A 56,351-nucleotide genomic window follows, 5' to 3' on the forward strand; every position below is an offset into this window, starting at 1 on the left:
TGCGCGGGGCGGCCTCCGTGGGGTGGGCGCACACCCCCACCGGTTCGTACGGGTTCTCGGCCTTTGGGGTGTTTTTGGGGGGGGGGGGGGGGGGGGGGGGGGCCCGGCCGCCCCCCCGCCTCCCGTCCGTCACGTGGTTCCGTCAACCGCCCGGCTGCGGTCAGCTCATCCGCGTCGACGCGATCCCGCCGTCGACGTCGATGGTGCCGCCGGTGACGAACGCGGCCTGGTCGGAGACCACCCAGCGGACGGCGCGGGCGATGTCGACCGGCTGCACCGGGACGCCGGCGGGGGTGCCCTGCGTCATCGCGGCGAGGACGTCGGCCGAGTCGGCGTTGCCCGGGGTCGCCGTCGCTCCCGGGGCGACGGTGACGACGCGGATGCCGCGGTGGCCGTACTCGGCGGCCCAGGCGCGGGTGAGCTGTTCGACCGCGGCCTTCGTGGCGGGGTAGAGGGCCATGAACGGGACGCCGACGCGGGCCATCCACGAGCCGATGTTGACGATGTGGCCGCTGCCGCGCTCCGCCATGCCGGGGGCGAGGGCCGCGACGAGGACGTGGGGTGCGCGGATGTTTGTGGCGAGCAGGTCGTCGACGGTGGCGTCGTCGAGGGACTCGGTGGGGCCTCCCGGGTAGACGCCGGCGTTGTTGACGAGGTGCCCGGATCCGCGAGGACGGCGAGGTGCGCCGTCATCGCGGTGTCGTGGTCGGCGCGGCTCGTCGCTCGGTGCACCGTCGGGACGCGCCCGGATCGGGTCACGTCGGACACGGAGTCGCCGACGCCGTCGACGCCCTCGATGTCGACGAACTGGTCGTCCGCGACCATCTCCTTCGCGAAGTCCAGGATCTCGGCGGTGTTCCGATGGTTCACGTCCAGCACGACGCCACGACCGGCGAGGCTGATGCCGACCTCGCTGAGGGTGTACCCGCCGGGGTAGATCGTCTGCTGGCCGTCGAGGATCAGGGTCAGCCCGTCCTGCCGGTCCCCGACGAGCCCATGCAGCATCGACACCATCGCGCACGACAGGTCCTGCGCCTCGTCGACGATCACCGCGCCGTACCGCTCCAGCGGCCGTTCACGGAGCGACTGACGAGCGAGGAGGACGACGTCCTCCCAGTCCAGCGCGCGGTGCTTCCGCAGTCCGGACTCGTACGCCTCGTACAGGTCCCACACCGCCTGCCGCGTCTCGAGCGGCAGCGCGTGCTTCCGCCCGACAAGCGCCAGGTCCGCATACTCGCCGAAGCGCGTCAGGCCGCGCCCCTTGACTACGTGCTTGATCTCGTCCTCCCAGTAGCGGCGCGTGAAACGCGCCGATCGGAGCGGACTGGAGGCGCGGATCGCGTTCCATGCGTCGTCGAACGCGAGTCGCGCCTCCAGTCCGGGAGTGCGGAACGGGATCCCGCGTTCGTTCAGCAGGTCCTTCGCGAACTTGTGCACGCCGACGAAGTCGGCGCGACCGACCATGTCGGGCGCGAGGCGGGCGAGCAGCGATTCGAGCACTCTGGGCAGGGTCGCGATGTAGGTGGTGAACAGGACCCGCTGACCGGTGGTGCGGGTGAGGTAGGCGGCGCGGTGGAGGCCGACGACGGTCTTGCCGGTGCCCGCGGCGCCGCGGATGCGCGCCGGGCCGTTGAAGCCGCGGCGGACGAGCTTCGTCTGGGCGGGATCGAGGAAGGCCATCCAGTCCTCGATGGGTGCGTCGAGGACGCCGTCGAGCAGTTGGTCGGCGGGGTCGTCGTCGAGGTCAGCGACCACCGGGGTCTGCTCGCGGGGGAGGATCGGTGCGGGGACGACGGCGTGCGGTGGCGCTGTTTCTGCTGTGGCTGCTTGCTTGCCCATCACGGGGAAGTGGTGCAGCAGTGCGGCGAGGACCTCGTCGACGCGGGACGCCGACAGACGGGCGCCGCGCTTCGTGATGTGTCCGATGACGTCGTGCATCCCGAGCACGTCGACCGACGCGACACGGGCGTGCATCTTCCGCTGACCTGCGAGGGCCGCGATCGCGTGCACCTCGTTCGGCGCGAGGCCCGTCTCGGCGAGCGAGGCCTCGGTTCCGTACGCCAGGTCCGCGAGGCGAGCGACGTCGTCGGTCACTTCCTCCTGACCGCGGGTGATCCGGTCACCGTGGACCGCCACCTCGCGCCAGGCCTTCGTGTCGACGATGAAGACGCCGGCGCGGCCGACGACGACCATGTCGACCTGTGCGGTACTACTGCCGGGCCAGCGGCAGTCGGCGAGGAGGTGGTAGCCGATGCCGGTGAGCGGGGCGAGGACACGGGCGGTCTCGCTCTCTGTGCGCTCGGCGATCTCGAAACGTGCGGCCCGCTGCTCGGCGTCATCCGCTTGGCGGCGGTGCTCGCGGGCGAGGCTGCGCTGGCGGCGGGCTTCGAGGCCTGCGAATTCGCCGGCGATCGTCATGGTTGGGTCCCCGGGGGATTTTGCTCGTGGTGCAGCGCGCGTCTTCCCTGGGAGCGCGGTACTGGACCAGCCTCGCGGGAGGGGTGACGTGGTTGCTAGCACCTCTTATGGGGTCGGAGCTTCTCCGGAACAGTTACCCAGCCGGGCTGGGGAAGTGACGGAGCGCTCCTCACTCGATCGGTCACGAGCGCGACGCGCCGCCGAGTCCATCTGGCTAGCAGCGATCCCAGCACAACCTCTGTAGGGCTCGCCCCGAGGTGTATCGGATTGTCCAACCAGCTGCAGGATGGCGGCGGCCGGCGAAGGTGATGGCAACGAGGTCATCCGCGCCCGCTCCTGGCAGTCGCTCACGCACCTGGCAGCGGTGGCTGGGGACATTAGTGGGTGGGTCTTGAGGCCGAACAGCGTCGAGCAGCGGTAGTCGAACGAGAGCACTTGCCGGTGACCTTCTAGACGGGTGCGCAAGCGGACCCCTTGACCGCAGCGGGACCTACGCCGGAGCGAGGACGTCAACCAGCGACGTGCACCGTTGTAGCTCCCGCTCGGCCTCGCGCTCCTAGCCGTAGTCGGGACCGGGAGCGGTTCCCTACCAATGCAGGCGGCCGACGCCCGTCGTGCGCGTCGCTACAGACATCTCGAAGTCTTTCGCGACCCACATCTGCGACTTCAGCACGACAAACGACCGCGACAACTTCGCGTCCGGACTCCTCCGGACAGGCCTTGGCGTGATCCAAATCCTTCGATCGAGTCAGCCGAAGCTACAGCAGTCCTGACATCGCTCGTCAGGCGATCCGAGCACCGCTGTGTCATGGTTCCAGCGGGCTCGCGGGCGTTCTGATGCTTGTCCACCTGAGCAGCGTCGCGCCTCATGGCCGCGCACCGCTGTACTGCACGGTTGCGTGTGAGCAAGCGGGGCGTCTGCAAGAACCTAGGTAAGACGACGATTGGGACGTCGACTCGCATGCGGTTCGAGCCACGCTCCCGCGCTGCGACTCGGCCGAGTCTCGCCAGCGAACGTCGGTGGTTCGCCGATAGCCTGGAGCCTGAGCTCGCTTCACCAACGAACGCGCGTAGACGCGCAAGGAGTACCCGCCTCGATGAGAGTCCTGACCACAGCAGATTCGAATGTAGCGCCGCCTATGGCGAAGGTGGTGGTGTAGTAGTGGCTCTCAAGAAGTCGGACCTCTACAGCTCGCTCTGGGCGAGCTGCAACGAGCTCCGTGGCGGCATGGATGCCAGCCAGTACAAGGACTACATCCTGACCTTGCTATTCATGAAGTACGTCTCGGATAAGGCGAAGTCAGATCCCGACAGCCTTATCGAGGTGCCTGAGGGTGGCTCGTTCGACGACATGTTCGCCGCCAAGGGCGACAAGGAAATCGGCGACCGGTTCAACAAGATCATCGGCAAGCTCGCTGACGCGAACGGCCTCCGCAACGTCATCGACCAGGCGGACTTCAACGACAGCGAGAAGCTGGGCTCCGGCAAAGAGATTCAGGATCGCCTGTCGAAGCTGGTCACGATCTTCAAGGACCTGGACTTCCGAGGCTCGCGTGCCGAGGGCGACGACCTGCTGGGTGACGCCTACGAGTACCTCATGCGCCACTTCGCTACCGAGTCGGGCAAGAGCAAGGGACAGTTCTACACGCCGGCCGAGGTTTCGCGCGTGCTCGCGAAGGTCGTTGGCATCAACAGCCAGACCCGTCAGGACGAGACGGTCTACGACCCCGCCTGTGGCTCCGGCTCGCTGCTGCTCAAGGCAGCCGCTGAGGCGCCGCGCGGCATGACCATCTACGGCCAGGAGAAGGACAACGCCACCTGGGCCCTGTCCAAGATGAACATGATCCTCCACGGCAACGAGACCGCGGAGATCTACAAGGGCGACACGATCACAAACCCGCAGCTGACCGAGGGCACGCGGCTCAAGACCTTCGACTACGTCGTCATGAACCCGCCGTTCTCGATCAAGTCGTGGAAGAACGGGCTCGAGCAGGACTACGGGCGCTTCGAGTACGGCATGCCGCCTGAGAAGAACGGCGACTACGCCTTCCTTCTGCATGCGCTGGCCTCGCTCAAGTCGACCGGCAAGGCCGCAGTCATCCTTCCGCACGGCGTGCTCTTCCGAGGCAACGCTGAAGGCAATATCCGTCGCGAGCTGCTCAAGCGAGGCTTCATCAAGGGCGTCATTGGCCTGCCCGCCAACCTCTTCTACGGCACCGGCATCCCGGCGTGCATCGTGCTGCTCGACAAGGAGAACGCGGTCAGCCGCACCGGCGTCTTCTTGGTCGACGCCAGCAAGGAATTTATCAAGGACGGCAACAAGAACCGCCTCCGCGACCAGGACATCCACAAGATCGTCGATATCTTCAACCGCCAGGTCGAGATCGACGGCTACTCGCGCATGGTGCCGATGAGCGAGATCGCCGACCCGAAGAACAACTACAACCTCAACATCCCGCGCTACATCGACAGCTTGGAGCCCGAGGACCTCCAGGACCTCTCAGCTCACCTGCACGGCGGCATCCCGAATCGCGACATCGATGCGCTGCAGCACTACTGGGAGGCGCTCCCCGCGCTGAAGGACGCTCTGTTTGAGCCGCTTCGGGAGGGCTACTCGAAGCTCAAGGTCGATCTCTCCGAGGTGCAGGACTACGCGCTCAACCGCAGCGGACTCGAGTTCATCCGCGCGGACGTCGAGAAGGTCGTCGATGACTGGTTCGCCGCCCATCGCGCGGCACTGCTTGCGATCGACGCGAACACCAAACCGAACAACCTGATTCGCACCCTCGGCGACGACCTGCTCGAGCGGTTCAAGGACATGCCGCTGCTTGACGAGTACGACGTGTACCAACAGCTCATGAGCTACTGGAACGAGGTCATGCACGACGACGTCTTCCTGATCATGACCGAACTTGCGAACGGCGGCACCTGGACAAGCGCTGCCAAGCCGCGCAAGACGATCGAGGACAAGGAGCGCAGGCTGTCGGAGGATCCGGACCTCGAGATCGGCGCCGGCCGTGGCAAGACGAAGTACAAGATGGACGTCGTCCCGCCATCCCTGATCGTGGATCGTTACTTCGCGAACGAGCAGGCTCGTGTCGATGAGCTAAATGCGAAGCTCGAGTCGGCCTCCGCCGCAGTGGTGGAACACGCCGAAGAGCATGGCGTCGACGAGGCGCTTCTCGCCGAGGCGACCAACGACAAGGGTGCGTACACCAAGCAGCTAGTCAGCGCGGTAATCAGAGAAGCCCGAGCGAGCGGTGACCAGGAGACTCTCGACTGCGCCAACGCCGCTCTTGAGTTGGTGAACCGGGAAGCCGCGGCCAAGAAGGCGGCGAAGGAGGCTCAGGCTGCGCTCGACTCGGTGACGCTGCGGAAGTACGACGAGCTCACTGACGCGGACGTGAAGTTGATCGTTCTTGATGACAAATGGCACGCGACCGTCGGGACGAGGGGCGACGGGGAGGTCGATGCGCTAACGCTAGTGCTCGTCGATCGAATCCAAAAGTTAGGTGAGCGCTATGCCGCGACGCTCGCGGATCTCGATTCCGAGCTCGCGAAGCTCGAAGCTCAGGTCAAGAGTCACTTGGTAGTCATGGGGGTGCAGGGATGACCTCGAAGTTGCTCGGCGAGATATCAGCTTTCATTACGAAGGGTGCGACGCCTACGACCTATGGGTACTCCTGGGAGACGTTTGGTGTGCCGTTCCTTCGCAGCGAATGTGTCGCCGACCACGGGCTCGACATGCGGCAGTCAATGTTTATCTCCAAGAAGGCGGATAACGCTCTACGTCGAAGTCGTGTCCAGGATGGCGACATCCTGATGACGATCACCGGGAACGTCGGACGTGTCGTCCGGCTGCACGGAGTCGGGGCGGCAAATATCAATCAACACATTGCACGGATCCGTGTAATAGATCGAAACTTCGATCCGCGTTTTGTTTACCACTACTTGTCACAACAGAAGATGCGTGAGTACTACGGATCAATCGTCACAGGGCAGGCGTATCCACAGATCAGCTTGGTACAAGTTCGCTCTACGACCGTTCCTTGCATCCCACATACTGAACAGCAACGAATGGCGGAGGCACTCGACGATGCTGACGACTTGATCGCTACGCTTGAACGCCTTATTGCCAAGAAGCAGGCGATCAAGCAAGGTATGATGCAGGGACTTCTGACCGGCCGCACTCGATTGCCCGGCTCCTCGGGAGAGTGGGACGACATCCGGCTCGGTGAGCTGGGATCCTTCCTCAAGGGTCGAGGAATCAAGCGTGATGACGTGCGTTCGTCGGGGATACCTTGCATTCGGTACGGCGAGATCTACACCGTGTTCGATGACTACACCGATCGTGCTCGTTCGTTCATATCACCGGAGGTTGCGGCGACTGCATTGCCTGTCCGAAAGGGTGACGTTCTCTTCGCTGGTTCCGGGGAGACCAAGGCTGAGATCGGGATGAGTCTCGCGTACGTAGGTGATCGCGATGCTGTCGCGGGCGCAGATATCATCCTCTTCCGAGGAACGGGGTTCAATCCCGTCTTCCTGGCCTCGCTGTTGAATACGCCTGCGATCGCAAGGCAGAAGGCCCGTAAGGGACAGGGTGACGCTGTCGTGCACATCAATAGCGCCGCGCTCGCAAATCTGGAACTCAGGATTCCTGGACGTGATGAGCAGAATGCGATCGCGGAAGTGATCCACGACACAGACCGGGAACTAGCGGCCGTTGGTGATCGGCTCCGCAAGGCGCGCGCAATCAAGCAGGGCATGATGCAGCAGCTCTTGACCGGCCGCACCCGCTTACCTGTGGAGGCTGCCGTATGAGCGGTATGGATCGACAATGGGCCATCGAACAGCTCGACGCGTTTATCCACATGACCGCATATGTGGCTTCGAGTACGCCTGGTGTCATCGGTTCCTTCATCCGGGGTAAATCGGATGAGATCGCCGGCCAGGCGCAGGTGGTGGAACATATCCTCGAGCGAGCGACTCCAGGTTGGCGGGCTCGACTCCGGGAAACGTCTCGGAAGTGGGATGGCTTGCGGGAGGCCGCCAGCCGCGGGCGAACTCAGCTCCAGCGAGAGCAGGAGCTGCGCGAGAAGCTCGGCGAGAATGCTCCAGAAATCTCTGCCACGAACCTGCACCCCTGGATCTGGAGCGGTGCGCGTTCCCTCTGGCAGTCCGGTCACTTTGTCCAGGCTGTGCGCGACGCCGCGACCAAGCTGAATGCTGAGGCTCAGAACAAGGTCGGCCGCCGCGATGTCAGCGAGACGGACCTATTCAAGCAGTCGTTCTCGCTCGACGACGCGAAGTCTGGCAAGGCACGGCTTCGCCGGATGACTCCGGAGGACAGTGACACGTATCGGTCGCTGCAGCGCGGCGCCATGGCGTTCGCGGAAGGCGTCTTCGCAGGCATCCGGAACCCGCTCAGTCATGAGGTGGATCAGGAGATGTCCGAACAGGTCGCCTTGGAGCACCTGGCTGCGCTCAGCGTGCTGGCGCGGTGGGTGGATGAATCAACTGTGGAGCGCGCAGGAGAACCGTCATGAGCACCGTAGGCCAAATCGAACGTAAGACGCAGGATCGCGTCGTAAAGCTGTTCGCGGAGCAGCTCGACTACGAGTACCTCGGCAACTGGCACGACGGGAACCGCACAAGTGGCATCGAGACGGACCTGCTGACGCAGAGCCTCCGGGCCCGCGGCTATGAGGACGGGCTGATTACTCGGGCGCTCGATCAGCTTGAGAAGGCCGCCGCCGTTGGCTCAGGCCACAACCTCTACGAGGCGAACCGCGATGTGTACCAGATGCTGCGCTACGGCGTGAAAGTACGGGCCGCGGCCGGTGAGCATACGCAGACGGTCTGGCTCATCGACTGGCAGACGCCGACGGCCAATCACTTCGCTCTTGCCGAAGAGGTCACCGTCTTCGGGCAGCACAACAAGCGTCCTGACGTGGTGCTTTACGTCAACGGCCTCGCTCTCGGGGTCATCGAGCTCAAGCGCTCCAAGGTCTCGGTGACCGAGGGCATTCGCCAGTCCATTGGGAACCAGAGCAAGGACTTCATTCGTCCGTTCTTTTCCACTGTTCAGTACCTCTTCGCAGGCAACGACGCCGAGGGACTCAGGTACGGCGTGATCGATACGCCTGAGAAGTACTGGCTCGAGTGGAAGGAAGAGTCGGACGTTGAGTCGCTGCTTGACCGGGGCCTGCACGAGATGTGCTCCAAGGAGCGCTTCCTCGAGCTGATCCACGACTTCATCGTCTTCGACAAGGGCGTCAAGAAGGGGCCGCGCCACAATCAGTACTTCGGTATCAAGGCCGCGCAGGAGCGCATCGCAAGGCGCGAGGGCGGCATCATCTGGCATACCCAGGGATCCGGGAAGAGCCTCACCATGGTGTGGCTGGCCAAGTGGATTCGGGAGAACCAGCCCGATGCGCGGGTGCTGCTCATCACCGACCGCACTGAGCTCGACGAGCAGATCGAGAAGGTCTTCCAGGGCGTCAACGAAGACATCTACCGGTCCAAGAGCGGCGCCGACCTCATCGCGACTCTCAACAAGTCGGAGGAGTGGCTCATCGGCTCACTCGTCCACAAGTTCCGCGGCAGCGACGAGTCCGAAGCCGACACCGATGACTTCATCGCCGAGCTCAACGCGGCTCTGCCCAAGGATTTCAAGGCGAAGGGGAACATCTTCGTCTTCGTCGACGAGGCCCACCGAACGCAGTCCGGCAAGATGCACCGCGCCATGAAGCACCTGCTGCCCGAAGCGATGTTCATCGGCTTCACCGGCACGCCACTCCTCAAGGCCGACAAGGCAACGAGCATCGAGACCTTCGGCTCGTTCATCCACACCTACAAGTTCAACGAGGCCGTCGCCGACGGCGTCGTGCTCGACCTCCGCTACGAAGCCCGTGACATCGACCAGGAGCTGACCTCGCCGGCCCACATCGACAAGTGGTTCGAGGCCAAGACCAAGGGCATGACCGACCTCTCCCGCGCCGAGCTCAAGAAACGCTGGGGCACCATGCAGAAGGTCGTCTCCAGCAAGTCGCGCGCCGAGCAGATCGTCGCTGACATCTTGATCGACATGGAGACCAAGCCGCGTCTCATGGACCGCCGCGGCAACGCCATGCTGGTCGGCTCAAGTATCTACCAAGCCTGCAAGTTCTACGACCTCTTCGTCAACGCCGGCTTCAAAGGCAAGTGCGCCATCGTCACGAGCTACCAGCCGAACGCCAACGAGATCTCGAAGGAAGACGCCGGCGCTGGCAAGACCGAGAAGCTGGCCCAGTACGACACGTACCGCAAGATGCTGGCGGACTACTTCGACACCTCCGAAAATGAAGCCATGGGCCGAGTGGAGGAGTTCGAGAAGGCAGTCAAGAAGCAGTTCATCGAGGAGCCGGGCCAGATGCGCCTGCTCATCGTGGTCGACAAGCTCCTGACAGGCTTCGACGCACCGAGCGCTACGTACCTCTACATCGACAAGAAGATGCAGGACCACGGGCTCTTCCAGGCCATCTGCCGTGTCAACCGCCTCGACGGTGACGACAAGGACTACGGCTATATCGTGGATTACCGCGACCTGTTCAACTCGCTCGAAAGCGCCATTCACGACTACACTTCTGGAGCGCTTGAGGGCTACGAGAAGCAGGACATCGAAGGCCTGCTGACCGATCGCATCGATAAGGCGCGTGAGGATCTCGACGACGCGCTGGAGCGGATCCGCGCCCTCTGCGAGCCGGTTCTGCCTCCGAAGGGCACCGACCAGTACAGGGCCTACTTCGTGGCCAAGGACACGGGCAAGGCTGAGCAGATCAAGGCCAACGAACCAAAGCGGGTCGAGCTATACAAGTCTGTGGCGGCTGTGACACGCGCCTTCGCGAACATCGCGAATGACATGGCCGAGGGCGGTTACAGCCCGGCCGACGTCGGGAAGATCAAGCGTGAGATCGCCCACTACAGCGACGTGCGCGCTGAAGTGAAGCTCGCGGCCGGAGAGGACGTCAACTTCAAGGCATACGAAGCGGACATGCGCTTCCTGCTCGACACCTACATCAAGGCCGGAGCCTCCGAGGTCGTTTCCAACTTCGAGGACGTCGGCCTGATCGACCTCATCGTGAATCTCGGCGACGGCGCGATCGATAAGCTCCCGCCCGGCATCCGCAAGAGCAAGGATGCTGTCGCCGAGACCATCGTCAACAACATGCGCAAGGTCATCATCGACGAGCATGCGCTCAACCCGAAGTTCTACGACCGCATGAGTGAGCTGCTCGACGCCATTCTCGAGGAGCGGCGCAAGCAGGCACTCGAGTACGAGGAGTTCCTCGCCAAGGTGCTCGAAGCCGCGCAGCAGCTCGGCGCTAAGGACACCGGCAAGACCTACCCGTCGTGGGCCAAGAACGGTGGCCAGCAGGCCTTGATCGATACTCTCGACGGAGACGCGGAGCTTGCGTTCAACGTGGACTCGGCCGTCCGGAACGTCAAGCAGCATGCTTGGAAGGAGAATCCCCTCAAGCGGCGACAGGTCGAACGCATCATCGTTCGCTCGCTGCCGAGGGGGGATGCTCGAGCTGAGGCGTTGTTCAATCTCGTGAGGGCTCGCGATGAGTACAGCTAGTGCATATCTCACGGTGCGCGGCATCGACATCGATGTGGTCTACAAGGACATCAAGCACCTGCACATTGCCGTTTATCCGCCGGCCGGCCGCGTTCGTGTAGCTGCACCGACGCGCTTCGATGACGATTTGATTCGACTGGCAGTTGTGCAACGTCTGCCATGGATCCGACGCCAGCGTTCGAAGCTGCAAGGTGCGGAGCGTCAGAGCACGCGTGAGATGGTGACGGGCGAGTCCCACTACGTCTGGGGGGTGCGGAAGCGCTTGAAGGTCGTTGAGCGGCCGGGCCGTGGCCACGTCGAACTCGACGGTGATCGCCTGGCGCTCTACGTAGCTGCGGAGGCTACCGTCGAGCAACGACGCCGTTACCTCGAGCGCTGGTACCGCGAACAACTTCGCGCCGATATTCCTGCGCTGATTGCTAAGTGGGAGGAGCGGCTCGGTGTCGTGGTGCCCACCTGGACTATCCGCAAGATGAAGACGAAGTGGGGCTCTTGTAACCGCGAGACCCGTAGCGTCTGGTTCAATCTCGAGCTCGCTAAGAAGCACCGAGACTGCCTCGAGTACATCGTGGTGCACGAGCTCAATCACTACTTCGAGCGTGGACACGGCGCCCGCTTCGCAGCGCTGATGGACGCCAATCTGCCCGACTGGCGGATGCGTCGGGACGAGCTCAACGGGGCGCCGCTTGCCGAAGAGGAGTGGCATGCCTATGGCCGAGCACCCGAGCCGCCGGACCGCGCCGGCCATAGCTAGTCATGACGGTGTGAGTCATGTCGCTCAATTCGGCGTTGAAGGGATGGGTCGTCGACAGCGGTTCCCGGGGTGGCCCTGACGTCGAAGGAGCGAACGGTCGCACGATCCCCTTGCGCGATTGGCGGGACCGCCTACGCACCGACGAGGCGCAGATTGACGGGTCCTGGCGGCTCGACATCGTGCGTCTCGAGGTGCCGAATGGAGAGCTGCTCACGGCGGTGCATAATATGCGGGTAATAGCACCAATGGACGCCGTCGAGCTTCGCCAGCCCCCAGTGGCGTCCGTCTAGCTTGACAGTGTCCTAGCTCGGCGTTGAACCAGCTGCTGCCGCCGCGGCACCCCGCGCCAGCCGCCCGAGCTGACTGCCGACGACCGTCTCGAGCGAGTGTCCTGTCTGCGTGAACAGCTCAAGGAGATTCACCGTGACGTTCCGGTAGAAGAGCATCCCCTCGAGTGAGACTAGAGCGATAGGTCGTTCGTTCGCCAGAAGAGCTTAAAAGTGCGACTCGGGCTCGTAAAAAATACCCAAGCGCGGAGTTTACTTCGCTGTCTCGACGGCGGCAGGAAACCCGCGGAGGTAGCCTTGCAGCTCTGCGTCGTCGCCAGACGAGTCGACGAACTCGTTCCGCGCGTCCCACTCGTATCGCGAGTTAACCAGGGCGGTCAGCACTCCCGAGATGAAGCGGTAGGCGAGCGTTCGCGGCGTGGTGGGCGGGGCCTGGCCGTGCATCTCGTGGCCGCTCGCCTCCTCGAGGAGCTTGACCAGGTCGTGGGGTCCGTTTGCGGTGACGGCGTCGGTCCACGTCGCGACGGTCTCGTTCGAGGCACCGGCATGCAACGTCCCGTTTCGGTTCAGCTGGACGATCGGCTCGGCGCCCGGTTGCCACAGTGCCCCCTCCCTTGACAACTGTATCCCGGGACAAAGTAGGGAGGTGCGTCCAGGGTGCGTCCCTGCTTCCGTGGGTCTCACTAATGTCGTGCGACGAGGCCATATAGGTCCCTGATTGGTCCGCGTCGAGGGTGTCGGCGCCCGGCCCTAGGCTCTCCTCACGGCAACTGACGAGGGGGAGCGCATGCATATCAGCACCGACGGGCAGGTCCTGCTCAGCCCGAGCGACCTCAGCACGTGGGCGTCCTGCGAGTGGGCGTTCCTCCGCCGCCTCGACGCCAAGCTCGGCCGCGGCGGACCCCTGCCCGACGAGCACGACGACATGCTCGAGCGAACCGCACGCCTGGGTGACCAGCACGAGCTCGACTACCTCGACCTCCTCAAGCAGACCCACGACGTCATCGAGTTCGACCGCCCCGCTCCGCCGGACTACGCCCGAGCAGCCGCCGAAGCCAGAACAGCCTTCACCACCGGCGCCGACGTCCTCTACCAACCGACCTTCCACGAGCCCGCGACCCCCGAACACCCGGGCTTCATCGGCTTCGCGGACTTCATCATCCGCAACGACCAGGGCGACTACGAAGTCTACGACACCAAGCTTGCCCGCCACGCCAAGATCAGCGCCCTGCTCCAGCTCGCCGCCTACGCCGAGCAGATGCAGGCGCACGGCATCCCCACCGGCGAGCAGGTCCACCTCGTCCTCGGCGACCGAACGACCACCACGCACGACCTCGCCGACATCGCGCCGGTGTACCGAACGCAGCGCGCCGAGCTCGAACGGGTCATCGCCGAGCGGATGCAGGAGCACGAGGAACTGCAGTGGGGCGACCCCCGCTACTCCAGCTGCGGCCGCTGCACCATCTGCCAGACCCAGGTGCAGCAGCACCGCGACCTGGTCCTCGTCGCGGGAATGCGCCTCGACCAGCGCGCGAAGCTGATCCGGCAGGGCGTGCGGACGATCGACGACCTGGCGGACCGCACCGCGGCCGTGCCCGGCATGTCGCGGTCGACGCAAGATCGGCTGGTACGGCAGGCGCGCCTCCAGACCGAGACCGAAGCCGAGCAGCAAGCAGGGCACACCAACAGGACCAAGCCGCGCTTCGAACTCCACGACCCCCGCGCCCTCGACGCGATCCCGGAGCCCGACCCCGGCGACGTCTTCTTCGACTTCGAGGGCGACCCCCTGCACACCGAGGACGGCGTGCACTGGGGTCTCGACTACCTGTTCGGCCTGGTCGACGACCGCGCCGACTTCACCGCGTTCTGGGCGCACACCATCCGCGACGAGCGCCAGGCGCTGATCGACTTCCTCGCCCTCGTCAAGGAGCGCCGCGCGCAGCACCCGGGCATGCACGTGTACCACTACGCCGCGTACGAGCGGACGCACCTGCTGTCCCTCGCCGCCCGGCACGGCTTGGGGGAGGACGACGTCGACGACCTGCTCCGCGCCGGCGTCCTCGTCGACCTGTACCCGATCGTCCGCAAGGCCCTTGTCGTCGGCAGCCACAGCTACTCGATCAAGAAGCTCGAGCCGCTGTACATGGGCGAGGACCTCCGCCTCAGCGACGTCACGAACGCCGCCGACAGCATCACCGCCTACGTCGAGGCGATCGAGGAGCTCCGGAACGGCGACCCCGCCACCGGCCAGCGCATGCTCGATCAGGTCGCCGACTACAACGCCTACGACTGCCGCTCCACGCTCCGGCTGCGCGACTGGCTGCTTTCGCTGCGGCCCCCGCGCACGGAGCCGGCGACCGAGGACACGGAGCTCCTGCCGCCGATCCCCGTCGAGCGCGAGCCGAACCCCGTGTACACGGCCCTCGCCGCCCAGATCGCGGACGTCGACCCCCTCGACCGCGACGCCGACCAGACCGCCCTGGCGCTCGCGGCCGCCGCGATCGACTACCACCGCCGCGAGGCCAAGACCTTCTGGCAGGACCACTTCGACCGCCTCCGCAACCCAGTCGACGACTGGGCCGACACCCGCGACGTCCTCGTCGTCGAGCGCGCCTCCGTCGAGCGGGACTGGGACACGCTGCCGCGTGCCCGCTCGCAGTCACGGGAGATCCGCCTGTCCGGGACGCTCGCGCCCGGTTCGCGCATCCGGCCGGGAGGCACGCCCCACCTCGTCTACGACGACCCACTCCCGCCAACGGTCACCGCTCCGGCGCCGGGTTCGAAGGGTGCGTCGGCCCGCGCGGTCGTGCTGGAAGCGGCCGACAACGGCGACGCGTTCGAGGTCCTGGTGAAGGAGAGCCTGCCGGTCGGCGGCGGCGAGCCCCACCACGACTTCCCGGTCGCACTCGCACCGGCCGCCCCACCACGGGCGAAGCCGCAGCCCGAGGCGATCGCCGAGTGGGGCCAGGAGGTCCTCGACGCCCTGCCGTCGATGCTGCCCGACCCGGCGCTCGACCTGCTCCGCCGGGTGCCGCCGCGCGGTGCCCTCGCCCGGGTCGCCGGCGACGACACCGTCTCCGCGGTCGTCACGACGCTGCTCGGGCTCGACCGGTCGTACCTGGCGATCCAGGGCCCTCCCGGCACGGGCAAGACCTACGTCGGGTCGAACGTCGTCGCGCGGCTCGTCCGCGAGCACGGATGGCGCGTCGGGGTCGTCGGACAGTCCCACGCCACGTCGGAGAACTTCCTGTCGTCGGTGGTCCGCGCCGGCGTACCCGCCGACCGCGTCGTGAAGGTGCCGAAGTCCGGCACAACCGAGGACGAGCTCGAGGTCGCGGCATGGACCCCGGTGAAGAACAATGCCGCCGTCTCGGCCTTCCTGTCGTCGTGCGCCGAGACCGGTACCGGGGGAGTCGTCGGCGGCACCGCGTGGACCTTCGCGAACGAGGGCACGATCCCGCGGCGCTCCCTCGACCTGCTCGTGGTCGACGAGGCCGGGCAGTTCTCGCTCGCCCCGACCATCGCGTCGGCGATCGCCGCGCAGCGCCTGCTCCTGCTCGGTGACCCGCAGCAGCTGCCCCAGGTGTCGCAGGGGTCGCACCCCGAGCCGGTCGACCAGTCGGCGCTCGGCTGGCTGGCCGACGGCGAGCACGTGCTGCCGCCGGAGTTCGGCTACTTCCTCGCGCACACCCGGCGGATGGAGCCCGCGCTGACCGCGTCGGTCTCGGGGCTGTCGTACGACGGGCAGCTGACGTCGATCGTGAGCGGTCGGCACCTGGACGACCTCGACCCGGGCGTCCACCCGGTGCCGGTCGTGCACAGCGGCAACACGACGTCGTCGGAAGAGGAGGCAGCACGGGTCGTCGAGCTCGCCCAGAGCCTGATCGGCCGCCGGTGGGTCGACGGCGAGGTGTCGCGGTCGTTGACGGACGAGGACGTCATCGTCGTCGCGCCGTACAACGCGCAAGGGGCCCTCATCCGCGAGGCCCTCGACCGCGCCGGACTCCGAGGGACCCAGGTCGGGACGGTCGACATGTTCCAGGGGCGCGAGGCCGTGGTGTCGATCACGTCACTCGCGGCCTCGAGTGCGGCGGACATCCCGCGCGGGCTCGACTTCCTGCTCATGCCGAACCGGTTGAACGTGGCGCTGTCCCGCGCGCAGTGGGCGGCGCACCTCGTCTACTCGCCGGCGCTCACGACGGGGCTGCCCCCGTCGATCAGTGGACTGTCGCTGCTCTCGCGGTTCATCGAGCTGGTCGAGCCGCGCCGCTGACGGCGCTCCGGGCGGCTGCCTGGTGGTCAGCCGGCCTGGATGGTGCCGACCGCCGAGCTGTAGGTCACGACCGAGCCGTGCTGCGCACCCACGAGGGTGACTGACCATGCTGAGCGGTCTGCGGCGACCGAGTAGAGCACTCGGGTGCCCTCGGGCACCGAGGCGAGCCCGGTCCCGTCCGTGAGCGCGAGCCTGCTCGGCTGTTCAGCGACGACGAGCTCCGACGGGTAGACGCCGCTCGGAGAGTACTGACGCATGGCGAACGACAGCGTGCCAGCGCTCTGCATCAGGGCGTTGCGTTCGCCGTCGACGGTCAGAGCTCCCGACGGCTGCTCGCTGGATGCCTCGGGAACGGCAGCTGGGGCAGCTGCGGGAGGAGGCGCGGCCGTGCCGGTGTCGGACTCGGCGACCGCTGGAAGGTCTTGGCCGTCACCGGCTGCGGCTTGGTCTGCTGAGTCGACGTCGACGTCGACGTCGGCGCCGGCGGCAGAGGGTCCGAGGTTCGTTGTCGACGTCAGCGCCGGGAGCGAGAGCGCGGGCAGCTGGACTCCCACGCTGACCAGCCCGAACGCCAGCAGGGCGTAGAGCATCAGCGCAGAGCCGACCGCGCCGAGGACGATCCCGACCCGGCCGAACGCCCTCGAGACGACCGAGCCCCATCGGGCGCGACGGACTGCTTGGACACCGCAGGCGATCGCTGTCACGCCGATCGTGCTGACGATGAAGCCCGACGGCACGCCCTGGTGCTGCGGCTCCACGAGCGCGAGGACGACGCTCCCCAGGCCGAGCAGCATCGACAGTGTCGCGAACGCCCACGGGCGGGTGCGGGGCGTCGTGCAGTCCGTTGCGGAGGCTGCGGCGAGGAGCGGAGACGGCGCGTACAGCGGCGGCATCCCTCGCCGGGTCCGCGTCGGTGGGGTCGACGGCTCGCTCGGCGACCAGTCTCGCGGTCCGGGTCCACCCAACGGCACGTCCGCCCCCTCGGTTCGGCAACCATCCCATGGTGCCGATCGAGGCGATCCTGAAGAATCCCCAGAACTGGGTCCGTCCGGTGGTCAGGAGCGGACAGCCACGCCACTACGATCGCGATCCAGCCGCGGATGGCGGTGAGCAGGTCCGCCGAGCCAGTCCCGGGCGGGCGGCCCGGTCGGGAGCGGCCTAGCCCTGGGCGGAGCCCGCGGCCTCGGCGTCCTCGTCGCCGGGGATCTCGCCGCGCATCTGCGCCCGGATCCCGGCGAGCACGTCGGCGTGCAGGAAGTTCGCGTCCTCGGCGCTGGTCGGGTCGACGACGATGCCGAACTCCTCGGGGACCGCGGTGACGAGCTCGGCCATGCGGACCGGGCGGGCCTCGGTGCCGGGGACACCCTCGCTGAGCTGCGCGGGGTCGGTGAACACCGGGACGAAGGGCAGGTCGCGGATCATCACGTGCGCGATGCTCCCGCCCTCGGGGTCGTCCGCCGGCTTCCACGGCACCCAGGCGGCGCTGCCGAGGAACCCCTGCGCCGACGAGGCCATGCGGCGCCGCAGGGCTCCGGCGGGCGACTCGGTCTTGCCGGCACCGGGACCGAACGCCGACCCGCTCGTGTCGTTGCTGCTCATGGGGGTTCCCTCCGCCGTGGTGTGCCCGGCCATGCTCCCACGTCGCCGGAGCGGAACCGAATGCGGCGCCGCCGCTGCCACCTCCGCGCCGGAAGCGAGCGGCGTTGCGGGGGTGGGGTGTGCCTCCCGACCGACGACGGCGCCCGACCCACCAGGTGCGCCGGGCACCGGACGGACCACGCTCAGTACTTGGCCGACTGCCCGCCGTCGATTGGGACCACCGCGGCGTTGACGTACGAGGCGTCGTCCGACAGCAGAAAGGCGACGACGGCCGCGATCTCGGGGGCCTCGCCGTAGCGCTTGGTCGGGTTGACCTGGATGAACTCCTCGGCGGCCTTCCGCGGGTTCTCCGGGTCGATCTGCTTCATCGAGTTCTCGACCATCGGCGTCCAGATCGCGCCCGGTGCGATGGCGTTGATGCTGATGCCGTACTGGCCGTACTCGACGGCGGAGTTGCGGGTCAGGCCGACGACACCGTGCTTGGCGGCCGCGTAGCCCGACTGGTTGCCGACGCCGCGGATGCCGCCGACGCTCGCGGTGTTCACGACCTTGCCGGAGCCCTGCTCGCGCATCACCTTCAGGACCTTCTCGAGGCCGAGGAACACGCCGCGCAGGTTGATCGAGACGACCTTGTCGAACTCGGCGGCGGTGAAGGACTCGGTGAGGTTCTGCTTGCCCTCGATGCCGGCGTTGTTGAAGAAGCCGTCGATGCGGCCGAAGCGCTCGGTGGTCGCGGTGACGTAGGCGTCGACCTGCGCCTCGTCGGAGACGTCGGCGACGGTGGTCAGGACCTGGGCGTCGGGGGTCGCCTCGAGGACGGCGGCCTTCGTGGCCTCGAGTCCGTCGGAGGAGACGTCGACGAGCGAGAGCTGTGCGCCCTCGGCGGCCAGGCGGACGGCGGTCGCACGGCCGAGGCCGGAGCCGCCGCCGGTGATGAGGACGACGCGGTCGGTGAAGCGGGTGGTGGATGTCATGGATGGCCTCCTGCGGTCTTCGACGGTGAAGGGCTCGGGTCCAGCGGTGGGGCGACGAGTCCGGATCGATGCGCGTGCATCGATGGACGTTAGGCTACACCTGTCGCCTAGACGCGACCAGGCGCTCAGGCGATCAGGTGCTCAGCACCGGTCGAGCACCCGCGCCATCGCGTCGCGCTCCGCCGGCGCCACCCAGAGCCGGTAGGTCGTCTTCACCGTGATCTGGTGCTCGACGTAGGTGCAGCGGAACGCCGTGTCCGCGGGGAGCCAGGTCGCCGCATCGCCCGACCGCTTCTGCGCGTTCGAGTGGCCGTCGACGGCGAACAGGTTCGCAGGGTCGTTCGCCAAGGCCTCGCGCTGCTCCTGGCTGAGCTGCTGCGCGCCGGTGCGCCACGCGTTCTCGAGCGCGACGACGTGGTCGATCTGCACGAGGGTCGACGTCCGGTTGCCCCGCACGAAGTCCACGCGCTCGCCGGTGTACGGGGAGACGAGGGTGCCACGCAGGACCTTGCACGGGCCCTGCCGTTCGACGTCGGTGAGGTCGCGGGCGAGGACGTCGTTCCGGGTGTCGCAGCCGTTGTGGTCGACGTCGAGCCAGGCGGTGCCGAAGCGGGCCTCGCGGTCGTAGCCGGTGGCGGGGGCCTTGCCCTTCACGGGCAGGGCGGCGAGCTGGCGGCGGGCGGTCTCGGCTGCGGTCGCGTCGGACGGGCTCATCGGCTCGGTCGCGTCGACGGTCGGCCGGGAGGCGCCGCCCGGCCCGGCCCCGCCGCCCGCGTCGGTCGTCGGTGCGGCGGTGATCGTCGGTGCGGCTGTCGACGAGGGCGTCCCGTCCGCGCTCGCGTCGGCGTCGGTCACGCCGGTGGTGTGCAGCAGCCAGCCGGCCAGGGCGACCACCGCGACGAGGCCGAGCGAGGTCAGCGAGGCCCGAGCCCTGCGGCGTGAGGAGGTCGAACGGGTGGAACGCGGACGGCGTCGACGGGACGTCATGGGGAGAGCCTTCGGTGGTGCGGTGGAACGGGCCCGGGTGGACCATCCCCGATCATCCCGTGCGGCACCGACGGAGCGAGGCGTAGACACGGGTCATGACCGATCACGCGAACCCCTCCGTGCCCGTCACCGGTGGATCGATGCCGCTCCTCGGCTTCGGCACCTGGCAGATCCCGGACGCCGACGCCCCCGCCGCCGTGGGTGCCGCGCTCGAGGCCGGCTACCGCCACATCGACACCGCGACGGGCTACTCGAACCAGCGCGGCGTCGGGAAGGCGCTCGCCGACTCCGGCCTGGCGCGCGACGACGTCTTCGTCACGACCAAGCTCCCGCCGGACAACGCAGACCGTGTCCGGCAGACCATCGAGGAGAGCCTCGAGCAGCTCGGGCTCGACCACCTGGACCTGTGGCTCGTGCACTGGCCGCCGAACGGCGAGGCCCGACCCGACGTGTGGGAGCAGGTCGTCCAGGCGCAGGCCGACGGGCTGACCCGAGCCGTCGGGGTGAGCAACTACTCGCTCGCGCAGATCGACGAGTTGATCGAGGCCACCGGGACGGCCCCGGCCGTGAACCAGATCCGGTGGAGCCCGGCCGAGTACGACGCCGAGGTCGCCGCGGGGCTGCACGAGCGGGGCGTGGTGCTCGAGGGCTACAGCCCCTTCAAGGCGAGCAACCTGCAGGACCCGACGCTCGTCGAGATCGCCGAGGCCCACGACGCCGACAGTGCGCAGGTCATCGTGGCGTGGCACGTGGCGCACGGGTTCGTCGTGATCCCGAAGTCGTCGAACCCGGAGCGCATCCGGTCGAACGCGCTCGGGGCACACCTCGAGCTGTCCGCGGACGAGGTGTCGCGGATCGACGGACTTGCCGGCTGAACCGGATGCGACGGCGGGCTCAGGTCGGGAACGGCCAGGGCCCGCCGTCGTCGTCCGGCTCGGCGACGACGAGGCCCTCGGCGCGTGCGATGCGGCCGAGCTTCCGGTCGAAGGTCGCGAGCTGACCCTGCAGGCGCTGAGCCGTGACGAGGACGACCGCATCCGGCATGCCGAGCCGACGGGTGGCACGGACGTCGGCAGCCCTGCGAGCGGTGCCGTCCGTCACCGGGACGACGGTGACGCCGAGCCGCGCGATGGTGCCGCGCTCGCGGTCGGCGTGCCCGCGGGAGGCTGGTCGGACGAGCATCTCGGCGAGCGTCAGGGCCGAGGTGCAGAACTCGTCCCACGCGTGGTCCTCGATCAGGTCGTACGCGCGCTCGTGCAGACCGTCGCCTTCGTCGAGGAGCGCGATGACGACGTTCGTGTCGAGGACCATCACCGCGCCGGCTGCCTCCGCGGTCGCGCTGCCGCGCCTGACCAGACCCCACGGCTGCCACCGAAGGAGCCGCCGAGGGTCACCTCCGCACCGTTGCGCAGGCGGAAGGTGGACGTTGCGGTGGCCGGATCGCGGCGGATGACTCCCGTCCGAGTTGGCTCGGGCTCGGGCTCGAGATCGGGCTCGACCTCCGGGTCGGCGTGACTGCGCGTCAGGAGGTCCGCGACCGGGACGCGCGGCGCGGGACGAGGCTGGGCGGAGCGGCTGTCGTCGACGAACATGCGGCGACGGTACTGACGCGGATGCCCGGGCGCGAAGGAGTTCGTATGTCGCTGCTCAGCTGAGCAGGGAGCGGATGTCGTCGGCGGACAGGTCGTCGGCGAACAGGGCGTCGTCGTCGATCATGGTCGCGAAGAGTTCCGCCTTCTTGGCGGCGAGGGCGAGCACCTTCTCCTCGATGGTGTCCTCGGCGATGAAGCGCTGCACGTTCACCGAGCGGGTCTGCCCGATGCGGTGCGTCCGGTCGACCGCCTGGGACTCGGCGGCCGGGTTCCACCAGGGGTCGAGCACGAAGACGGTGTCCGCCTCGGTCAGGGTCAGCCCGAAGCCGCCGGCCTTGAGCGAGATGAGGAACGCGGGCGCGGTGCCGTTCCGGAAGCGGTCGATGACCTGCGGGCGCTTCCGGGTCGACCCGTCGAGGTACTCGTACCCGATGCCGCGAGCGTCGAGCGCTTCGGCCACCATCCGCAGGAACGTCGTGAACTGGCTGAAGACCAGGGCGCGGCGGCCTTCGGCGGCGAGCTGCTCGAGCTCGTCGAGCAGCAGGTCGAGCTTCGCCGAGGGAACGGGCTCCGTACCGGCAGCGATGTCGTCGTCGGCGTCCTGGTCCGTCTGTTGCACGAGTGCCGGTGACAGCGCGAGCATCCGGAGCAGCGTGAGCGACCGGAAGACGATCATCCGGTTGCGCGCGAGGTCGTCGATGAGGTCGAGGACCTTCAGCCGCTCCCGGTTCAGGGTCCGCTCGTACAGCGCACGGTGCGCGGGGTCGAGCATCACCCGGACGACCTGCTCCTGCTTCGCCGGCAGGTCGGCCGCGACGCTCTCCTTCGTCCGTCGGAGCATGAGCGGGCGGATCCGGCGCCTGAGCCGGGCGGTGAGTTCCTTGCGGGCGTCCCCGCGCAGGTCGGGGGAGCCGAGCGGCTTCACGTAGTCGTCACCGAAGCGCGACCACGACGACAGCAGCCCGGGCGCGACGACGTGGAACAGCGCCCAGAGGTCGGTCAGCCCGTTCTCGAGCGGGGTCCCGGTGATCGCGAACTTCACGGGCGCGGGCAGCTCGGCCGCGACCCGGTGCGTCTGCGACTGCGGGTTCTTCACGAACTGCGCCTCGTCGAGCACCAGCGCCGACCAGGACACGCCGGCGTACTCGGCGGCGTCGAGGCGCAGCAGCGCGTACGACGTCACGACGACGTCCGACTCCGCGGCCGCGCGGGCGACCCGGGTGTGGTCCTTGAGCGAGGTCGCCGTGACGGTGGTCACCCGGAGCGACGGGGTGAAGCGTGCTGCCTCGTCCGCCCAGTTGCCGACGACCGACGTCGGCGCGACGACGAGGAACGGTGGTGCGTCGGGCTCGGCCTCGCGGGCGGCGGCGATCATCGCGAGCACCTGCAGGGTCTTGCCGAGACCCATGTCGTCCGCGAGCACCCCGCCGATGCCGTGCTCCCGGAGGAACCGGAGCCAGGCGTAGCCGGCGTGCTGGTACGGACGGAGGTCGGCGTGCACGGTGTCGGGCACCGGGACCTCGTCCGGCGGTGCGGCGTCGAGCAGGCCAGCGGCGATGCGCTGCCAGCGCTCGTCGTGCTCGGTCTCGTCGGCCAGCTGGTCGAACTCGGACCACAGCCCGGCCTGCAGCGGGGTCACCGTCAGGGCCTGGTCGGGCTCCCACTCGTCGAGCTCACGGGCTTCCTCGATGAGCTCCTTGAGCCGGTCGAACGTCGGGTCCGCCAACGACAGGTACGACCCGTCGATGAGCTTCATGCGGCGGTCGCGCTTCGCCAGTGCCCGGAGCAGCGGGGTGAAGGGGATCTGCCGCCCGTTCACGGTGACGAAGATGCCGAGGTCGAACCAGTCGTGCTTCTCGGACGGCATCGTCGTGACACGGATGTGCGGCCGGCCGGTCAACCGTTCGTGGTCGCCGGGCTCGCCCTGCACGACGGTCCGGACCCCGTGTGCGGGCAGGGCCGGCAGGAGTTCGGCCGCGAAGACCGCGACGTCCGCACCGTCGACCGTGCCGTCCTCGAACCAGGCGAGACCGCCACCAGGGCCGGGAGGCGCAGATCGCCTGCCGTCGTCGGCCTGCGCCGACGGGTCGGCCGGGTCGTCCGCGGCGCGCACCCCCGACAGGTCGGGGAGCGGGCCGTGCAGCGTGACCGGGTCCTTCCGTCCGTCGACGTGCCAGCGCCACTGGAGGTGCAGGCGGTCGTCGGTCCGCGGAGCCCGGGCCGGCTCGAACGTCGCCGTCAGGACGAGCTCCGGCGGTGTGCGCTCGGGGAGCTCGACCGAGCCGTCGGAGCTGACGAGGCCGAGCGCTCCGCGGAGCCGCGGCGACCAGTCGGCCAGGAACTCGTCGACCGACTCCGGCGGGACGGTGACGCGCGCACCCTCGACGAGCATCCGGCGCTGGTCCGCCGGGACGGGTGAGGCGGTCGGTGCCAGGGTGACGTGGAACTCGGGGCTCTCGCGGAAGGCGTAGACGCCGTGGTCGCCGATCGTGCGCGCCGAACCCTCGGGCACCGGGCGCCCGTCGACGACCGCGCTCGCGCCGATGACCAGCGCGCCGTCGTGCCGCGCGGCGTCGAGGAGCACACGGGCCTCGCTCCCGAGCGCCGCGCCGCCCTCGCGCTTGCCGGTCACGAAGGCGATCCCGAGCCCGGGTGCCTGCTGCAGGAGCGGCCAGAGCAGCGGGCTGCCGAAGTCGTCGAGGTGCACCCAGTCGCTCTCGCCGGGCAGTCCCGCGAGCTGCCCGGCTCGGTGCAGCGCGGAGAACTGCAGGAACCAGGCGTGCTGCTCGTGTGGGATGCCGAGCCGGTTCATCGAGTAGGGGAGCGTGCCCCAGGTGAGCTGCCCGCGGACCCAGTTGCCCGCGGCGCTCCGGGTGACCGGGCGCACGCCGAGCCGGACACCGCGAGCTCGCGACGGCAGCGCCCGGCCGGCGGCTCGCGCTCGTGAGGCGAGCGCGGCCGGGACGGCGTCACGCAACTCGAACTGCAGACCCATCGGCGTGCCCTGCGGGTCGACCACCTGGTCGTCGTCACCGGCGAGGCGGGCGAGGTCGAGCCTCCAGTCCGGGGCGGGAGGAGCGGCCGGGGGAGTCGCTGCTCGGGGTTCGGCGGCGAGGGCCCGCGCGTTGATGGTGAGGAGCGCGGCGGCGACGTGCTTGCAGTCGCCGCCGAGGGGGCAGGAGCACGTGCTGCGGACGGGGCGGACGAACTCGCCGCGGGCGACGGTGGTCTCGACGCGGAGTTCGTAGGGGTCGTCGGCGGAGCCGGAGACGGTCGCGGTGACCGTGCCGTCGTCGTCGTGCCAAGTGGCGTCCTCGACCAGGCCGGCGCGGACGACGTCGCGCGCACGGCCGAAGGTCTGCGGCCCGACGAACCGGATGACGTCGACGGCGTCGATCATCGGGGCGGCGGGCACGGGTCCATCGTGCCAGGCGCCACCGACCTCCGCTGCTGGCCCTCCGCTGCTAGCGTGGGCGGGCGCCGGAGGGCGCGCGACACGAGGGGGATCGCATGGGGAACGCAGTGCGCGGCGGAGCCGTGGTGGCAGGGGCAGTGGCGACGGTGGTCGCCCTGTCGGGGTGCAGTGTGCTCGGCGCGGGGACACGGACTGCCGAGGCGCCGGCCCCGAGCGCGAGCGCGACGACGGCGGCGACGCCCGGCAAGGCGTCCTGCGACCTCGCCTCCGGGACCGGGTCGGTCTCCGTCGAGGAGACCGCGGACGCCTACCGCGTCGAGTGGTCCGACGTGCCGACGGACGACGACGGGGCGCGGCAGGAGTACCAGGTGCAGCTCGGCACGGAGTCGCAGGACGACCACATCACGATGTACATCGAGTTCGACAGCATCACCGGGGCGACCACCTACGGATGGTTCGACCCGGACACCCTCGACGTCGATCCGGTGCCCGGTGAGCCCGACACGTCGGCCGGCACCGTGGTCGGTGTCTTCCCGAAGCAGCGGGACATCGACGCTTCGTACTGGTCGCCGTCGTGGTCGAAGACCACCACCGAGGACTCGGACACGACGTACTGCACCGATGACGGTCAGGTCCTCGACTGGACGCCACTCGCCTGATGTAACTGTCCGCGTCCCGTTCTGGGGGCGTCGCTGACAGCGGCTCAGGTGCAAGATCGATGCGTGCTGCAGTCACTGGTGTACATGAGCTCCGCCACCGAGCCCTTCGACGAGGCTGACCTCGAGGCAGTGCTCGACCACGCCCGGACGCGGAACACCGCCGACGGGCTGACCGGCATGCTCGTGCACCGGGGCGGACGCTTCATGCAGCTGCTCGAGGGGCCGTACGACGCGGTGATGGCGACCTACGGACGGATCGTCGCGGACGAGCGGCACGACGACGTTCGGCTCCTCGTCGAGGAGTCGATCCACACGCGGCGGTTCCCGGAGTGGTCGACGGCGTACGACCGTGAGTCCGATGGTGTCGCGGTGCCCGAGGGATTCAGCACGTTCCTCGACCAGGGGGACCAGAGTGCCGACCAGAGCCGCCCGCGTGAGCTGCTGCGGTGGTTCCGGAACCACCCGATGGCGGACCCGACGGCGGCGAAGGGCAAGCACCGGCGCGACGCCTGACGCCGTTCGACTGTCGTGCTCGGGGACCTGGATCGATCGGGTCATACTGGTCCGGTGACGACACTGCGAGGCATGATCCGCTCGACCGAGACGCGCGAGGCCGAGGGCTACGCGGACTCCGTCGTGGCGGCCAAGGAGGCAGCGGTCGCCGCACTCGACCTGGACGGGTTCGCGCTGACGCAGACGAACGCGGTCGAGAGCAAGGCGACGGGGGAGACCACGATCAAGGCGACCGCGCGGTCGAGCGAGACGCGAGAGCACGAGGCGTCCGGGCCGAACTACGAGGCGGCGCTGGCCGCCTACCGGAACACCGTGCCGGAGGGGTGGCAGGCGCAGCACGTGTGGGTGGTGGCGGAGTAGCGCGGGATCGCTGATCAGCGTTCGGCTGCGCCTGCGGCGGGCCCGTCGATGCTGTAGACCGTCGGCTCCGGGACGGGCACGGACGCGTGTTGCCGGAGCCAGAAGCTCCCACCGCCCACGGTGAGTCGGTAGGGGCCGGGAGCCCGGTCGTACCGCCGTGCGACGGCGTCGCGGTTGTCGGAGTAGATGCGCCGCGACAGGGTCAGGTGCCCGCAGTCGGTCGTCTCGAGGGACAGGGCCGGGTGCGAGGAACCGGCACCCTTGGCTGACCGGTTCGACACGGTGACGGCTCGCGCTGACGTGATCGTGCAGGTCACCTGCTCCTGGTGTGCGTCGTCGTAGGCGACCATGACGAACAGCCCCGGGATCGCCGACAGCGTCGTGACGAAGAAGCAGACGGAGAACAGCGTGAACAGCACGTTGCGCACCTGTCTCGGCTTCCGGTCCGCGGTGAGATTGTCGAAGAAGGTCGTGAACTCCGTCCACGGCTCCGTGGCGTTCTGTTCGAGCCAGTGGACGAGGACGTCGTGGTTGCGGTGGAACTGGTCGGTGGAGAAGCCTCGACCACGCGCGGTCCGGCCGCGGATGGTGGTGTTGCCCGTTCCCGATGCGCTGAACTCGACGAGCTCTCCGGGCGAGATCGTCCGGGTCCGCCGCAGGTGCGGCACCACCTCGAGTCGATCCGGGAACACGCGGATGCGGTTCCGGATGCTCCCGACGCTCATGTACAGGCCGAGCACACCGAAGGCGAGCAGCAGGCCGCTCGTCCACAGCTGGGTGAACCAGGCGCCACCGAACACCGCTCGGGTCGAGGCCAGCCAGACTCCGAGCGCGAGGACGCCCGTGCACAGTGCCGTCCAGGCGATCGGCGCGACGACACCTCCGCGGACCGTCACCGGACGCACGGTATCGGTGACCCGTGCTGCTTCCCCCACCACGGGTCGACACTACCGACCGAGGAGCGAGGACGACGCGAGTACCCAGCACGGGCGAGGCGTGACGACGGCCTGCCGGCGGAGGTGACAGCACGGCCGGAGACTGCTCATGATGGCGGTCATGAGTACGACCCAGACGATCGACGAGCCGTTCGCAAACGAGTTCGTGGACGCTGTGCGTGCCCGCTTCCGCGACAGCGAGCTCCTGTCTGACGGCATGGAGTGGGTGGCTGGCGGCGTCCAGCCGCCGGACGCAGCGATCATCCTCTACCGGGACTGGCCCGGCGGTCCGGTGCTCTCCTGACGGGAGCACGCGCACCGCCGCCCTCGGGCGAGGAGCCTCAGCGCTGTTCCGTGGCCAGCTTGCTGTGCTTCCGCGAGTACCCGAAGTACACCCCGAGCCCGATCGCGAACCAGATCGCGAACCGCACCCACGTCTCCCACTGCAGGAACGTCACGAGCCACAGCGACGCGACGACACCGATGATCGGTACGACGGGCATGAACGGGAGCTTGAACTGCCGGTCGAGGTCGGGCTGCCGGTAGCGCAGCACGATCACCGCCGAGCAGACCACGACGAACGCGAGCAGGATCCCGATGTTCGTCAGCTCCGCCACGACGCCGATCGGCAGCACCCCGGCGAGCACCGCCGACGCGATGCCCAGGATCCAGGTGACCCGGGTCGGCACGTGCCGCTTCGGGTCGGTCTTCGCGAACCACTTCGGCATGAGCCCGTCGCGGCTCATCGAGAACCAGACGCGCGAGGCACCGAGCATGAAGGTGACGAGCACCGTCACGATGCCGACGATGGCACCGATCGCGATGACGTTCGCGACCCCGCCGAGCCCGACCGACGCGAACGCCGACGAGAACCCCGAGGCCGGGTCGATGTCGGTGTACTTCTGCATGCCGGTGAGCACCAGGGTCGCCAGGACGTAGAGGACCATCGCGATGCCGAGGGACAGCAGGATCGCCTTCGGCATGTGCTTCCGGGCGTCGGTGGACTCCTCGGCGGCGGTGGACATCGCGTCGTAGCCGAACACGGCGAAGAACACGGTCGCAGCGCCGGTCATCACCCCGCCGAAGCCGAACGGGAAGTACGGCGAGTAGTTCGCGCTGTTGATGTGGAACACGCCGAGCACGACGATGAGCACGACGAGCCCGACCTTGATCGCGACGGCGACGAGCTCGAAGCGGGCGGCGCTCCGGATGCCGCGGGTCAGGACGAACGCGGTGAGCAGGCAGAGCAGGATCGCGAACACGTCGACGACGTGCCCGTCACCGGTCCCGGGCGCGCCGAGCATCCACGCGGGCAGGTCGATGCCGAACTGCCCGACCAGGAACCCGACGTAGCCGGAGATGCCGATCGCGACGACGGCGACGATGGCCGTGTACTCGAGCAGCAGGTCCCAGCCGATGAACCACCCGACGACCTCGCCGAGCACGGCGTACCCGTACGTGTAGGCGCTGCCGGCCTTCGGGATGAGTCCGGCGAACTCCGCGTACGAGAGTGCGGCGGCCGCGCTCGCGACCCCGGCGATGAGGAAGCTGATGAGGACGGCGGGCCCGGCGACGCCGTTCGCGACGGTGCCGGCGAGCGTGAAGATGCCCGCGCCGATGATGCCGCCGATGCCGATGGCCGTCAGCTGCCACAGACCGAGGTGCCGTTTCAGGCCGCCCTCGCTTTCGGGTCCGTCGTCGATGGTCTCGATGGGCTTCCGCCGGAAGATCCCCTGTGTCGTCGTCGTCACGCGCCCACTCTGCTCCTTCTGCGGCGGTGGTGGTAGACCCGGCAGCATGCGTCGTGCAGCTCGTGTCGAACCCGGTCCCGGTCAGGAGTCCGTCTGGGACTACCCGCGTCCTCCCGCCGTCGAGGCCGTCCCGGAGCGGGTCGTGGTGCGGCTCGGGGGTGCGGTCGTGGTCGACACGACCGATGCGGTGCGGGTGCTCGAGACCTCGCACCCGCCGGTCTACTACGTGCCGATGGCGGGGGTCGAGCTGCGTCCGGCGCAGGGGTCGAGCATGTGCGAGTTCAAGGGGCGTGCACGCTACTTCGACGTGGTCGGCGGGGACGGGGTCGTCGCGCCCCGGGCGGCGTGGAACTACCCGACGCCGGAGCCCGGGTACGAGGACCTGCGCGACCGGATCGCGATCTACCCGTCGGCGGTGGACTCCTGCGAGGTCGGCGGCGAGGTCGTGCAGGCGCAGGAGGGCGACTTCTACGGCGGGTGGATCACCTCGCGGGTGGTCGGACCGTTCAAGGGCGGGCCGGGCACGCTCGGCTGGTGACCGCACGCCGAGCCGGACCGGTGCTGCGGAGGTGTGCCGCGCCTCCAGGCCGTCGACCGGTGGCGACCGCCCGCCGTCAGCGACGGGCGTAGGGCGACCAGAACGGCGGCGGGAAGCCGCCGTCCGTCGCGAAGGCGAGCAGCTGCCAGGTCATCATCACCAGGCCGAGCGCACCGAGCACCAGCCCGATCCACGCCCACACGCGCACCGCGCGCCGGCGACCGGCGAGGCGCACCGCGCGGAGGCCGCAGAGCACGCAGACGATGCCGAACACGGACTCGAGGAGCACATGCCGCGTCATGTCGGCGGCAGGCACGATGATGCCCATCCAGAGCGAGAGGGGAGCGAGCAGCACGGCGACGGTCGCGAGGACGGCGGGCGGTTCGTGGTCGCGAGCGACGGCTGCCATGGGTCCGAACCTACCGAGGTGGAAGGCAGCGTGCCAGCACGCCTCGGCCGCCGCGTCGCGCGCTGCCGTCCGACGCGCCGGACGGTTCTCGTGGGAGCGAGCACGATGGGGGCATGCGTTCCTTCGTCCGTGTCCTCCTCGGTGCCGCGCTCGTCTTCGCCGGCACGAGCCACCTCACCTTCGCCCGCCGTGACTTCCGTGCCCAGGTGCCGGACTTCGTGCCGCTCGACACGGACACGACGGTGCTGGCCTCGGGCGTGGCGGAGATCGGGCTCGGCAGCGCGCTCCTGGTCACGCCGCGCAGCCGCCGGAAGACCGTCGGCACGATCGCGGCGCTGTTCTTCACGGTGATCTTCCCGGGGAACCTGTCGCAGTGGGTCAACCGGCGCGATGCGTTCGGGCTCGACTCGGACGAGAAGCGGGTCGCCCGCCTGTTCGGGCAGCCGCTGCTCATCTGGGCGGCGCTCTGGTCGACGCGCGGGTCCGGTACGGGGCGCTGATGTCCGCCCCGGCTGCATCGCAGGACCCGGACCTGTCGTCCGGGCCCGTCGACGTGGCCGGGTCGGACGCGGCGGTGGCGTCGGCTGCGTCGCTGGCTCCGCCTGCATTGCCGGGTTCACCTGCGTCCGCGTCCGCGTCCGCGTCGGCGTCGCCGGTTCCGTCTGCGTCGTCGGCGTCGTCCGGCCGGGAGGCTCGGGGCGCCGCCCGCACGCCCCGTCACGTCGTCGACGTGGTGGCGACGGTGCTGCTGCTCGCCCTGCTCGCCGTCGAGGCGGTGGCCGCCGGGGGCGGCATCGTCTTCCTGTCGATGGCGTTCCACTCGTGCGCCGCTCCCGGCAACACGTGCGACGCCGGCCTCGGTACCGGGGTGGTGACCGTCGGACCGGTCATCGTCGCGCTCGTGTTCGTCGGGACGGTGGTCGGCTGCGTGCTGCGACTCGTCCGTCGACGGCTCGCCTGGCCCCTGGCACTCGTCGGGATCGCGGCGATGGTCGTCGTCTTCTTCGCCGCGCTGCTGCTCGTCGACGCCGCGGTCCAGCACGGGTTCTGACCGTCCTCCTGCACAGCGGACGACTTCGGCGACGGCGTCCACAGATCGTTGCTCGGCGCTGCTCGCGGCCGCTGGCGTCCCGCAGGCTCGGGGCATGTCAGGAACCGATGTGCTCGACCAGCTGTTCACCACGTCCGCACGCACCGACGCCGACGTCGTCGCCCTCGTCTCCGGGGTCGTCGGACGCCCGATCCGGAGACAGTGCTGGGTGCTCTTCCTCGACGAACGGGCGATCCCGGTGCCGTTCCTGCTCCCCGTGTCCGACCTGCCGCTGCAGCCGGACGAGCACGTCGAGGACTTCGCCACGCTCGTCGCCGAGGTCTGCGTCGACAACTCCGCGGCCGAGGTGGTGCTCGCGTGGGAACGGCCGGGCGAGACCCAGCTGTTCCCGGTCGACTGGGAGTGGATCGACGCCTGCGCGTGCGCCTTCGCCGAGCGGGCGGTGCGCCTCCGGGGGCAGGTCGTCGTGAACGCGACGGGAGCGTCGATGGTCGAGCTCCACGACGCCGAGGAACTCGGGCCGGTGCTGCGGTGACCTCAGCCCTGCGGGGCGGTGTCCGGCACGGTCTGGCCGGTCAGCCCCTCGACGACGGCCTTCGCCTCCGGCCAGGACTTCGCGTAGTGGTCCGGGTCCGCGTTGATCTGCACCGCATGCGCCATCTGGGTCGGGGTCATCGTCTTCCACCCCTGCGTCTTGACGAGCTTCGTGAAGAACATCGTCGCGGCCGTGTACGGGTCCATCCGCTGCTCGTAGGTGCCCCAGGCGCCGTTGTCGCGCTGCTGGAAGAGCCCGCGGCTGTCCGGTCCGGCGGCGTCCCCGTGGTCGAGATTCACCAGGCTCGACTCGCCGATCGCGGTCATCACGCCGACGGCCTGGGTGTGCGGGCCGATGCCGAGCGCCTGTGCGGCCTCGATCACGTACGCCGCGTTCACCAGACGGTCCTGGCAGAAGCCGGCGATCGGTCCAGCGGGCACCACGATGCCGCCGACGGTCCGCGAGGGGACGTCCGGGCATGCGGGTTCGGCGGTGACAGACCTGGCTGCACCGGTCAGCGAATGCACGGCGATGACGACGACGACCACCACGCCGATGACGGCTGCGACCACCCCTGCCCCGAACACCGAGGCGATGGTGATGCCGGCGCGGCGCATGGCGGGTCCTTCCGGGCGGGTGGTCCGTCGCGAGGGCCGGACGGTCGGGTGCAGAGCACGACGAGCGTACGGGCGTCGGCTGGGAACCGCAGCCGCCCGATCGGGGGTGTCGGCAGCCGAGGACCCGGCCCGCCGCCCGCCGCTCACGCGGCCTGCCGCTCACTGTCCGCAGGTCGGCCCGGCCTCCGGAGATCAGTCTCGCCGTCGCCCGGAGCGGAAGGCGGCCGACAGCGAGATGAGGGCGATCACCCCGACGGACACCGCCAGGATGATCTCGCTCGCTTCCATCAGCCGTCCCGCCCGTCGTCACGCCGCCCGTCGGTGCGCTCGGCGTGGCCGCCGTCCGCGTGGTGCCGGTGACCCGTGCCCGGGGGGACCACAGCGGTGGGCTCGGTGACGAGGCCGGTCGGTGCCTTCTCGGTCTGCTTCCGACCGTGCGTGAACCAGGTGAGGAGCCAGAGCAGGACGCCGAGGCCGAGCAGCGCTCCGGCGATCTGGTACTGCTGCGGGTCCCGGCCCGACGAGAACGGCAGCACCAGCCACAGGCAGGTCACGACACCGATCACGGGGATCACGACTCCCGCCCGGAAGTGCTTGTGGCCGACGCGGTCCCGACGGAGCACCAGCACCGAGAGGTTCACGACCGTGAAGACCGAGAGCAGGAGCAGCGAGGTGGTGCCGCCGAGGACCACGACGATGGGGGAGTCCGGGTCGAGCGACACCCATCCGATGAGCAGCAGCGAGATGACGGTGGTGAAGACGATGGCCGTCGACGGGGTGCGGCGGGCCGGTGACACCCGCGACAGGAACCCGGGCAGCACCCCCTGCTTGCTCATGCCGTAGAGCAGTCGGGACGCCATCATCATGTTGATCAGCGCCGTGTTCGCCACCGCGAACATCGAGATGAACGGCAGCAGGTCGGCGATCGGGAAGTCCGGTGCCGCGGTCTGCACGACGGTGACGAGCGGTGTCTCGTTGCCCGCGAGCTCACCGATGGGAACCACGGCGACGGCGCAGATGGACACGAGCACGTAGATGACCGCCGTGATGCCGAGACCGGTGAGCATCACCTTCGGGAAGATCCGCGACGGGTCCTTCGTCTCCTCGGCCATGTTGACCGAGTCCTCGAAGCCGACCATCGCGAAGAACGCCAACGACGTCGCGGTGGACACGGACAGCAGCAGGGACTTGTCCTCGGGGGTGTCGAACATCACCACGCGCGAGAAGTCCGCGTTGCCACCCGCGATCGCCCAGAAGCCGATGAGGATCACCATCACCAGACCGGACAGCTCCACGAGGGTCAGCACGACGTTCGTCTTGACGCTCTCGCTGACTCCGCGGAAGTTGACCGCCATCACCGCGAGCATGAAGCCCATCGCGATGAGCATCACGACGCCGTTCGGCAGCTCCAGACCGAAGCCGGCGCCGAGGTTCGCCGCGAACGCCCGAGAGGCCGTGCTCGCTGACGTTATGCCCGAGCACATCACGATGAACGTGACGATGAAGGTGACGAAGTGGATCCCGAACGCCTTGTGGACGTAGAGGGCGGCGCCCGCCGTCTGCGGGTACTTCGTCACGAGCTCCAGGTACGAGAACGCCGTCAGCAGCGCGACCGCGAACGCGATGAGGAAGGGGAGCCACGCGGCGCCGCCGACCTCCGCGGCCACCTGACCGGTGAGTGCGTAGACACCGGTGCCGAGGATGTCCCCGACGATGAAGAGCAGCAGCAGCTTGGGCCCGATGACGCGCTTGAGCGTGGGCTGCTCCTGCTGCGTCGCGTCCGACTTGGTGGTGGTCATACGTCAGCCTTTCCCGAGGGATGGCACTCTGTCTACTCTCACAGGAAGATCGCCGCTGCCTGCAACACGCCCGTCTCCTGATCACGCGGTCGCTCACGGGTGCCGGTCGCTACGCTCCGGGACATGCACGACGATTCCGACACCACCGAAGAACCCGTCGAGTTCGCCGACTTCAACGCGAAGCTGCTCGTGCTCGACGTCCTCTGCTACGACCTCGGCGTCCTCGAGCCCTACGACGGGGACGAGGACGAGGACAGCGGCGAGGACCTCGACGTCGAGGGGCAGGACGACCGCGCCCGCGAGTACTACGACGACCTCGACCTGCTGCCGTCGCACCTGGCGCTGGTGACGGAGCTCACCGTCGACTCCGACCTCGAGGTCCTGCAGGACGTCCACCCCGGCTGGGACGGCTCCGACGACCGGTACGACCCGCAGAACTGGGACGACGTGCTCGACCTCCCGGCGCTGACGACCGTGTACGCCGCCGCGCCGCTGCCCGGGCACGTGACCGAGCGCCTCGCTGCGAAGGGCGTCGAGGTCCGCTCCGCCTGACCCTGCTCGGCGCCGGGCACAGCGCAGCCCGCGCTACCGCTGCAGCGCCCGCACCTGCTCGGTGAACTGCGCTGCGCCACCCTGCGCCGGGTGCCGCACCGCCACGGCGTCGATGCCCGCCAGCGCGAGCGCTCCCTGTGCCTTCCGCCCGACCGCGACGACCCGCACCGGGTGTCCGGCGCCGCGAGCCGTACGCAGCGCCTCGAGCAGCGCGAGCGCGACCGGGGCTCCCGCGCGCACCTCCGCCGGGCGTGGGGTCCGGTTCGTCAGCCGATCGGGCGCGACGAACGGGTGGTGCGGGAAGATCGCCCACGCCAGGGGCAGCGGCCCGGACCAGTCCTGCAGTGCACCGTGCACGACCCGCGACGAGGCCTCCCACGGTGCCGTCGGTGCCGGCGGCACGAGGACGTCGAACCCGAGCGAGTCGAGCTCCCGCATGCTCGTGAAGGGGATGCCCGTGTTCGTCATGCCGCGCCACCCGGGCGCCTCGGCGACGAGCACGGTGTCGGCAGCAGCCCCGACGTGGGACAGGTAGGCCGCCAGGTTCGCCCGTCGGAGCCGGCCCTCCGCCGAGTCCGTCGAGTAGAGCGCCTCGGCGTCCTCGGCCACCGGGACGGCGTCGAGTGCCGCCCAGAACGCCTCGAGGGCCGTCACGAGCGTCCGAGCACCCGGCGGTAGACGTCCTCGAGTCCGGCAGCCGACCGCTCCCAGCTCAGGCGCTCGGCGTGCTCACGCCCCGCGGCGGCGAGCCCGGCGGCGTACGCGGCGTCGGTCAGGATCCGCTCGATCTCGGCGGCCCAGTCGCCCGGGTCCCGCGACTCCAGCACGACCCCGGTCTCCCCGTCGACCACGGCCTCCCGCAGTCCACCGGCCGCCGCGGCGACGACGGGCACCCCGGAAGCGGAACCCTCGAGCGCGACGAGGCCGTACGTCTCCGAGTGCGACGGCACGAGCACGGCCGCCGCGCCACGGAACAGGAAGGCCAGGTCGGCACGCGACTGCGGACCGACGAACGTCACGCGGTCGGCGATGCCGTGCGCGGCGGCGAGCCGACGCAGTTCGTCCACGTAGTCGCCCGCCTCGCTCGAGGCGTCGCCCGCGATGACGAGGGTGGGGCGGGCCTCCCGGCCGATGCCCGCGACCGCCTCGATCGCCAGGTCGAGCCCCTTGAGCGGTTGCACGCGCGCCGCCGCGACGACGTACGGGGTCTCCGCGCGGCGCGCACCCGCACCCGCGGGGCGGAAGACGGACCCGTCGACGCCCGGCGGCACGATCCAGGTGCGCGACTCGTCGCCGCCCAGGCGGGTGCGGACGGTCGACGCCTCGGCTGAGGACACCACGACCACGGCGTCGGACTCGCGTGCGAGCATCCGCTCGCCCGCGGGACGGCCTGCGGACTCGGGGCGTTCACCCTCGGACAGCGGGGTGTCCGACTCGGCCGCGATGGAGTGGAAGGACTGCACGTGCGGGATGCCCCGCTCGCGGGCGACGGGCAACGCGGCGACGCCGGAGAACCAGTGGTGCGAGTGCAGCACGTCGTACGGGCCGAGTTCCTCGAGGCCCGCCCGGAACGGCTCGATGAACGCGTCGTGCTCGCCCTTGGGCACCGGCTCGGCGGGGCCGGCGGACAGGAACCTCAGGCACACGCCCGGCACCAGCGACACGCTGTCCGGCTGCGTCGGCGCGGACCGCCGCGTGATGATCTCGACCTGGTGACCGCGGTCGGCCAGGGCCTCGGCCTGGTGCCGGACGACGACGTTCATGCCGCCGACCTCGCCGGATCCGGGCTCGTCGCCGGGGGAGGTGTGCAGCGACACCAGCCCGATGCGCAGGGGTTCGGTCGTGGTGCTCACGCCGTCGAGCCTAGCCGCGCGGCCGCCGCTGGGACCCACGAGCGGGCGCCACCACGACGGGCCGGCGGCCCGCCTCGTCCGGCGGGTCGGACGGGAGGCCCGGGTCACCTCCCAGCACCTGCACCCGTCCGTCGCCGTGCCGCTCCCAGAACGCGGCGGTCCAGGCGCAGAGGGCACCGTCGAGCAGGTCCTCCCGGTGCTTGTGCGTCGGCCCGTGCAGCACCGAGGACTCGGCGAGCCCGGCCGTCAGCGGATGCGAGTCGAGCAGCAGCGGCGGGTCGAGCGGGGTCGTGCGCAGCCGGTGCACGAGCTCGTCGAACGCCTCGGCACGCCGCTGCCGGGCGACGGCTGCCGGCACCTTCAGGTCGAGGCGCTTGTACCGCGGACGCTCGTCGTCGTAGCCGAGCTCCTCGACACCCACGAGCGTCGTGTACGGGTAGCACTCGAAGGCCGCCGGCCCGGTGCGCCCGCGCATCGCAGCGGTGTCATTGACGTAGCCGATGCCGAGCGCCGTCAGCCGGTCGAGCAGTCGGGCGCCGGCGCTCGCCGCCGAGGCCAGGTTCGTCGGGTTCGCCGCGACCTTCCACCGGCCGTAGCGCTGCCCGACCTGCCGCTCGGCCTCGCGGATGCCGGTCGGGTTCGTCACCACGAGGGAGGCGTCGACGGCGATCAGGGTCCGCGGGCCGAGGTGCTCCGCGATCCAGTCCGTCACGGCGTCGACCCCGCGGGCCCACCCGGCGTCGGTGATCGTGCCGTCGTCGGCCATCGCGACGAGGCCGGTCTCGTTCGCGGGCTTCCGGTCGCTGCCGAGTCCCCACGCCAGGTCCACCCCGAGGTACGCCGTCACCGGTACATCGTGCCCGCTGTCGCTCGGTCGACGCTCCACACCCGTCGCCGAGCGGCCCGGCCGACGCGCAGCAGCCGTTGCCGAGCGGGCAGGACATGCCGCCCGTGGTGCACCGAGCGGGCACGACATGCCGCCCGAGGTGCGCCGAGCGGGCAGGACATGCCGCCCGTGGTGCACTGAGCGGGCACGACGTGCCGCCCGAGGTGCGCCGAGCGGGTGCAAGTCGTCGGCCGGAGGCGGTGAGCGTGACAGAACTGGCCCGCTCGGCGGGAGCGGGAGCGGGAGCGGGAGCGGGCGACGGCGGTCAGGCGGCCTGCGTCCGGCATCGCCGAGGGTTCATCCGGTGGGCGCGGAGCCCCGTTCGGGGGACTCGCGGTGACGCTGAGGTGTCGTCACCATCGACTCCGACCGGCCGGAAGGGGCAGATGGCATGCGGTGGGCAGCACTGAGGACGAAGACCAAGGCGACGATCGTCGTCGCGGTCGCAGCGACGATCTGGCTCGGGGGAGTGGGCTCGGCCGGAGCGCTCGTCGGGGCGGTCGCGTCGAACGCCGCCGATGCACGGCCCGTGACGGCGGTGGCGGCCGCCGAGACCGCACGCCCCGAGGCCACTCGCACTCCGACGCCGACTCCCACGCCCGTCGTCGCCGTCTCGGAGGAGACCGAGGACACCGCGATCCCGTTCGAACGGACCTCGGTCGACGACCCTGCGCTGCCGAAGGGACAGTCGAAGGTCACGACGGCCGGGGTCGACGGCGTCGAGACGACCACCTGGCGCGTGACCACGACCGACGGCGTGGAGACCGACCGTGTCGAGGTCGGCAAGGAAGTGACCCGTGCTCCGGTCGCCGAAGTGACGGCCATCGGTTCGTACGTCGCTCCTGCTCCGGTAGCGCCTGCTCCGGCACCGGTCCAACAGGCTCCGGCCGCTCCTGCGCCCGTGCAGCAGGCCCCGGCCCAGGGCACGATCACCCCGGGGGCGTTCTGCTCCGACGCGCAGAGCGGCGCAGTCGCACAGGCGGCCAACGGTCGCTCGTACCAGTGCGGAGGCAAGGGGCCCGACGCCAACGGCCACCTGCACTGGAACACCATGTGACCCGACGCCGGTCCGGCCGTGTACGGTCCGCTGCATGGCGAGCGAGGCGACGACGCTGACGGTCCCGGGCCCGGACGGCGACCGGGAGGTCCGGATCAGCAGTCCGTCCCGCGTGCTCTTCCCCGAGGTCGGCATCACGAAGCTCGACCTCGCCGAGTACCTCGTCGCGGTCGGGGACCCCCTCGTCCGGGCGAACGGCGACCGGCCGATCTCGCTGCAGCGCTTCGGGTCGGGCATCGACGGCGAGTCGTTCTTCTCGAAGAACCCGCCGAAGGGCGCTCCCGAGTACGTGCGCGACGTCGTCGTGACCTACCCGAGCGCCCGCTCGCACCCGCAGCTGGTGATCGACGAGCCGGCGGTCGCGGTCTGGGCAGCGCAGATGAACACCGTCGTGTTCCACCCCTGGGCGTCCCGCGCCGAGGACTCCGACCACCCGGACCAGCTCCGCATCGACCTCGACCCGCAGCCGGGGACCGACTTCCACGACACCGTGCCGGTCGCGCACGAACTCCGGACGGTGCTCGGCGAGGTGGGCCTGACGGCGTGGATCAAGACCAGCGGCAACCGCGGCCTGCACGTGTTCGCACCGATCCGGCCCGAGCACGAGTTCCTCGACGTCCGGCACGCGGTGATCGCGGCGGCGCGGGAACTCGAGCGGCGGATGCCCGACCGGGTCACGACGTCGTGGTGGAAGGAGGAGCGGGGGCAGCGCGTGTTCGTCGACTTCAACCAGGCGAACCGTGACCGCACCATGGCCGGTGCCTACAGCCCACGAGCCCTGGCGCACGCGAGCGTCTCGACGCCCGTCACCTGGGACGAGCTCGACAGCGTGGACCCGACGACACTGACGGTGCTCACCGTCCCGGAACGGCTGCGGACCGGCGGGGACCCGTGGGAGACCATGCACGAGGAACCGGGCGACATCGCGCCGCTCCTCGGCTGGTGGGACCGTGACCTGGCGGACGGCCTCGGCGAGCTGCCGTTCCCGCCGGACTTCCCGAAGATGCCGGGGGAGCCGTCGCGCGTGCAGCCGTCCCGGGCGAAGAAGGACTGAGGGGCCGGGTAGCCCCGGTCGGCTCAGGCCGCGGCGACGTCCTCGGCGCGGTGCTCGGGCTTCGCGACTCGGCTGGTGTGCATCGGCAGCGTGACGCTCGCCGTGTGCAGGCGCGTCAGGCGGGACCAGGTGCCTCGGTTGGCGTCGCTGATGCCGTCGATGATCATGTCCCGCTCCCGTCTGCTGTGTGCTCCCGGATCCCCGTCCGGAAGTCACTAGTTAGCCTAACTACTGCGAGCATATTGACGCGCGACGGCCGGTGCAAGCGCTAGGACAGCACGTCACGCAGGTCGTACGCAGATGGGACATCGAGCTGCTCGAACCCGCATGACCGGGCGTCGCGGTCCGGCCGCCAGCGCTCGAACTGCACGGTGTGCCGGAACCGCTCGCCCTCCATCTGGTCGTACCGCACCTCGAGCACGCGCGACGGCTCGAGCCGGACGAAGGAGGTGTCGCGACCCGACGAGAACCGCGACCGTTCCCCGTCACCGGTCACGGGCCTCCCGTCCGCGTCGCGGAGCACGACGGGCTCGAGTTCCTCCACCAACTGCTGGCGCCGACGGTCGGTGAAGGCGGAGACGCCGCCGACCTGGCGGAGGTCGCCGTCCTCGTCGTACAGCCCGACGAGCAGCGAGCCGACGCCGCTGCCGCTCTTGTGCACGCGGTACCCGATCGCGACGACGTCGGCGGTCCGGTGGTGCTTCACCTTGAGCATCGTGCGCTTGTTCGGCTCGTACGCCTTCGCCCGCGGCTTCGCGACCACGCCGTCGAGACCGGCGCCCTCGAACGTGGTGAGCCACTCGCGGGCGAGGTCGACGTCGAGCGTGGTGCGGGTGACGAACAGCGGGTCGGTCATGCCCTCCGCGAGGGCCTCGAGTCGCTCGCGCCGTTCGTCGAACGGCAGGTCCACCAGTTCCGTCCCGTCGACCGCGAGCAGGTCGAACGCGACGAACTGTGCGGGGGTCTCGACGCTGAGCTTCCGGATGCGTGACTCTGCGGGGTGGATGCGCTGCGACAGGGCCTCCCAGTCGAGGTGCTCCGCGCCCGGCTCGCCGCTCCGCAGCACCACCTCGCCGTCGAGCACGACCGGGTGGTCGCGCCCGCCGAACTGCGCGCGGAACGCTTCGACGAGCTCCGGGAAGTACCGTGTCAGCGGCTTGGCGCCGCGGCTGCCGATGGTGACGTCGTCGCCGTCGACGGTCACGATCCCGCGGAAGCCGTCCCACTTCGGCTCGTACCGCAGCCCGCCGCGGACGCTGTCCGGGTCGGGCACGGTGGCGACGGCCTTGGCGAGCATCGGTGCGATCTCCATGCTGCCTGTCTACTCGCGGGTGCTCCGGTGGACGGACGGGAGGCGCGGCTCGCCGTGCTCGGTCGGCTCCGTCACTAGGGTGGTCGCGTGACGACCGTGCCCCCGCCGGCAGCGCCGGCACCGGAACCGATCAGCCCCGTGCAGGCCGCTGCGCTCCGCGCCGGTGCCCTGCCGCCCGTCGAGCAGGTCCGCCCCGGGGTCTGGACCATCGCGGTGCCGTTCCGCGGAGGAGTCCCGGACGCGACCCTGTCCTACGTGGTCGAGGGGACCGACGGCTCGCTCACCGTCGTCGATCCCGGCTGGGCGGCGGACGACGACCTCACGGTGCTCCGCGCGGGCCTCGCAGCGGTCGGGCGGTCCGTCGACCAGGTCGGACTCGTCGTGGTGACGCACCTGCACGCCGACCACCTCGGCGCCGCCGCAGCGCTCCGGCGCGCGAGCGGCGCCCGGGTCGCGATGCACCGGCTCGAGGTCGACGCCCTGCGTCGGGAACGGGAGGACGCCGCGGCGAACGACGCCGACATCGCCGGGTGGGGGCTGCCCGACGAGCTGGTCGCCGGCGTGGTCGCGGCCTGGGGGAGCGGACGTCGGATCGGGCTCGGGCGGACGGCGGAGCCCTTCGCGGACCTGCTCGTGGAGGACGGCGGCATGCTGCCGATCCCCGGGCGCGACGTCCGGGCGCTCTGGACGCCGGGGCACACCGCCGGGCACCTGTGCCTCGTCGACGAGGGCGACGGGCTGCTCTTCACCGGCGACCACGTGCTGCCGCGGATCAACCCGGGCATCGGCCTGGGCGGGCGGACGGCGACGAACCCGCTCGGCGACTACCTGGCCTCCCTCGCGCGGCTCGACGGGTACGCGCACCTGGAGGTCTGCCCGGGGCACGAGTACCGCTTCCGGGACGTCGTGACGCGTGCGCGGACGCTCGCGCGACACCGCGAGGAGCGCTCCCGGCACGTCGCCGAGGCGCTCGACGCGCTGACGTCCCCGACCCTGTTCGAGGTCGCGTCGCGCGTGCCGTTCAGTGGTGGGATCGACTCGATGTCGGGGTTCCTGCTCGCGAGCGCGCTGACCCAGACGGCCTTCCACGCGGATCTGCTCGGCCGGTCGGACGAGATCCGACCAGCCTGACGACGGCCGGGGCCTGTCCGACCGGCGGGGCCTGCCCGACCGGTGGGATCAGGCGACCGTCGCTGCGAGCCGTTCGAGCGTCGTGCGGGCGTCGGCGAACTCGGCCGCCGCGTGCTCGGCGAGCGGCGCGAGGTCCGGGATCCGGTCGGCCAGGGTGGCGCTGACGGTCACCGGGTACAGCTTCATGCCGAGCGCGGTGCCGAGGATGAGGTGCAGCACCGGCGAGCCGTGGTCCCAGGTCTCGGTCGGGGAGCCCGCGTCGTAGGTCGCCCCACGGCTCACCACGGTCACCACGGGGCGCCCCGCGAGCGGCTGCACGTCGCCGGCCAGGACCCCGGGCACGTGGACGCGGTCGATCCACGCCTTGAGGGTCGACGGCACCGTGTAGTTGTACAGCGGCGCGCCGACCACGACGGCGTCGGCGGCGAGGAGCTCGTCGATGACCTGCTGGCGGAGCGCCTCGGCCTCGGGCGCGACGGACTCCTCGGCCGTGCGGTCGGCCGCTGCCCAGTGCAGTGCGGACGACTCCAGGTGCGGGAGCTGGTCGACGTGGAGGTCCCGCCGCACCACCGTGTACTCGGGACCGCGGGCGCGCCAGGCGTCCGCGAAGGCGGCGGTCAGGGCGCGCGAACGCGAGTGGGCGAGGTCGGCCGACGAGTCGATGTGCAGCAGGGAGGGCATGCGGCCCACGCTACCGATGCCGGGCCGCGGCGGACGGGCAGCCGACCGGTCGTGTCCGCACGGACGCCGACGGCCCCGTCGTGTCCGGGTGGGACACGGCGGGGCCGCGGGAGGCGCCTCCCGTCCGGTCCGGTCCGACGGCCCGACGAACGGGACCGACGGCCGTGCCGGAGGGCGGTTTCAGCGCTGGGTGCGACGGCGACCGATGGTGCGAGCGCCTGCAAGACCCGCACCGGCGGCGATCAGGCCGAGGGCCCAGGCGATCGGCGCGGTCTCGTCGGCACCGGTGAAGGCGAGCTGGCCCTTCGTCGCGGTCGGCACGGTCGGCGTGGTGCCGACGGTCGCGGCGGTCGGGACGACCGTCACCGGGAAGGAGACCGAGACGTCGTCCTGCGCCACCGTCAGGCGGTGGGTCGAGGCGTGCGGGAACGTGACCTTGGTCGCGTACTCGTCCTCGTCGAAGGCGATCTGGTCGGTGGCGACGTCGCTGGTCACGGTCGGCTCGGGGCGGTTGCCGTCCGCGTCGTACTGCGTCGTCGAGTTGCCGAACTCGTCGACCAGCTCACCGCTGATCCAGAGCGACCCGCCCTGGGCCACGGTCGGGGTGCCGCCGTCCACGATCGTCGGTTCCTGCGAGTCGTCCGCGGGCTGGGTGATGCTGGTGATGCTGCCGTCCGGGTGGATGATCCAGGTCTTGACCGGGTGCGTCAGGTGGGCGTCACCGTTCTCGTCGATGGAGTCGGAGTACTCCGCCGACGAGGTGTCCGTAACGTACGCGAGGACACCGACCGCCGCCGCCGGGTCCACCGTGATCTCGACGTACTGGGTCGAGGTCGTCGTCCCGTCCGTGGCGACGATCGTGAACTCGTAGTCGCCGGCGACGATCGGTGTGCCGCTCAGGACACCGGTCGTCGCATCGAGGGTCAGGTCGTAGGGCAGGCGGAACTCCGGAGCGTCGTCGGGGTCCGTCGGGTCGGCGGACGACGGGTCGGCGTAGCCGATGGAGTACGTCACGGCACCGCTGGGCGCCGGGACGGCGAACGAGCGCGAGAACGCCTCGCCGGCGGTGGTGGTCAGCGTCAGGGCCTGGGCGACGACGACGGTGTCCTGCGCGAACTGCTCCTGCGTGCTGCCCAGCAGTGACAGGGTGATCGTCTTGCCGACCAGCTCCTTCGGCACGACGAAGGTGTCGCCGCGTCCGACCTCCTTGCCGTCGACGAGCCAGAAGGCGTCGATCGGATCGGTGAACCCGGTGGAGACGTACCCCAGGGTGCTGCCGACGGTGGGCGTGCCGACGATGGTCACCGTCGGTGCGGCCACGGCGGCGGCGGTCGGGCTGTCCGTCGCTGCGGGGGCGGTGGCGGCCGGGGACGGCGTCGATGCTGCGCCGGACGCTGCGTCCGTCGACGCTGCGTCTGACGACGTCGGCGCCGCGGTCTCGGTGGCCGACGGCGTCTCGGCGTCGGCCGGGGTCGACGGGTCCGCGGTCGTGGTCGGGGTCGTGGTCGGGGTCGGGGTCGTCCCGGCGTCGGACGACTGGTCGGCCGGTGCGCCGGTCGTCGTGTCGGCCGGAGCCGCGGTGGTGGTGTCGGTCGGCGTGGCGGTCGACTGCGACGGGTCGGTCGACGAGACGGCAGCCGTCGTGTCGGCGAACGCGGCGGTCGAGGTGAAGACACCCAGACCGGTGGTCAGACCGATGAGTGCGACGGTGGTCCCCAGCGCGCAGGCGCGTCGGGTCGTGGAGGTGCTGCGGTGCACTGTTCCCCCAGGGATCAGGTCCGGTCGGGTGCCGGATCGTGAGAATCTGCCGTGAATGTCCGGCGTTCTCGGATCGTAGGCGCCAAGGGGCGCCACGCGGGCGCGTGTGGCCGGATCGTGACCTGCACTGGGGGCGTGTGCGGCTCTCCGTACCGAGGGTGCCCGCAGGAGTGCGGCGACGGCGGACGCGATCGTCGCGCCCGGTCGGAACGTCGCGGTGTGCCGGAGGACCGGCCGGTCGTCGTGCTGCATGTCGTCTCCCTGGTGTGCGGTGGAGCCGTGATGGCTCCTCACCTGGAGGTGTGCAGCACTACGACCGATCTCACCGAAGTCGGGTCACGATCCGGCAACGACGCCGGAGCACGGCGTCAGGCGTGGTCGCGCTGGACGCTCGCGGCGCCCTCGAGGGCCGCCCGGAGGGCCGTCACGGCGGGCGAGTCCGCGCTCGACATCCGCTGGGCCGTGAAGATCGTGCGGCGTGCCGGTTCGGGCAGGTCGAGGAGCCGACAGGACGTCGAGCGACCCGCCCAGACGAGGTCCGGCATCAGGCCGACCGCGTTCCCCGACTCGATCAGGCGGATCTGCGCCTGCAGGTCGGCGGTCTCGTAGCGGACGTCCGGTTCGAAGCCGGCGCGGCGGCAGGTCTGCTCGGCGAAGTGCCGGGACGCGGCCCCGCGGGGCTCCATCACCCACGGCATGTCCGCGGCCTCGAGCAGGGCGACACCGGGGTCGTCGTCGGTGAGCGGCACCAGGCAGACGTCGACGGGCGGGAGCGCGAGGCGGACCGAGTCGGTGGTGAGGTCGCGACGGTCGAGTCCGGGGAAGCGCGGTGCCGCGTGCGCCGGGTACTGCTCGGCGATCACCATGTCGAAGTCCCGCGCCCAGGTCTCGTTCAGCGCCGTCTCCGGCTCGCGCTGCACCATCTCGACCCGGACGTCGGGGTGCTCCAGTGCCATCGCGCGGAGTGCCGTCGGCATCAGGGCGAGGGCTGCGGACTGGAAGACGGCGACCCGCACGCGGCCCTGCACGGACGTCAGGGTCGACTCCACGCTGGCCTGTGCGCGTTCGAGCACGTCGAGCACCTCGCCCGCCGCGGCCACGAGGACCTCGGCCTGCGGGGTGAGCTGCAGTCGCCGGCCGGAGCGTCGCAGGAGCTGCACGCCGGCCTCCCGCTCGAGCACCGCGAGCTGCTGCGAGACCGCCGAGGGGGTGAAGTTCATCGCCCCGGCCACGGCGGCGACGGTGCCCCGGATCGAGAGTTCCCGGAGGAGCACGAGACGGCGGACGTCGAGCATGACGGAACAGTAGCTGAACTGAACGGTACGCGTCAGCAGGAGTTGCTTCCGCTTACGCTTCCGGAACTCCACACTGATCCCATGACCGACCTCCAGGCACGCGACACCGACGCCGCTCCGACCCCGCACGACGACCTGGCGGACCAGTCCGTCGCCCTCGTCCGCCAGTGGTTGGCCGAGGCCGAGACCTACCCGGTCGACGGCTCGGCGAAGCAGCTCGCCGGTGTCCTCGCCGACCCGGCCGGACTCGACTTCGCGGTCGGGTTCGTCGACGGCGTCGTCCGACCCGAGGACCTCGGGGTCGCCGCCCGGAAGCTCCGGCAGATCGCGCCCGGCGCGCCCGGCTTCCTGCCCGCTGCGCTCCGCGGACTCGTCCGGCTCGGCGGTGGCATGGCGCCGGTGCTGCCGGGGGTCGTCGTCCCGATCGCGCGCCGGGTGCTCCGCGAGATGGTCGGCCACCTGATCGTCGACGCGACCGACGCCAAGCTCGGCCCCGCCATCGCGAAGATCAAGCGCGACGGCGTCCGGCTGAACGTCAACCTGCTCGGTGAGGCCGTGCTCGGCGAGAAGGAGGCCTCGCGCCGGCTCGAGGGCACGCAGCGGCTCCTCGCCCGCGACGACGTCGACTACGTCTCGATCAAGGTCTCGTCGACCGTGCACCCGCACTCCCCGTGGGCCTTCGACCACGCGGTCGAGGACATCATCGCCAAGCTCCGCCCGCTCTTCCGCCGAGCCGTGCAGAGCTCGCCGCGCAAGTTCATCAACCTCGACATGGAGGAGTACAAGGACCTCGACCTGACGATCGCGGTCTTCACGAAGCTCCTCGACGAGCCGGAGTTCACCGACCTCGAAGCAGGCATCGTGCTCCAGGCGTACCTGCCCGACGCGCTCGCCGCGATGCAGCACCTGCAGGAGTGGTCGGCCGCGCGTCGTGCCCGCGGCGGTGCCGACATCAAGGTCCGGCTCGTCAAGGGCGCGAACCTGCCGATGGAGCAGGTCGAGGCCTCGGTGCACGGTTGGCCGCTCGCCACCTGGCACACGAAGCAGGACTCCGACACCAACTACAAGCGCGTGCTCGACTGGGCGCTGACGCCCGAGCGCATCGCGAACGTCCGCGTCGGCGTCGCCGGGCACAACCTGTTCGACGTCGCGCACGCCTGGCTGCTCGCCGGGGAGCGCGGCGTCCGTGACGGCATCGAGTTCGAGATGCTGCTCGGCATGGCCCAGGGGCAGGCCGAGGCGGTCCGCCGCACGGTCGGTTCGCTGCTCCTGTACACGCCGGTCGTCCACCCGGGCGAGTTCGACGTCGCGATCGCCTACCTGATCCGACGGCTCGAAGAAGGCGCGTCGCAGGAGAACTTCATGTCGGCGGTGTTCTCGTTGGCCTCGTCGCCCGAGCTCTTCGCACGCGAGGAGTCCCGCTTCCGCGACTCCCTCGCCCCGCTCACGCAGCCCGGCGGTCTCGACGCCCCGGCGCCGCACCGCGTCGCCGACCGGTACGCGGCGGTCGAGCGGCCTCGCCCCGGGCACTTCGAGAACACGCCGGACAGCGACCCGTCGGTCGCGACGGTCCGCGAGTGGGGTGCTGCGATCACGTCCCGTGTCGCCACGTCGACGCTCGGCGAACGCGCGGTCCAGGAGGCTCGGCTCACCTCCGCCGAGCAGCTCGAGTCCGTCCTGGGTCGCGTCCGCGCCGCCGGTACCGAGTGGGGCCAGTGGTCCGGCGCTGCCCGCGGCGCGGTCCTGCACGCGGTCGGCGATGCGCTCGAGGCGAACCGCGCCGCGCTCGTCGAGGTCATGGCGGCCGAGGCCGGCAAGACGATCGACCAGGCCGACGTCGAGGTCTCCGAGGCGATCGACTTCGCGCACTTCTACGGCGAACTCGCCGCGCAGCTCGACGACGTCGACGGCGCGACGTTCACGCCCGCCGCGCTGACCCTGGTCACCCCGCCGTGGAACTTCCCGGTGGCGATCCCGGCCGGCTCGACCCTGGCGGCGCTCGCCGCCGGTTCTGCCGTCGTGCTGAAGCCGGCGCCGCCGGCCGAGCGGTGCGGCGCCGTGCTCGCATCGGTCATCGAGACCGCGCTCGACGCCCACGGGGTACCGGCCGACGTGCTCGCCTTCGTGCAGGTGGCCGAGGACGACCTCGGCAAGCAGCTCATCGCCGCGCCCCGGGTCGACCGGGTGATCCTCACCGGTGCGTACGAGACCGCGGAGCTGTTCCGGTCGTTCCGCCCCGACCTGCCGCTGCTCGCGGAGACCTCGGGCAAGAACGCGATCATCGTCACGCCGTCGGCCGACCTCGACCTCGCGGTGAAGGACGTCGTCGCCTCGGCGTTCGGTCACGCCGGCCAGAAGTGCTCGGCCGCCTCGCTCGTCGTGCTCGTGGGGTCCGTGGCGACCTCGCGCCGGTTCCGGTCGCAGCTCCTCGACGCCGTGTCGTCGCTCACCGTCGGGTACCCGACCGACCCGACGACGCAGATGGGCCCGGTCATCGAGCCCGCGGCCGGCAAGCTGCTCGAGGGGCTGACGACGCTCGGTGCGGGGGAGTCCTGGGCGGTCGCACCGGAGCGCCTCGACGACACCGGCAAGCTCTGGAGCCCCGGTGTCCGCGACGGCGTCCGGCGCGGGTCGGCCTTCCACCGCACGGAGTACTTCGGCCCGATCCTCGGCATCATGACCGCGAAGACCCTCGACGAGGCGATCGACATCGTGAACGAGGTCGACTACGGCCTGACCTCGGGCCTGCACTCGCTCGACGCCACCGAGATCGGCACGTGGCTCGACCGGATCGAGGCGGGCAACCTCTACGTCAACCGCGGGATCACCGGTGCGATCGTCCGGCGGCAGCCGTTCGGCGGGTGGAAGAAGTCCGCGGTCGGTGCCGGTACGAAGGCCGGCGGGCTGAACTACCTGCTCGGTCTCGGGTCGTGGACGCCGGCGCAGGCGTCGGCCGGTGGGACGGTGTCCGCTCCGGTGCGCTCGTTCCTCCGCGCCACCGGGATCGCGTCCGAGTCGATCGACCGCGCCACCGCGTCCGACGAGCAGGCCTGGACGTCCCTCTTCGGCGCAGCGGTCGACGTGTCGGCGCTCTCGGCCGAGCGGAACATCGCGCGGTACCTGCCGTACCCGGGCGTGCACGTCCGCCTGGCATCGGCGGAGGAGGCCGCGGTCGCCGACCTCGTGCGCGTCCTCGCCGCAGCAGTCCGAGCCGGCACGACGATCGACGTCTCGACGGTGGCCGCGCTGCCGTCGGCGCTCGCATCCGCGATCCGTGCGCTGCCGAACGTGCGTTCCGTCGCCGAGGGGCAGTCGGACGAGGCGTTCGCGAAGCGCATCGAGCGTGGGGAGTCCACCCGGGTCCGGCTGATCGGCGGCGAGACCGCAGCGCTGACGACCGCGATCGGCGGGCGACCGGACGTCGCCGTGTACGGGGAACCCGTCACCGAGGCCGGCCGCATCGAGCTGCTGCCGTTCCTCCGCGAGCAGGCGGTGTCGATCACGGCGCACCGCTTCGGGACGCCGAACCACCTCACCGACGCGCTGATCTGACCGGCGGGCGGCGGCAGTCGAACCACGGATGCGACATCGAACCAGCACCGCGCGCTGGTTCGATGTCGCATTCGTGGTCTCTCGAGCTCGCTGCACCGCGACCATCGGACGTTTGATCCACTGCTCGCCGGCAGGGCTGGCCGCTACCCGCACGCTGCCCGGGCCTGCTCAGGCCTCCGGCGTTGGCTCTGGTGCATGAGCGAACAGATCGTCAAGCCCCTCGGCCTCGCACACGTGCGGGTCACCGTCACCGACATCCACCGCAGCAAGGCGTTCTACGAGCAGCTGCTCGGTACCGCGCCCGCGATGGACTTCAGCGAGCACATCGACGAGCCCGGGATCACCGAGGACCGCGAGCGGCTCTACGGCGGCGCGATCTTCCCGGTCGGTGACCAGCTCTTCGGGCTGCGCCCGGTGGCCCCGAGCGGTCAGCGCTTCGACCCGGACACCGTCGGCCTCGACCACGTGAGCTTCGTCGTGGGCTCCGTCGACGAGCTGCACGCCGCTGCCGGACGCCTCGACGCCGCCGGCATCGAGCACGGCGAGGTCACCGACCTCGGTGACGCCGGCATGGTCATCCTGTCCGTGCAGGACCCGGACGACATCAACCTGGAGCTCGCCGCGCAGAAGTGACCTCGCGGGCACGGACCCCGGGCGTCACGGGCGGAGGATGTACTCGAACGTCGTCCGGGCGCGCTCGGGGTCCGGGGTCTCGCCGGAGATCAGGTCCGCGTACGTGAACGACTCCGAGACCCGGACGAGCAGCCGCGCGAGTTCCCCGGCGGACAGCGGTGTCGGGTCGAACGCGCCGGCCTCGTGCTCCGTCGTGATCGCGGAGGTCACCACCGCGACGAAGCGGCGCTGCACGTCGCTGTCCGCCGTCGTCAGCAGGCGCAGGGCACGGCTCGGCTCGCGCGTCAGGAAGGCGCGGAAGTAGGGCGCTCGGATGAGGTCCGCCGTGAAGTGGTCGAGCACGTCGACGATCCGCGCTGCGCCGGACGGAGCCGCTGCCCGTCCCGCAGCGTCGAGCGTCGGCACGGCGAGCGACCACAGGATCTCCGAGAGCAGCTGGTCGCGGTTGCCGACCCAGCGGAACAGCGAGGTGCGGTCGACACCGAGGGACGCGGCGAGCGAGCCCATGTCGATGCGCGCCCCGTCGATGAACGCGCGACGTGCGGAACGGAACGCGCGTCGGGACTCGCCGTGGGCCTCCAGCCTGGCGGCCAGCGCGCTCGGGACGAGCGTCGATCCGAGCGTGCCGAGTGGTTCGTTCCTCACCGTTCCCCCTGAGTGCCGACGCCGGTCTTGCAACGTTTTCGAGAATGATGCATCGTTGGTGCCATGTCAACGTCGATCACCGACACGCCCCTGCTCGAATCCGACTTCTACCGCTTCCAAGAGGGACTCACGCCCCGCGAGCGGGAGTCACTCGGGCAGCTGCGCGCGTACCTCGAGGCCGAGGTGCGTCCGATCGCCGACCAGTACTGGGCGCGGGCCGAGTTCCCGAAGCAGACCATCGCGCCGCTCGCCGAGCTCGGCATGTACGGGCCGGGCATCCCGCTCGTGCGGCACTTCGAGAACTCGGCCGTCTACCGCGGCTGGGCGGCACTCGAGCTCGGTCGCATCGACGCCGGCGTCTCGACGTTCATCGGGGTCCAGTCCGGTCTCGCGATGAACTCGATCGCGGTCGGCGGCAGCGACGAGCAGCAGCAGGAGTGGCTGCCGCGCATGGCGCGGGGCGAGGTCGTCGGGGCCTTCGGGCTGACCGAGCCCCTGTCGGGCAGCGACTCGGCCCGCGGGCTCCGCACCACCGCTCGGCGCGAGGGCGACACCTGGGTGCTCGACGGCGAGAAGCGGTGGATCGGCAACGCGACCTTCGCGGACGTCGTCGTCATCTGGGCGAAGGACGTCGCCGACGAGCAGGTCAAGGGCTTCCTCGTCACGACGGACACCCCGGGCTTCACCGCGACGAAGATCGAGGACAAGATCGCCCTGCGCACGGTGCAGAACGCCGACATCGTGCTCGACGGCGTCCGGGTTCCCGAGTCGCGCCGGCTGCAGCGCGCGGACTCCTTCCGCACCACGGCGGCGGTGCTCCGGCTCACCCGGACCGAGGTCGCCTGGCAGGCCATCGGCATCGCGATCGGTGCCTACGAGGCCGCGCTCGACTACGCCCGCGAGCGCATCCAGTTCGGCAAGCCGATCGCGGCGCACCAGATGGTGCAGGACCTGCTCGTGCGGTCGCTCATGAACATCACCGCGTCGATCGCACTGTGCACGCAGGCCTCTGCCATGCAGGACCAGGGCGTCGGCGCCGACGAGCACTCCGCGATGGCGAAGGCGTTCGCGACGGCGAAGATGCGCGAGACCGTCGGCTGGTGCCGCGAGGTCCAGGGCGGCAACGGCATCGTGCTCGACAAGGGCGTCGCGCGCTTCTTCTCCGATGCCGAGGCGATCTACTCCTACGAGGGCACGCGCGAGGTGAACACGCTCATCGTGGGTCGGGCGATCACCGGGCAGGCCGCGTTCGTCTAGGAGCGTCCGCTGCGCCGACGCCGACGCCGACGCCCGCCGCGTCGCCTACGCCCAGAAGGCCGCGATCGCCTCGGCCGCCGCCTCGCCCTGCCGCCGGCCCTCGGTCGCCGAGGGCGCCTGCGTCGACAGCGACAGCGAGTTGTCCCCGAAGGCGTGCTGCGCCCCGCTGTCCGCCACGATCGTCTCGACCGAGCTCCCGCCGGCCCGGAGCGACTCCACCGCCACGTCGAGCCACGGCCCGAGCGGCGACGGTCCCTCTGGCCCGCAGGCCACGACGAGCACGCGCTCGTACCCGGCGGCGACGTCCGCGTTCGTGGCGGAGCGGAGGCCGCCGTCGTAGTGCGGCACCCCGTCGATGTGCACGGGTGACCACACGAACGGCACCGAGCAGCTCGCCGCGACGGCGCGGGGGAGCGGGACGCCCGACTCGGCGGTCAGCACCCGGAACGCACCGTCGAGGGCGTCGATGGTGGTCAGCGCGAGCGGCTTCGCCGGCCACTCGGTCGAGGGCAGCGTCTCGCTGAACGTCGCGACCCGTTCGTCGTCGAGCTGCCCGGTGACGACCTGCTGCGCCACGGCTCCGAGCCGCGCGCGGGCGTCCTGCTCCGAGGTCGCGCCGGCGAGCACCTGCAGCAGGCGGTCCTGGAAGTCCTCGCCGGCGATCCGCTCCGGCTCGACGTACGTGCTCGGCAGCGGCGCGTGCTGCTGCTCGTACGCGTGGGCCACGGCGCCGGCGCGCACGAACGACCCGACGACGCTGCCGGCGCTCGTCCCGGCGACCAGGTCCGCGGCGTCGAGGTCGACCCCGGCGTCCTGCAGGGCGGAGAGCACCCCGACCTCCCACGCGATGCCGGCGACGCCGCCGCCGCCGAGGACGAGTGCTCTGGTTCCGGGCGTGGGCGTCGAGAGGTCGGTCATGGGTCCTGCATACCAGGTCACGTCGACGAACCGGGGACGTGACGGACGGGAGGCGCGTGCCGGTGTGGTCACGCGCCTCCCGTCCGGTGTCGCACGCGCTCGGTCAGGCCGCCCCGTGGCTGGCGCGGCTCCGCCGCGACAGCGAGTCGATGATGACGGCGAGCAGCAGGACGGCACCGGTGATCATGTAGCGGATCGACGAGTCGAGGCTGAGGAGGGTCAGCCCGTTCGAGATCGACTGGATCACGACGATGCCGAGGAGCGCCGACCACGCACTCCCTCGGCCGCCGAACAGGCTCGTCCCGCCGATGACCGCGGCGGCGATGGCGTTGAGGTTGGTGTCACCGGCGCCCGACGACAGGCTCGCCGAGTTGAGGCGTGCCGCGGCCAGGATGCCGCCGACCGTGGCGAAGAGCGACGTGAGCACGAACACCGAGATGTAGATGCGGTTCACCCGGATGCCGGAACGTCGCGCCGCCTCGACGTTGCCGCCGACCGCGTAGACCGACCGGCCCCAGCGGGTGCGCTTGAGCAGGAAGTTCATCAGCACGACGAGGACGACGAAGAACACGAACGAGGTGCCGGTGCCGAAGTCGCGCGACAGGTACCAGACCATGACCGCGAGGCCGACGAACAGCAGCACCGACTTCGTGATCGTCAGCGAGATCGCGCCCGTCGAGAGCCCGGCCTTCCGACGGCGGGCGGCGCGGCGGACCTCGGTGACGAAGAGCCCGCCCGCGGCCACGGCCGCCAGCAGGTACGCGAGCCAGGGCGGCAGGTAGGACGCCGAGGCGAACTGCACGATCGGGTCGGTGTAGGGCAGGTTGATCGACCCGTTCGGCCCGAGGATGAGCAGCTGCAGGCCGAGGAAGCCGAGCAGGCCGGCGAGGGTGATCACGAAGCTCGGGACGCCGAAGCGGGTGAAGAGCAGGCCGTAGAGCAGGCCCGCCGCGGCGCCGACCGCGAGCGCGACCAGGAGGACGAGCCAGAGCGGCCACCCGAGCGACGTGAGTCCCTGCCCGAGGATCGCGGCGGCCAGACCACTGACACTGCCGACGGAGAGGTCGATCTCACCGAGGAGCAGCACGAGGACGATCCCGATGGCGATGGTGCCGACCGCGGCGCACTGCAGCGCGAGGTTGACGAGGTTGCCCGGGGACAGGAAGTCGGGGGAGAGCGCCTGGAACACCGCCCAGATGACCACGAGTCCGACGACCACCGGCAGTGAACCGATGTCGCCGCCACGGACCCGGCGCACGAACGCCCTGGCGGCGCCACCGAGTCCCTGGTCGCGGAGGAGTCGTTCGTCCTGCAGGTCCGCCGCTGACGCCGTCGGGGTCGCCGCGGTGAGGGTCTCGTCGGTCTTGCTCATGCTGTCGTCTCCTGCTCGGTCCGGGCAGCCGCGCGACGCGTGACGGCGTTGTCGGTGGCCCCGGTGATGGCGGCGATGATCTCCTCGTAGGAGACGTCGTCGATGCGGAAGGTCCCGTTGTTCCGACCGAGGCGCAGGACCGCGACCCGGTCGGCCACGGCCTGCACGTCCGCGAGGTTGTGGCTGATGAGGACCACCCCGAGGCCCCGCTCGCGCAGCCGCTCGACGAGGTTGAGGACCTCGGCGGTCTGGGCGACGCCGAGTGCGGCGGTGGGCTCGTCGAGGATCACGACCTGTGGGTCGCCGATCAGGGAGCGGGCGATCGCGACGGTCTGGCGCTGACCGCCGGAGAGCGATGCGATCGGGATCCGGACCGAGGGTATCCGGGCGGCGAGCTGCTGCAGGAGCTCCCACGAGCGGCGCTCCATCTCCTCCTCGTCGAGGAACGGGTGCACGATCTCGCGCCCGAGGTACAGGTTCGACACGACGTCGAGGTTGTCGGCGAGGGCGAGGTCCTGGAAGACGGTCGCGATGCCGAGGTCCTGTGCGGCGGCCGGGTTGGGCACGGTGACCTCGTCACCGCCGAACGTGATGGTGCCGCCGTCGGGGGTGTACACCCCGGCGAGGATCTTCACGAACGTGGACTTGCCGGCGCCGTTGTCGCCGACGATCGCGACCACCTCGCCCGGGTACACGTCGAAGTCGATGTCGCTCAGGGCCTGGACGGCGCCGAACCGCTTCGTGATGCCACGGAGGGACATCACCGGCTCGGCGGAGGGGTGTGGTGCGGGTGCCTCGTTGCTCACGGGAGCGTCCTCTCCGAGGTGGGGCCCGCCCGGTCCGAGGAGGGACCGGGCGGGCGGTGTCGTGACGGGTCCGGAGCGCCCCGGACCCGCGGTGGGGCTACTTGATGCCGGCCGTGGTGCAGGCCGAGGCGTACTGCGCGGTGCAGATCTGGCCGACCTCGTACAGGCCGTCCTTCACGACGGTGTCCTGCACGTTCTCCGTCGTCACCGCGACGGGCTCGAGCAGCGTCGACTGCACGGAGGCGCCACCGGCGGTCTTCACCGTGGTCTCGCCCTTCGGGTCCTCGCCCTTGGCGAACTGGATCGCCAGGTCGGCCGCCTTCGAGGCCTCGGGCTTGAACGCCTTGTAGACGGTCATGTACTGCTCACCGGCGAGGATGCGCTGGATGCCGGCGAGGCTGGCGTCCTGTCCGGTGACCGGCGGGAGCGTCTTCGCACCGGCTGCCTTCAGCGCCGCGATGACACCGCCGCCGGTGTCGTCGTTCGCCGCGTACACACCGGCGATCTCGTCCGTACCGAGCTTGCTGATCTGCCCGGCTGCCCAGTCCTGCGCCTTGGCGGGGTCCCACCCGGGGGTGTCGTACTCGGCGAGCACCTTGTAGCCGCTCTTGTCGATGACCGAGTGTGCGCCCTTCTTGAACTGCGAGGCGTTGTTGTCGGTCGGGGAGCCGTTGACCATGATGATCCCCGAGCCGGCCGGCACGTTCTTCGCCTTGAGCGCGTCGACGAGTGCCTGACCCTGCAGCTCGCCGACCTTCTCGTTGTCGAACGAGATGTAGTAGCTCAGGTCGGGGCTGTTGATGAGACGGTCGTACGAGATGACGGGGACCTTCTTGGCCTTGGCCTGCTGCACGATCGAGGCCGCTGCCTCGCCGTCGAAGGGGTCGAGGACGAGGACCTTGACGCCCTGGGTGAGCATCGACTGGGCCTGCTGGAGCTGCTTCGATGCGTCGCCGTCGGCGTTCGCGTACACGACGGAGCAGTCCGGGCACTGCTTCTTGACCTCGGCGGTGAAGAGCGGGCGGTCGGCGCTGGCGTAGCGGGCGGTGACGGAGTCGGGCAGGAGCAGCCCGATCTTCGCGTTCGACGCGTCCCCGCCTCCTCCTCCGGAGCCGTTGTTCGCGTCCGCTCCGTTCGAGCAACCGGCGAGTGTGGTGATCGCGAGCAGCAGGGCGCCGGCGCCCAGCATGGCGCGTGTGGTGGCTTTCTTCATTGAAACGTCCTCCAACGGGTGGACCGCCCACGGTGGCGGTGTGCTGAGTGTGGCAGCGGACGTCCTTGGCTGCAAGACTTGAACGCAAGCGATGCGCGGGTGGTACCGAAAACGTTATCTGCGGCGGACGGTGCAGACCGAGGCCGGCGGCGACGTCGGCACTGAGGTCAGCGTGCCTGCGTGACGTCCACCGACTCGATCGCCAGCGCGAGCGCCCCGGTGACCGCCGCGCGTTCCCCGAGCTGCCCCTGCACCACGTCCGGTGTGCCGTCCACCTCGACGACGAGCGA

The 56,351-nt window shown here is 70.1% G+C and carries 50 protein-coding genes and 1 pseudogene (1 of these 51 running past the window's edge); 22 read left to right on the forward strand and 29 right to left on the reverse strand.

Annotation, left to right across the window (positions count from 1 at the left end; all coding sequences use genetic code 11):
- Positions 1-160: 160 nt before the first annotated feature.
- Complete coding sequence (locus tag ABIC52_RS05190) at positions 161-1,021, reverse strand: SDR family NAD(P)-dependent oxidoreductase (protein WP_354026904.1); 861 nt, start codon at positions 1,019-1,021, stop codon at positions 161-163.
- Positions 940-2,418, reverse strand: a pseudogene (locus tag ABIC52_RS05195) (nuclease-related domain-containing protein); the annotation flags it as partial. The pseudogene ABIC52_RS05195 and the gene ABIC52_RS05190, both read right to left, overlap by 82 nt.
- Positions 2,419-3,580: 1,162 nt before the next feature.
- Here ABIC52_RS05195 and ABIC52_RS05200 point away from each other — a divergent pair.
- From ABIC52_RS05200 to ABIC52_RS05220, 5 genes are read left to right on the forward strand one after another with little or no spacing between them, the layout of a single operon-like run.
- The gene (locus ABIC52_RS05200) at positions 3,581-6,031 is read left to right on the forward strand and encodes a type I restriction-modification system subunit M (protein ID WP_354026795.1); all 2,451 of its coding nucleotides are present in this window, start codon (positions 3,581-3,583) and stop codon (positions 6,029-6,031) included.
- Positions 6,028-7,239 carry a restriction endonuclease subunit S gene (locus ABIC52_RS05205; protein ID WP_354026796.1) on the forward strand — a complete coding sequence of 404 codons (1,212 nt, stop codon included), beginning with the start codon at positions 6,028-6,030 and terminating at the stop codon, positions 7,237-7,239. The genes ABIC52_RS05200 and ABIC52_RS05205 overlap by 4 nt, the downstream gene beginning before the upstream one ends.
- Positions 7,236-7,964 (forward strand): TIGR02391 family protein, encoded by a 729-nt coding sequence (locus ABIC52_RS05210; RefSeq protein ID WP_354026797.1) that lies wholly within the window; start codon positions 7,236-7,238, stop codon positions 7,962-7,964. Before ABIC52_RS05205 ends, ABIC52_RS05210 begins: the two co-directional genes overlap by 4 nt.
- Positions 7,961-11,038, forward strand: a complete 3,078-nt coding sequence (locus ABIC52_RS05215; protein WP_354026798.1) for a type I restriction endonuclease subunit R — start codon at positions 7,961-7,963, stop codon at positions 11,036-11,038. Before ABIC52_RS05210 ends, ABIC52_RS05215 begins: the two co-directional genes overlap by 4 nt.
- Positions 11,039-11,051: 13 nt before the next feature.
- Positions 11,052-11,792 carry a M48 family metallopeptidase gene (locus tag ABIC52_RS05220; RefSeq protein WP_354026799.1) on the forward strand — a complete coding sequence of 247 codons (741 nt, stop codon included), beginning with the start codon at positions 11,052-11,054 and terminating at the stop codon, positions 11,790-11,792.
- A 539-nt stretch (positions 11,793-12,331) separates the two neighbouring features.
- On the opposite strand, the gene ABIC52_RS05225 is transcribed toward ABIC52_RS05220, so the two are convergent.
- Positions 12,332-12,763 carry a TY-Chap2 family putative peptide chaperone gene (locus ABIC52_RS05225; RefSeq protein ID WP_435526066.1) on the reverse strand — a complete coding sequence of 144 codons (432 nt, stop codon included), beginning with the start codon at positions 12,761-12,763 and terminating at the stop codon, positions 12,332-12,334.
- A gap of 103 nt (positions 12,764-12,866) precedes the next feature.
- Here ABIC52_RS05225 and ABIC52_RS05230 point away from each other — a divergent pair, with 103 nt between their 5' ends.
- Complete coding sequence (locus ABIC52_RS05230) at positions 12,867-16,352, forward strand: TM0106 family RecB-like putative nuclease (protein ID WP_354026801.1); 3,486 nt, start codon at positions 12,867-12,869, stop codon at positions 16,350-16,352.
- A gap of 26 nt (positions 16,353-16,378) precedes the next feature.
- On the opposite strand, the gene ABIC52_RS05235 is transcribed toward ABIC52_RS05230, so the two are convergent.
- From ABIC52_RS05235 to ABIC52_RS05250, 4 genes are all read right to left on the reverse strand, one after another.
- The gene (locus tag ABIC52_RS05235) at positions 16,379-17,245 is read right to left on the reverse strand and encodes a hypothetical protein (RefSeq protein ID WP_354026802.1); all 867 of its coding nucleotides are present in this window, start codon (positions 17,243-17,245) and stop codon (positions 16,379-16,381) included.
- 265 nt (positions 17,246-17,510) lie between these two features.
- Positions 17,511-17,951 (reverse strand): SseB family protein, encoded by a 441-nt coding sequence (locus tag ABIC52_RS05240; RefSeq protein ID WP_354026803.1) that lies wholly within the window; start codon positions 17,949-17,951, stop codon positions 17,511-17,513.
- Positions 17,952-18,133: 182 nt separating this feature from the next.
- Entirely contained in the window at positions 18,134-18,925 is a 792-nt protein-coding gene (locus ABIC52_RS05245; RefSeq protein ID WP_354026804.1) for an SDR family oxidoreductase, read from the reverse strand.
- Between the two features lie 141 nt (positions 18,926-19,066).
- Positions 19,067-19,912, reverse strand: coding sequence for an HNH endonuclease family protein (locus ABIC52_RS05250; RefSeq protein WP_354026805.1), 846 nt, complete (start codon positions 19,910-19,912; stop codon positions 19,067-19,069).
- A 95-nt stretch (positions 19,913-20,007) separates the two neighbouring features.
- On the opposite strand from ABIC52_RS05250, the gene ABIC52_RS05255 reads away from it, so the two are divergent.
- Positions 20,008-20,787, forward strand: coding sequence for an aldo/keto reductase (locus ABIC52_RS05255; protein WP_354026806.1), 780 nt, complete (start codon positions 20,008-20,010; stop codon positions 20,785-20,787).
- A 19-nt stretch (positions 20,788-20,806) separates the two neighbouring features.
- Here the strand turns inward: ABIC52_RS05255 and ABIC52_RS05260 are convergent, their stop codons facing one another.
- From ABIC52_RS05260 to ABIC52_RS05270, 3 genes are read right to left on the reverse strand one after another with little or no spacing between them, the layout of a single operon-like run.
- On the reverse strand, positions 20,807-21,223 hold the full coding sequence (locus tag ABIC52_RS05260; RefSeq protein ID WP_354026905.1) for a type II toxin-antitoxin system VapC family toxin: 417 nt from the start codon (positions 21,221-21,223) through the stop codon (positions 20,807-20,809).
- Positions 21,223-21,504 (reverse strand): hypothetical protein, encoded by a 282-nt coding sequence (locus ABIC52_RS05265; RefSeq protein ID WP_126890422.1) that lies wholly within the window; start codon positions 21,502-21,504, stop codon positions 21,223-21,225. Before ABIC52_RS05265 ends, ABIC52_RS05260 begins: the two co-directional genes overlap by 1 nt.
- Before the next feature lie 55 nt (positions 21,505-21,559).
- Positions 21,560-24,919 carry a DEAD/DEAH box helicase gene (locus ABIC52_RS05270; RefSeq protein ID WP_354026807.1) on the reverse strand — a complete coding sequence of 1,120 codons (3,360 nt, stop codon included), beginning with the start codon at positions 24,917-24,919 and terminating at the stop codon, positions 21,560-21,562.
- A 95-nt stretch (positions 24,920-25,014) separates the two neighbouring features.
- Here ABIC52_RS05270 and ABIC52_RS05275 point away from each other — a divergent pair, with 95 nt between their 5' ends.
- The 3 genes from ABIC52_RS05275 to ABIC52_RS05285 all read left to right on the forward strand — a co-directional run bounded on the left by ABIC52_RS05275 (position 25,015) and on the right by ABIC52_RS05285 (position 26,451).
- Positions 25,015-25,578 carry a hypothetical protein gene (locus ABIC52_RS05275; protein WP_354026808.1) on the forward strand — a complete coding sequence of 188 codons (564 nt, stop codon included), beginning with the start codon at positions 25,015-25,017 and terminating at the stop codon, positions 25,576-25,578.
- 63 nt (positions 25,579-25,641) lie between these two features.
- Positions 25,642-26,091: a BLUF domain-containing protein gene (locus tag ABIC52_RS05280; RefSeq protein WP_354026809.1), complete on the forward strand. Its 450-nt coding sequence runs from the start codon at positions 25,642-25,644 to the stop codon at positions 26,089-26,091.
- A 72-nt stretch (positions 26,092-26,163) separates the two neighbouring features.
- Complete coding sequence (locus tag ABIC52_RS05285; protein ID WP_126890419.1) at positions 26,164-26,451, forward strand: hypothetical protein; 288 nt, start codon at positions 26,164-26,166, stop codon at positions 26,449-26,451.
- Positions 26,452-26,465: 14 nt separating this feature from the next.
- On the opposite strand, the gene ABIC52_RS05290 is transcribed toward ABIC52_RS05285, so the two are convergent.
- The gene (locus ABIC52_RS05290; protein ID WP_354026810.1) at positions 26,466-27,347 is read right to left on the reverse strand and encodes a hypothetical protein; all 882 of its coding nucleotides are present in this window, start codon (positions 27,345-27,347) and stop codon (positions 26,466-26,468) included.
- 160 nt (positions 27,348-27,507) lie between these two features.
- Here ABIC52_RS05290 and ABIC52_RS05295 point away from each other — a divergent pair, with 160 nt between their 5' ends.
- The gene (locus ABIC52_RS05295; RefSeq protein WP_354026811.1) at positions 27,508-27,690 is read left to right on the forward strand and encodes a hypothetical protein; all 183 of its coding nucleotides are present in this window, start codon (positions 27,508-27,510) and stop codon (positions 27,688-27,690) included.
- Positions 27,691-27,727: 37 nt separating this feature from the next.
- On the opposite strand, the gene ABIC52_RS05300 is transcribed toward ABIC52_RS05295, so the two are convergent.
- Positions 27,728-29,137, reverse strand: a complete 1,410-nt coding sequence (locus tag ABIC52_RS05300) for an amino acid permease (RefSeq protein ID WP_354026812.1) — start codon at positions 29,135-29,137, stop codon at positions 27,728-27,730.
- Positions 29,138-29,183: 46 nt separating this feature from the next.
- Between ABIC52_RS05300 and ABIC52_RS05305 the strand changes: the two genes are divergently transcribed.
- Positions 29,184-29,675, forward strand: a complete 492-nt coding sequence (locus ABIC52_RS05305) for a DUF427 domain-containing protein (protein ID WP_209676696.1) — start codon at positions 29,184-29,186, stop codon at positions 29,673-29,675.
- 76 nt (positions 29,676-29,751) lie between these two features.
- On the opposite strand, the gene ABIC52_RS05310 is transcribed toward ABIC52_RS05305, so the two are convergent.
- Complete coding sequence (locus ABIC52_RS05310; RefSeq protein ID WP_354026813.1) at positions 29,752-30,084, reverse strand: hypothetical protein; 333 nt, start codon at positions 30,082-30,084, stop codon at positions 29,752-29,754.
- Positions 30,085-30,197: 113 nt separating this feature from the next.
- Between ABIC52_RS05310 and ABIC52_RS05315 the strand changes: the two genes are divergently transcribed.
- The 3 genes from ABIC52_RS05315 (at position 30,198) to ABIC52_RS05325 (ending at position 31,670) form a co-directional block, all read left to right on the forward strand.
- Positions 30,198-30,584 (forward strand): DoxX family protein, encoded by a 387-nt coding sequence (locus ABIC52_RS05315; protein ID WP_126890413.1) that lies wholly within the window; start codon positions 30,198-30,200, stop codon positions 30,582-30,584.
- Entirely contained in the window at positions 30,584-31,135 is a 552-nt protein-coding gene (locus tag ABIC52_RS05320; protein ID WP_354026814.1) for a DUF6264 family protein, read from the forward strand. The genes ABIC52_RS05315 and ABIC52_RS05320 overlap by 1 nt, the downstream gene beginning before the upstream one ends.
- 94 nt (positions 31,136-31,229) lie before the next feature.
- On the forward strand, positions 31,230-31,670 hold the full coding sequence (locus tag ABIC52_RS05325) for a hypothetical protein (RefSeq protein WP_126890411.1): 441 nt from the start codon (positions 31,230-31,232) through the stop codon (positions 31,668-31,670).
- A 2-nt stretch (positions 31,671-31,672) separates the two neighbouring features.
- Here ABIC52_RS05325 and ABIC52_RS05330 read toward each other — a convergent pair whose 3' ends face one another.
- Positions 31,673-32,287, reverse strand: coding sequence for a hypothetical protein (locus tag ABIC52_RS05330; protein WP_354026815.1), 615 nt, complete (start codon positions 32,285-32,287; stop codon positions 31,673-31,675).
- A gap of 287 nt (positions 32,288-32,574) precedes the next feature.
- A complete protein-coding gene (locus ABIC52_RS05335) occupies positions 32,575-34,086 on the reverse strand; it encodes an APC family permease (RefSeq protein ID WP_238638061.1) in 1,512 nt (503 codons plus the stop codon).
- Between the two features lie 123 nt (positions 34,087-34,209).
- Here ABIC52_RS05335 and ABIC52_RS05340 point away from each other — a divergent pair, with 123 nt between their 5' ends.
- Positions 34,210-34,638 (forward strand): DUF6892 domain-containing protein, encoded by a 429-nt coding sequence (locus tag ABIC52_RS05340; protein ID WP_153257422.1) that lies wholly within the window; start codon positions 34,210-34,212, stop codon positions 34,636-34,638.
- A 33-nt stretch (positions 34,639-34,671) separates the two neighbouring features.
- Here ABIC52_RS05340 and ABIC52_RS05345 read toward each other — a convergent pair whose 3' ends face one another.
- From ABIC52_RS05345 to ABIC52_RS05355, 3 genes are read right to left on the reverse strand one after another with little or no spacing between them, the layout of a single operon-like run.
- Positions 34,672-35,292, reverse strand: coding sequence for a uracil-DNA glycosylase (locus ABIC52_RS05345; RefSeq protein ID WP_209676704.1), 621 nt, complete (start codon positions 35,290-35,292; stop codon positions 34,672-34,674).
- Positions 35,289-36,491, reverse strand: coding sequence for a glycosyltransferase (locus ABIC52_RS05350; protein WP_209676706.1), 1,203 nt, complete (start codon positions 36,489-36,491; stop codon positions 35,289-35,291). The genes ABIC52_RS05345 and ABIC52_RS05350 overlap by 4 nt, the downstream gene beginning before the upstream one ends.
- A gap of 10 nt (positions 36,492-36,501) precedes the next feature.
- Positions 36,502-37,338: a DUF429 domain-containing protein gene (locus ABIC52_RS05355; RefSeq protein ID WP_354026816.1), complete on the reverse strand. Its 837-nt coding sequence runs from the start codon at positions 37,336-37,338 to the stop codon at positions 36,502-36,504.
- A 430-nt stretch (positions 37,339-37,768) separates the two neighbouring features.
- Between ABIC52_RS05355 and ABIC52_RS05360 the strand changes: the two genes are divergently transcribed.
- Positions 37,769-38,434 (forward strand): G5 domain-containing protein, encoded by a 666-nt coding sequence (locus ABIC52_RS05360; RefSeq protein ID WP_126890406.1) that lies wholly within the window; start codon positions 37,769-37,771, stop codon positions 38,432-38,434.
- 34 nt (positions 38,435-38,468) lie between these two features.
- The gene (gene ligD, locus ABIC52_RS05365; RefSeq protein ID WP_354026817.1) at positions 38,469-39,488 is read left to right on the forward strand and encodes a non-homologous end-joining DNA ligase; all 1,020 of its coding nucleotides are present in this window, start codon (positions 38,469-38,471) and stop codon (positions 39,486-39,488) included.
- Between the two features lie 23 nt (positions 39,489-39,511).
- Here ligD and ABIC52_RS05370 read toward each other — a convergent pair whose 3' ends face one another.
- Together ABIC52_RS05370 and ABIC52_RS05375 are read right to left on the reverse strand one after the other, a co-directional pair.
- Positions 39,512-39,655, reverse strand: coding sequence for a hypothetical protein (locus ABIC52_RS05370; protein ID WP_153257421.1), 144 nt, complete (start codon positions 39,653-39,655; stop codon positions 39,512-39,514).
- A gap of 101 nt (positions 39,656-39,756) precedes the next feature.
- Positions 39,757-40,800 carry an ATP-dependent DNA ligase gene (locus ABIC52_RS05375; protein ID WP_126890404.1) on the reverse strand — a complete coding sequence of 348 codons (1,044 nt, stop codon included), beginning with the start codon at positions 40,798-40,800 and terminating at the stop codon, positions 39,757-39,759.
- Between the two features lie 87 nt (positions 40,801-40,887).
- Here ABIC52_RS05375 and ABIC52_RS05380 point away from each other — a divergent pair, with 87 nt between their 5' ends.
- Complete coding sequence (locus ABIC52_RS05380; RefSeq protein WP_354026818.1) at positions 40,888-41,931, forward strand: MBL fold metallo-hydrolase; 1,044 nt, start codon at positions 40,888-40,890, stop codon at positions 41,929-41,931.
- A gap of 48 nt (positions 41,932-41,979) precedes the next feature.
- Here ABIC52_RS05380 and ABIC52_RS05385 read toward each other — a convergent pair whose 3' ends face one another.
- The 3 genes from ABIC52_RS05385 to ABIC52_RS05395 all read right to left on the reverse strand — a co-directional run bounded on the left by ABIC52_RS05385 (position 41,980) and on the right by ABIC52_RS05395 (position 45,665).
- Positions 41,980-42,612 carry an FMN-dependent NADH-azoreductase gene (locus ABIC52_RS05385; RefSeq protein ID WP_354026819.1) on the reverse strand — a complete coding sequence of 211 codons (633 nt, stop codon included), beginning with the start codon at positions 42,610-42,612 and terminating at the stop codon, positions 41,980-41,982.
- A gap of 180 nt (positions 42,613-42,792) precedes the next feature.
- Entirely contained in the window at positions 42,793-44,370 is a 1,578-nt protein-coding gene (locus ABIC52_RS05390) for an Ig domain-containing protein (protein WP_354026820.1), read from the reverse strand.
- A 368-nt stretch (positions 44,371-44,738) separates the two neighbouring features.
- On the reverse strand, positions 44,739-45,665 hold the full coding sequence (locus ABIC52_RS05395) for a LysR substrate-binding domain-containing protein (RefSeq protein WP_209824844.1): 927 nt from the start codon (positions 45,663-45,665) through the stop codon (positions 44,739-44,741).
- Between the two features lie 81 nt (positions 45,666-45,746).
- Between ABIC52_RS05395 and ABIC52_RS05400 the strand changes: the two genes are divergently transcribed.
- Both ABIC52_RS05400 and ABIC52_RS05405 read left to right on the forward strand, forming a co-directional pair.
- Positions 45,747-49,217, forward strand: a complete 3,471-nt coding sequence (locus ABIC52_RS05400) for a proline dehydrogenase family protein (RefSeq protein ID WP_209824842.1) — start codon at positions 45,747-45,749, stop codon at positions 49,215-49,217.
- 195 nt (positions 49,218-49,412) lie between these two features.
- Positions 49,413-49,850, forward strand: coding sequence for a VOC family protein (locus ABIC52_RS05405; protein ID WP_209824840.1), 438 nt, complete (start codon positions 49,413-49,415; stop codon positions 49,848-49,850).
- A gap of 24 nt (positions 49,851-49,874) precedes the next feature.
- Here the strand turns inward: ABIC52_RS05405 and ABIC52_RS05410 are convergent, their stop codons facing one another.
- Positions 49,875-50,495, reverse strand: coding sequence for a QsdR family transcriptional regulator (locus tag ABIC52_RS05410; protein WP_354026821.1), 621 nt, complete (start codon positions 50,493-50,495; stop codon positions 49,875-49,877).
- A 63-nt stretch (positions 50,496-50,558) separates the two neighbouring features.
- On the opposite strand from ABIC52_RS05410, the gene ABIC52_RS05415 reads away from it, so the two are divergent.
- Positions 50,559-51,752 (forward strand): acyl-CoA dehydrogenase family protein, encoded by a 1,194-nt coding sequence (locus tag ABIC52_RS05415; protein ID WP_209824838.1) that lies wholly within the window; start codon positions 50,559-50,561, stop codon positions 51,750-51,752.
- Positions 51,753-51,797: 45 nt separating this feature from the next.
- On the opposite strand, the gene ABIC52_RS05420 is transcribed toward ABIC52_RS05415, so the two are convergent.
- The 5 genes from ABIC52_RS05420 to ABIC52_RS05440 form a co-directional block, all read right to left on the reverse strand.
- A complete protein-coding gene (locus ABIC52_RS05420) occupies positions 51,798-52,670 on the reverse strand; it encodes a patatin-like phospholipase family protein (protein WP_209676729.1) in 873 nt (290 codons plus the stop codon).
- Between the two features lie 103 nt (positions 52,671-52,773).
- A complete protein-coding gene (locus ABIC52_RS05425) occupies positions 52,774-54,042 on the reverse strand; it encodes a sugar ABC transporter permease (protein ID WP_126890395.1) in 1,269 nt (422 codons plus the stop codon).
- A complete protein-coding gene (locus ABIC52_RS05430; RefSeq protein WP_066658013.1) occupies positions 54,039-54,803 on the reverse strand; it encodes an ATP-binding cassette domain-containing protein in 765 nt (254 codons plus the stop codon). Before ABIC52_RS05430 ends, ABIC52_RS05425 begins: the two co-directional genes overlap by 4 nt.
- Positions 54,804-54,945: 142 nt before the next feature.
- Positions 54,946-56,061, reverse strand: a complete 1,116-nt coding sequence (locus ABIC52_RS05435; RefSeq protein ID WP_126890394.1) for an ABC transporter substrate-binding protein — start codon at positions 56,059-56,061, stop codon at positions 54,946-54,948.
- Positions 56,062-56,228: 167 nt separating this feature from the next.
- A protein-coding gene (locus ABIC52_RS05440; RefSeq protein ID WP_209676731.1) for an ROK family transcriptional regulator crosses the window boundary here: on the reverse strand, positions 56,229-56,351 show its end. The gene runs 1,050 nt beyond the window's last position; 123 of the gene's 1,173 nt are visible here — the last part of the coding sequence; its start codon lies beyond the right edge, outside the window; it ends in the stop codon at positions 56,229-56,231.

Origin of the sequence: Curtobacterium oceanosedimentum (genome assembly GCF_040545555.1) — a bacterium.
Lineage (GTDB): Bacteria > Actinomycetota > Actinomycetes > Actinomycetales > Microbacteriaceae > Curtobacterium.

What these genes read in the sequence shown, in the direction of transcription:
- ABIC52_RS05205 (WP_354026796.1), top strand. Translation starts at nt 6,028, where the DNA reads ATGACCTCGAAGTTGCTCGGCGAGATATCAGCTTTCATTACGAAGGGT.
- ABIC52_RS05210 (WP_354026797.1), top strand. Translation starts at nt 7,236, where the DNA reads ATGAGCGGTATGGATCGACAATGGGCCATCGAACAGCTCGACGCGTTT.
- ABIC52_RS05215 (WP_354026798.1), top strand. Translation starts at nt 7,961, where the DNA reads ATGAGCACCGTAGGCCAAATCGAACGTAAGACGCAGGATCGCGTCGTA.
- ABIC52_RS05230 (WP_354026801.1), top strand. Translation starts at nt 12,867, where the DNA reads ATGCATATCAGCACCGACGGGCAGGTCCTGCTCAGCCCGAGCGACCTC.
- ABIC52_RS05235 (WP_354026802.1), bottom strand. Translation starts at nt 17,245, where the DNA reads ATGCCGCCGCTGTACGCGCCGTCTCCGCTCCTCGCCGCAGCCTCCGCA.
- ABIC52_RS05240 (WP_354026803.1), bottom strand. Translation starts at nt 17,951, where the DNA reads ATGAGCAGCAACGACACGAGCGGGTCGGCGTTCGGTCCCGGTGCCGGC.
- ABIC52_RS05245 (WP_354026804.1), bottom strand. Translation starts at nt 18,925, where the DNA reads ATGACATCCACCACCCGCTTCACCGACCGCGTCGTCCTCATCACCGGC.
- ABIC52_RS05250 (WP_354026805.1), bottom strand. Translation starts at nt 19,912, where the DNA reads ATGACGTCCCGTCGACGCCGTCCGCGTTCCACCCGTTCGACCTCCTCA.
- ABIC52_RS05255 (WP_354026806.1), top strand. Translation starts at nt 20,008, where the DNA reads ATGACCGATCACGCGAACCCCTCCGTGCCCGTCACCGGTGGATCGATG.
- ABIC52_RS05260 (WP_354026905.1), bottom strand. Translation starts at nt 21,223, where the DNA reads ATGGTCCTCGACACGAACGTCGTCATCGCGCTCCTCGACGAAGGCGAC.
- ABIC52_RS05265 (WP_126890422.1), bottom strand. Translation starts at nt 21,504, where the DNA reads ATGTTCGTCGACGACAGCCGCTCCGCCCAGCCTCGTCCCGCGCCGCGC.
- ABIC52_RS05275 (WP_354026808.1), top strand. Translation starts at nt 25,015, where the DNA reads ATGGGGAACGCAGTGCGCGGCGGAGCCGTGGTGGCAGGGGCAGTGGCG.
- ABIC52_RS05285 (WP_126890419.1), top strand. Translation starts at nt 26,164, where the DNA reads ATGATCCGCTCGACCGAGACGCGCGAGGCCGAGGGCTACGCGGACTCC.
- ABIC52_RS05295 (WP_354026811.1), top strand. Translation starts at nt 27,508, where the DNA reads ATGAGTACGACCCAGACGATCGACGAGCCGTTCGCAAACGAGTTCGTG.
- ABIC52_RS05305 (WP_209676696.1), top strand. Translation starts at nt 29,184, where the DNA reads ATGCGTCGTGCAGCTCGTGTCGAACCCGGTCCCGGTCAGGAGTCCGTC.
- ABIC52_RS05310 (WP_354026813.1), bottom strand. Translation starts at nt 30,084, where the DNA reads ATGGCAGCCGTCGCTCGCGACCACGAACCGCCCGCCGTCCTCGCGACC.
- ABIC52_RS05315 (WP_126890413.1), top strand. Translation starts at nt 30,198, where the DNA reads ATGCGTTCCTTCGTCCGTGTCCTCCTCGGTGCCGCGCTCGTCTTCGCC.
- ABIC52_RS05320 (WP_354026814.1), top strand. Translation starts at nt 30,584, where the DNA reads ATGTCCGCCCCGGCTGCATCGCAGGACCCGGACCTGTCGTCCGGGCCC.
- ABIC52_RS05325 (WP_126890411.1), top strand. Translation starts at nt 31,230, where the DNA reads ATGTCAGGAACCGATGTGCTCGACCAGCTGTTCACCACGTCCGCACGC.
- ABIC52_RS05330 (WP_354026815.1), bottom strand. Translation starts at nt 32,287, where the DNA reads ATGCGCCGCGCCGGCATCACCATCGCCTCGGTGTTCGGGGCAGGGGTG.
- ABIC52_RS05335 (WP_238638061.1), bottom strand. Translation starts at nt 34,086, where the DNA reads ATGACCACCACCAAGTCGGACGCGACGCAGCAGGAGCAGCCCACGCTC.
- ABIC52_RS05340 (WP_153257422.1), top strand. Translation starts at nt 34,210, where the DNA reads ATGCACGACGATTCCGACACCACCGAAGAACCCGTCGAGTTCGCCGAC.
- ABIC52_RS05360 (WP_126890406.1), top strand. Translation starts at nt 37,769, where the DNA reads ATGCGGTGGGCAGCACTGAGGACGAAGACCAAGGCGACGATCGTCGTC.
- ligD (WP_354026817.1), top strand. Translation starts at nt 38,469, where the DNA reads ATGGCGAGCGAGGCGACGACGCTGACGGTCCCGGGCCCGGACGGCGAC.
- ABIC52_RS05370 (WP_153257421.1), bottom strand. Translation starts at nt 39,655, where the DNA reads ATGATCATCGACGGCATCAGCGACGCCAACCGAGGCACCTGGTCCCGC.
- ABIC52_RS05375 (WP_126890404.1), bottom strand. Translation starts at nt 40,800, where the DNA reads ATGGAGATCGCACCGATGCTCGCCAAGGCCGTCGCCACCGTGCCCGAC.
- ABIC52_RS05385 (WP_354026819.1), bottom strand. Translation starts at nt 42,612, where the DNA reads ATGCCCTCCCTGCTGCACATCGACTCGTCGGCCGACCTCGCCCACTCG.
- ABIC52_RS05395 (WP_209824844.1), bottom strand. Translation starts at nt 45,665, where the DNA reads ATGCTCGACGTCCGCCGTCTCGTGCTCCTCCGGGAACTCTCGATCCGG.
- ABIC52_RS05400 (WP_209824842.1), top strand. Translation starts at nt 45,747, where the DNA reads ATGACCGACCTCCAGGCACGCGACACCGACGCCGCTCCGACCCCGCAC.
- ABIC52_RS05405 (WP_209824840.1), top strand. Translation starts at nt 49,413, where the DNA reads ATGAGCGAACAGATCGTCAAGCCCCTCGGCCTCGCACACGTGCGGGTC.
- ABIC52_RS05415 (WP_209824838.1), top strand. Translation starts at nt 50,559, where the DNA reads ATGTCAACGTCGATCACCGACACGCCCCTGCTCGAATCCGACTTCTAC.
- ABIC52_RS05420 (WP_209676729.1), bottom strand. Translation starts at nt 52,670, where the DNA reads ATGACCGACCTCTCGACGCCCACGCCCGGAACCAGAGCACTCGTCCTC.
- ABIC52_RS05425 (WP_126890395.1), bottom strand. Translation starts at nt 54,042, where the DNA reads ATGAGCAAGACCGACGAGACCCTCACCGCGGCGACCCCGACGGCGTCA.
- ABIC52_RS05430 (WP_066658013.1), bottom strand. Translation starts at nt 54,803, where the DNA reads ATGTCCCTCCGTGGCATCACGAAGCGGTTCGGCGCCGTCCAGGCCCTG.
- ABIC52_RS05435 (WP_126890394.1), bottom strand. Translation starts at nt 56,061, where the DNA reads ATGAAGAAAGCCACCACACGCGCCATGCTGGGCGCCGGCGCCCTGCTG.